The sequence below is a fragment of the Streptomyces apocyni genome, from assembly GCF_009739465.1.
GTDB lineage: Bacteria > Actinomycetota > Actinomycetes > Streptomycetales > Streptomycetaceae > Streptomyces > Streptomyces apocyni.
This window is the reverse complement of the sequence record NZ_WHOM01000050.1, coordinates 57,672-115,342: the sequence shown is the minus strand read 5'-3', so window position 1 is coordinate 115,342 and position 57,671 is coordinate 57,672. Positions and strand designations below refer to the sequence as shown.

Below are 57,671 nucleotides of genomic sequence, written 5' to 3'. Positions count from 1 at the left end.
GTCCTTAGGGACGTCGAAGTACAGCTCGTCGCCGTTCTTGGCGGACGTCAGCTCTTCGCCCTTCGCGTCCACGATCCGTACACCGCTCGCCGTGGCGTCCGTGGGCGGGCTCACCATCACCTCGTCGGCGCTGGTCCGTACGGTGACCGGGCCGAGCGGCTTCCCCGGGTGGCCGGAGACCGCGGGTGGGTCGAGGGTGAGCGAGGCCTTGGGCTCGGCGTGGTTCCTGGCCCGCTTCTCGAGGTAGTCGGCCAGCTTCTCGGCGCCCGGGTCGACCGCGGTCACGTCGGCGCCGTCCGAGTAGCGCCAGATGGCTACCTGTGTCCCGGCCGCCGCGGTCTCCTCGGTGAGGGAACGGGCGCCCGACTTCTTCGCCAGCGCGGCGAGGTCATTCACCTGCGGGTAGGAGTTCCGCAGAATCCAGTGGACCTTTCCCGCGTCCGGATTGTTGTTCAGTGAGGTCGCGCTCCAGGGGGTCTCCTGGTACTTCGCGCCCTGCTGGGTCGGGTTGTGGATGTCGACGCAGTACGACTGGAGGGTGCCGCCGTCCTGCACCGACATCTCGAACAGACCGGCCGGGATCTCCCGCTCGTTGCCGTCCTCACCCCGGATCACGGCCTGGTCATGCGTCACCAGGCTGCCGAGGGTGGCGGTGGCGCCGCCTTGTCTCTGCGGCTCTTCGTCGGCCACCGCGGCCCCCGCACCGGCAAGCACTCCGGCCGCGACGAGGCCCGAGGCGAGCGTCACGGCGGCGAGGCGGGCGGCGCCACGCCGACGTACAGAGAACAAAGAAAACACGAATTCCCCTCCGGGCGGGACCCATTCGCCATGAGGGACGATCCCGCCAGCAGCATCAACTGCAGTCAACAACCCCGTGTGTTACGCCCGGAATCCTAAAGACGCCAGGACGTCGACCACCTCGATCATGCCGTTCGATCACCGATCCGACTCGTAATCGTTATCGGTGGCACACAACTTGACCTGGCGTTATCGACAAATCGCCAGTCTTTTAGCCGCTGATGCGTCGATATGAGGCGCTCGTGGCCGCGCCCGCCTCGTCAGGCCGGGTATCCGGTTCAGGCCCAGTCTGCTCGGGCTCGGCCTGCCCTTCGGGCGGCTGCTCGGGCGGCTGCTCGGGGCTGAGGCCGGGTGCGGGTCCCGGTGCCGGTTCTCGGGCGAAGGCTGGCTCTTCCTCTGGCACCCAATCCGGGCGCGGGACCGACTCCATGGGGCGCACCGTCAGCGACGGGTCGGCCCGGGACACGCGTCGGAACGCCGCGGTACCGCGCGACAGATCGTGGCCCACGGCCACCGCGTCGATGTCCACCGACAACCAGCGACGCCCGTCGGAGTCACCCTCCCGCACCCCGTCCCGCACCCTCAACCTCCCCTGCACCATGACAGGTTCTCCCACGGTCACACACGACGCCACGTTCGCGGCCAGCGTCCGCCACGACCAGACCGTGAAGAAGCTGGTGGCACCGTCCTTCCACTGCTGCTGAGCACGGTCGAAGCGGCGTGCCGTCACCGCGATCCTGAACCGCGTCACCCCGCCGCTCGACACTTCCCGGTAGACCGGCGTCGACGCGACATTGCCCACCACGGTCACCATCGTCTCGTTCATGGTGTTGGCCCCTCCCCAGTACGTACGCCCGCGGGCCCGCCCCGCACGGCCGCGGCCGATCTCGGGCGACCTGCCGCGAGATCAGACTGCACCCGACGCGGCGAGCCCGCTCGGACCTGTGGGTTACCGGCCGGTTGTGGACAACCCCGTCACCCTCACGTACTGCTCCCGCACCTCCCGGTACCGCAGCAACTCTGCCGCCACCGGATCGAGCACCTGGGCCCGCCCGCGCCCGGACGCGGCCTCCCGCAATCGCCGCTCCGCCTCAAGCCCGTACCGCCGTGCTGGACCGCGCGCCGCCATCCGGCAGGCCCACTCGACGCACGGTCCGCCCACGATCCCGGACGCCATGAGCAGCACCGGCACCCCCAGATTCGGCTCGAAGACCCCCACGATCTGCCCCACCAGCCAGAGCCCGCCCACGATCTGAAGCAGCGTCATCGACGCCTGGAGCAGCACGGCCATCGGCCACCAGCCAGGCCGTGGCGGCCGCTCGGACGGCGCTCCCGCCCGCACCGCCAGCTCGTCGAGGGCCTCGGGCAGCCCCACCGAGCCCCGCGTCGCGGCATCCCGTACGGCCTGCCCCCACGGCGCGGGCAGCCCGGCCGCAGCCTCCTCGCCCACGACGCGTACGGCCTGCTCGACGCGCTGGCGTGCCGTCGGCTCCTGGTCGGCCGGGGCCGTGGAATCCGCCCACGGCGACCTGCCCGGCGCGCGCTGGGCCTCGTACCAGCGCCACAGCCGCAGCCACGGGGTGCCGCACGCCTTGCTCGCGTTCCGGCGCCAGGCTCGCTCCGCCGCCTGCCCGGTGGCCGTCGCGCCCACCGCCTCCGCGAGCCGGTCGGAGAACTCCTCGCGGGCCCGCTCGCTGAGGCCGACCCGCTGGCCCGCCGCGTAAACGGGCCGCAGCCGCGCGGCGGCGGTGTCCAGGTCGGCCGAGATCCGGCGGGCCGGTGCGCCGCGTTCGGCCACGAACTGGCCGAGCACCTCGCGCAGTTCGCCGACGCCCTCACCCGTGAACGCGGACAGCGCGAGGACCGTGGCGCCGGGTTCGCCGTGCTCGCCGAGTGCGATGCCGTCGTCGTCAAGGAGTCGGCGCAGATCGTCGAGCACCAGGTCGGCGGCGTCGTCCGGCAGCCGGTCGGTCTGGTTGAGGACGACGAAGGTGACCTCGGCGTGCGTGGCCATCGGCCGCAGGTAGCGCTCGTGCAGGACCGCGTCCGCGTACTTCTCGGGGTCGACGACCCAGATGACCGCGTCCACCAGGGTGAGAATGCGGTCCACCTGCGCGCGGTGCTCGACCGCCGCCGAGTCGTGGTCCGGCAGGTCCACCAGGACGAGACCGTCCAGCCGTGCCCCCTGCGCCGGACTCTGCAGCGGCCTGCGGCGCAGCCGCCCGGGGATGCCGAGCCGGTCCAGCAGGCTCGCCGCGCCGTCCGTCCAGCTACAGGCGAGCGGCGCGGCGGTGGTGGGCCTGCGGACGCCGGTCTCCGAGATCGCCACCCCGGCCAGGGCATTGAACAGGGTCGACTTACCACTGCCGGTGGCGCCCGCGATAGCGACGACGGTGTGCCGGTCGGAGAGCTCCCGACGGGCGGCGGCCTGGTCGAGTACGCGTCCCGCCTCGGCGAGCGTCTGGCCGTCGAGCCGGGCGCGGGACAGGCCGACCAGTTCGCGCAGCGCGTCCAGGCGGGCGCGCAGGGGGGCGGCGTACGTGGTGCTGTCCTGGGCACCGTGGGCGCTCTGGGCGCCGTGCGCGCTCGGGCCACCGTGGGCTCCCGCGCGGCCGCTGGCGGAGGGCTGAGCCGCCGCCCCGGCATCGGCGCCGCCGCCCCGTCGGGCGATCAGCCCGTCGTCCCAGACCCGCTCACCCCCCTGAACGCCGGCCTCAGCCGCGCCCTCGCCCTCGCCCTCCTTCCCGGTGGGCTCCTGCTCGCCGGTCTGGTCAGTGACAGCAGTCACCGCGGTCACCTCTCCTTCTGCAGTACGGACAGCGCGGCGATGAGTTCGGCCTGGGGTCCGGAGTGGACTTCGAGTGCGTCGATCGGGGCGAGTCTGCGGTCGCGTTCGGTCTGCAGGATCTTCTCGGTGTACGAGGTGAGCAGGCGGCCGCCACGGTCGCGCAGCCGGAGCGCGCGGTGGGCGCCGACGCGTTCGGCGAGCGTCTCGCCCGCCGAGCGCGCCCGCCGCCCGCCGAGCAGGGCGGTGGCGAGAAGTGCGGCGACCGCCTCGGCGTCCGGGGGGTTCTCCAGGTCGCGGAGCTCGTCCTCCGCGTACTCCTCGATGACGCGCCGCCAGCGCCGTACGGCCAGTCCGACCCGGTGCTCGACGCTCTCCGCGTCGGGCTCGCGGTACGTCAGTTCGGGCGCCCGGGAGGCGGGGTCGTGCAGCCACGCCTCGTCGATACGCTCGTCGGCCGCCGACACCGCGCACAGCAGCAGCGCGCCAAGGTTCTCCACGACCGCGTCCAGGAGTTCCTCGGCGCTGCAGTCCAGGGGGTAGCTCCGCCACCGGCCGAGCGCGCCACCGGAGAGCACCGCTCCGGCCTGCAGACTCGCCCGTACGCGCGTGTGCTCGCTCTCGTACGCCTCCTCGACGACCGCCGTCAGCCGCACACCCGCCGCGTGCTGCGCGGAGACGGCACCCGCCAGCGCGGGCACCCTGGCCCGCAGCGAGTCGATGAGCCCGTTCGCGGTACGGAGCAGGGCCTGGGCCCTGGCCGAGGGTTCCCGCACCCGGTGGACGAGCCATTCGCGCAGCGGCTCCACGGCGGTGGACGGCAGCAGCCCGCCGCCGCCCGCGGACTCCGGCAGTTCGGGGATGGTGAAGCGCGGGACCTCGCCGAGGCCCGCCTTGGTGAGCAGCGCCCCGTACTGGCGTGACACCTCGGCGACGACCTGGTGCGGCACCCGGTCGAGGACGGTGACGAGGGTGGCGTCGTACTCCTTGGCCGTACGCAGCAGATGCCAGGGGACGGCGTCCGCGTACCGTGCGGCGGTGGTCACCATGACCCACACGTCGGCGGCACAGATCAGCTCCGCCGCGAGTTCGCGGTTCTCCGCGACGAGGGAGTCGATGTCGGGTGCGTCGAGGAGGGCGAGCCCCCGGGGCAGCGTCGCCGCGGTCTCGATCCGCAGCACCCGCTCCCCCGCGCCGTCACCGGTCCCGGCCCCGGCCCCGGCCCTCGCATCCGGCCGCGAGCCGCCTGCCGTACCCACGCCCCCCGTACCGCGGCGCCCCGCCGCCTCACCCGCGCCGCCCCCGGAGGCCCCGCCTCCGGAACCGCCGCCCCCCTCGCCCGCCGGCTCCCGCTGCGGCATCCACGCGCGCGTGAGCTCGGGCAGGACGCGCACCCCCGCGAACCAATGATGGTCCTCGGGGTTGCACACCAGCACCGGCGTACGCGTCGTCGGCCGCAGCACACCCGCCTCACTGACCTGCCGCCCCACCAGCGAGTTGACCAGCGTCGACTTCCCCGCCCCGGTCGACCCCCCGATCACCGCGAGCAGCGGCGCTTCGGGCTGCCGCAACCGGGGCATCAAATAGTCGTCGAGCTGCGCGAGCAGCTCGTCCCGGTCGACACGCGCGCGTGCGGCCCCGTCCAACGGAAGCGGGAAGCGCGCGGCGGCGACTCGGTTGCGCAGGTTGGAGAGAGCGTCGAGCAGCTGAGGCCGTACATCCAAAGTCACCACATGCGAAGAATGCCCAATTTTGGCGACTTTCTGAAGGATATAGCTGCTTCTGCGCGCCGGTCGGACACTTGAGACATGAGGGGCGACTGGGGCGCAGGCATAACGAGTGCACAACACCCGGGGCGTGAGATGCCAAAAGCGCTGCGAGACTCGTACCTGCCTGCGATTATCAGGACCGCTTCACCAGACCTCCACACCGCGCCGCGGAGGCGAAGCGCCAAGGACAGGGAACCGGGAGCCCTATCCTTGACCCCGGCACGGCCACGGCCCGACCCGCCCCGGCCCCACCCGGAGCCCCAAGCCACCGGCCGCCGCCATCCGGCCCCCGTAGCTCAGTGGATAGAGCAGGTGCCTTCTAAGCACTTGGCCGCAGGTTCGAGTCCTGCCGGGGGCGCCCACCCGCGGTTAGCCCTGCCTGGGCGTATTTGCAGGTCAAAGCGGTAGTTCGAGGCACGCGGGGCAGTTCGACAAGCCATCGCACTGCAGCCGGGATCTCCTGGTTCTGGCGGTGCTGGAGTGCCTCGCCGTCGGCGCCTGCGACAGTGACGTACTGGGTCTGGACGGTCAGGGTCACCGTGGGTGGGTCCCCCCCCGGGGGGCGCGCGGAGATCCGTTCATGACGGCATGCTCCCCGCATAGCGCATGCCGGGTACGGGAGTTAAGCGCACTCAGCCGCGATCACTGCAACGGTGAGGCGCTCAGCCTGGCCGACGGTGTGCCGACGCCGCCGCCACCGTCAGGCGATCGTCCTGCCCGAGCCCACCCGCGCTCCGGAGGACTGGCCTGAGTGGAAGCCCACCGGCACTGGGCATCCTGAGCCGCGCGCTCCCGCTTCTCCTCTATTGGCAGGCGCGGACGAGTTCTTCGGCCCCCTCAGCGGGCGGCGAGCGGGAGCCCGTCGGCCACACCGCTGCGGTCCACCGCACCCGTGACGCGTCCAGCCCGGTCCCGGTACCGCAAGCACGTCGCAGGCCGGTGCGGCCTACTCACGCCTCCTCCCCGCCGCGGTCAGCCGAGAGATCGATGATCTCCATCAGGTGCTCCGGGCCGCACAGCACCCCGTCAGGGGTACGGACCTCGGCCTGCCCGCCGCCCGGCAGCAGCGCGAGCCGGATCTCCATCGAGCCGTCGTTGCTGGTGGCGACGGTACGGGTTATTCCGGGTCGCCAGGTGGCCAGCGCGTCGCCGAGCAGCTGCGGGAACAGGCCGAAGGCCACCAGATCCGGTTCGCCGAGGTCCGAGAGCCGTACCTCGCCCCCGGTGACCAGGCGCCGCCGGGCCGCCAGGCCGCCGCGAGCTGGGCGGACTGCCGGGCGCGAGCTCGGCAAGTGCGCGCCGCCCTGCCGAGCGGTCCTACGGCACGGAAAGCGCACGCGCCGAACTCGCCACATGGAACGGAACGAACGAGCAGCTCCTGCACGCGGTTCGGGCCATCCGGCTGCACGGCAGGCGCGCGGCCGCGCTCCACCTGCTCCGCGGCACCTTGTCGGACGGCCTCCCTTCATGACCCAAGCACGCCAGGACCCGGAACGGGCACCCGCCGCGCAGCTGGCAGCAACAGACACCGGGCTCCTCGACGTCGCTGATCTGGACGAGCGAGAGGTCGCAATGCTCGCCGCCGAAAGCCTTCTGACAGTACGGGAGTTCGGCGGAGACGAGGAGCTGCTGCGCGAGACACGGCGGCCGGGCGCCAGCTCCGCCAGGGGTCGGCGGCATGGCGTCCGGCCATCCCGACACTCCCGGCCTGGACGGTCTCCGCCGGATCGACCTGACCGCCTTGACACGCCGACCGGGTCAGCCCGGCCATCTCCGCGCCGACCAGACACGCAAACAACACCGCGACAGGGGCGGCAAGGGACGCGGCAAAGGCTCGAACTCGCCGCTGCTCGTGCCGCCCTCCGCCGTAGCCGGCTCCGCACGTGCGCTGAACCTCTCGGTGTGCAGGACTACCGGCGGCACTCGGCGCTCCACGCAGGCCTGAACTTCCCGCAGCAGCCCTTCCGTGCCGCAGCAGTAGACGGCTGCCGAGGCGGGCAGTCCGGTAAGCAGCCCTGTCCGGATCGGGCAGGCCGTGGCTGTCCTGCGGCCACAGGATCACCTCACCTCCGAGCAAGGCAGCGAGCTCGTTCTGGAAGGCCATGGTGAGCAGGGGCCGGCCCCCGTAGCGGGGGCCTCGGAGGGCCGACGGAACACGGGCAGGAACGGGGTGATGCCGATGCCGCCCGCGATGGTTGCGCGGACCGCGCACGCTCAGCCGCTGCCCGACCGTCCCCAGCCGATGGATCTCCGCCGAACCACCCCGGCTGTCCGAGGTCAGCAGGACCGTGATGCGCTAGGAAGCGCGGTCCTGCGGGCTGCCACAGAGCGAGTACGAGCGGATCAGCCCCGACGGCAGTACGACATCGATGTACGCACCGGGCTCCCAGGAGGGCAGCGGTGCGTGGTGCGGGTCCGCCAGCGTGAACACGTGAGCACGAGGACCCCATCGGCCTCGGGCTCCGCGCGGACGACCACGAGTTGCCGTACCGGCGCTCCGTCCTGTGTCGGCGGTGCGTCGTTCGAGGGTGCTTCGTTGTTCATCGGCCTTCGGCCCACCTCGGCATGTGTGTGCGACGGGCGGCCATCCTGCACCGCGTGGCCGAGGAGCGTCCCGTACCGCAGACGGCATGGATGTGCACCGGCACGGACCTGCCAAGACCCCATGTGATCAGGTGTTCTCGTGGAACCGACGGTTGGTCGGTGGCACACGTGTGCCGGGCCGTTTCATGGCACCCGAGAACGGGTGACAAGGGGTGCGCGGCGGGTGAGTCTGAATCCCGTTGCCGTTCACCACGCCGCTCTGCCAGCTCGGCCGGCGGCGTATCCGCGAGAGGAAAGCCGTGCCGAACGATCTGCACCCGGAGACTCGGGCGATCCATGTAGATGTCCCAGATCTGGGCGGAGCGCGACCGCTGAACACGCCGCTCTACCAGACCGCCAACTTCGGCTACGACAACCCGGAAGAACTGGCCGAGGCCATCAACCGCCCAGAGTCGTTCGCCTACCTCCGCAACTCCAACCCCACGGTGCGCGCACTGGAGGACGCCATCTCCTCGCTGGAGGGCGCCGCGGCCAGCCTCGCCGCCGCAAGCGGCATGGGCTCCATCCACACCGTGCTGCACACGCTGCTGGGCAGCGGTGACCACGTCATCGTCCAGAAGCACCTTTACGGCGGCACGTTTGCACTTCTGAAGGATCTCGCAGCCCGCTACGGCGTCGAAGTCACCTACGTCGGCGGCCAGGACCCCGCCGAGGTCGCCGACGCCCTGCGGCCGTCGACCAAGGTGCTCTACCTGGAGACGCTCTCCAACCCCACCGCCCAGGTCACCGACCTGCCGGCGTTCTTCGCCGCCGGCAAGGCCGCCGGACTCACCTGCGTCGTCGACAACACCTTCGCCTCTCCCCTCGGCTGCCGTCCCCTGTCGATGGGGGCGGACGTGGTGATCCACTCCTCCACCAAGTACCTGTCCGGACACTGCGACGTGCTCGGCGGCATCGCCTCCTTCACCGATGCCGACCTGCACCGACAGGTCTGGTCGCGCTCACTGGAGACGGGCACGATCGCCGATCCGTTCGCCGCCTGGCTGACCCTGCGCGGCCTCGCCACACTGGGGCTGCGGATGCGGCGCCACCACGAAAACGCCGACGGTCTGGCGCGCTTCCTGTCGCAGCACCCCGGAGTGGACAAGGTCCACTGGCCGGGACTGCCCGACCACCCCGCCCATGCCCTGGCACAGCGACTGATGCCGAACGGGTACGGCGGTGTCCTGGCCATCGACGTCGCCGGGGGTCGCGAGGAGACGCTTGAGTTCACCCGGCGGCTCCGGCTCGTCGACCGTGCGGTCTCTCTCGGCGGTTTCAAGACGCTTGTCCAGCAGCCGTCGGCCACGTCGCACCGCTCCATGGACGCCGAAGGATTGCGGGCCATCGGCATCACGGAGGGGACGGTCCGGATCGCCGTCGGCCTTGAGCATCTGGAGGACCTGAAGGCTGACTTCGCCCAGGCGCTGGGCTGATCCTTCGGTTCCCCCTCCTATCAACGAGTGTCGCCCTTCTCTTCCCAGCCAGGTCTCTCTCCGAGGAGTACCCTCCCCATGTCCCAACGCACCACCCTCACCCCGCAGATGTCGCAGTACGCCGAGAGATTCGACGACCGCGGAGACATCCGCTGGATGCCGTACCTGATGTATTTCCACGCGGCCGGACACCGCTCCGACGTCGTCAACACCGACCGGCTCGGCTTCCGCATCTCGCACGGCCCAGACGGCCGGACAGCCTCGGTCGGCTGCCCGCTCCCCGAAAGCCCGGTGCGGCTGCTCGCAGGTAGTTCCACGGCGTTCGGCATCGGCGCGAGCACCGACGCGGACACGCTGCCGTCCGCGCTGTGGAGCAAGCACGCACCGTCGCTGCCTTGGCTCAACTTCGGTGGGCGCAGCCACAATTCGACCCAGGAACTGCTGCTCTTCATCCTCTACCGGCATCTACTGCCGCAGGTGGACGAGATCGTGCTGTTCTCCGGCTTCAACAATCTGGGCCTCAGCCGACTGCCGGCCTCCGTCCGCGGCGACAGCGGTGCGTTCTTCAACTGCAATGACTTCTACGGCCAGATGGAGGAGCTCCGCTCCCGTCACCGCAAGGCGTCGGCGGGCCGGGGCCTCTTCGGGGGGCGCCGCAAGGAGGCGGCCCACCCGGTCGACACAGACACCCAGGTGCCCGAACTCGCCGAGCAGATCGGCCTGGCCTCCGAACTGACTCTGCGTCACTTGGATTCCTGGCGGCTGGTCGCCCAGGGCATGGGCGCAAAGCTGACCTTCGTGCTCCAGCCGCTGGCCACCTGGGTTCGTGAGACGCCTGCCCCGCAGGAGAAGCTGATCTTCGAGGAGCTCGACCAGATCTCGAACTTCGGTGAGGTCTACGGCGACATCTCGTCCATGTCCGCCCGTGAGACGTATTCGAAGGAGCTCCAGGCCGGCTGCGAGCGCATGGGCGTGCGCTACCTGGACATCAACCCGGTCGTCGCCGACGCCGTCGGCAAAGACGACTGGCTGTTCGTCGACCGCATCCACTTCACCGACGAGGGCCACGACCTGGTCGCGGGACTGCTCGCCAAGGAGCTCGGCCTGTCCTGACCCTTCGGCCCACACCGTCTGGTGCACCCGTACGCCCCCCCATCCACGAGAGGGAACTCCCATGTCCTTCCTGCGCAATCTGTTCAACAAGCTGCTCGGCCGCAAGCCGAAGCCGAAGAACGACGCTTCCATCTACCCGATGTTCTGAACCACCCCCCTGCCACCCCCTGCCCTGACCAGCACCCCGATCTGCTGGAGAACCGAAAGAGGATCGAAGTGTCAGCGCCCACCGTCGCTGCGACGCCGTCCCGCGCCCATCGCGCGGAGTCCACTACCGCCGAAGCATCCCGGACCGTCTACGGAAGGGTGGTCGACCCCGAAGCGGCTCTGCCCGCAGGCCGGCTCCTGGCCGAGATACGCGCCGAACTGGAGAGCTCCGCGGAGCCGGACGGAAGTCTGGACGAGCTGCAGCGGTGGGCGACCGCCTGGTCGGCGGAGGAAACCCTCAAGTACCAGGACCTGCTGCAACCGCTCGCCCCCGAAACCCGGGAGGTCCTGGTCCGGCGTACCGCGCTGGCCTGCGCACCGCTGTCCCTGATGTCCGGCGCCTGGCTCCAGTGGCTGAGCTCGCCGGGCAACGGGGACGACCCCGCGGCCCTCGCCGTCCTGGCGCTGTACGCGTCCGACCTGGGCGTCGGTGCCCCACGTGCCTCACGCGGCGATGCGTATCTGCCGGTCCTGCGACAGTTGGACGTCTCCGAGAACGCCGTGCCCGCCCGCCGCCTGACGGCGGATCAGCGAATCGACGACGGTCACTTCCGGCTGCCGGCCTTGCTGCTCGCCATGAGCCGCCGCCCCGACGACTTCCTGCCGGAGATCCTCGGCGCCGACCTGTGTCTGCGATCCGCAGGCCCGCTGCCCGCACTGACGCTCATACGGGCCGAACAGCCAACCATCACGCGCTGGGACGTCGTCGACCCGGCCACCGCGCGAGGCGAGGGCCGCACCGGCACGGAACTCGCGCTGACCGCCGCGGAGGCCGTCATCGCCCGCGACGGCGAGGACACCCGTGCCCGGTTCGCCACCGGTTTCCGCTGGGCTCTCGCCGCCCTGCGGGAGTGGAGCGGCCGACTGCACACAGAACTCACCGCAGCCTGCGACCCGGTCTTCGAGATGGCCGAGCTGATGCGCCTGCGGGCCCGTGAGGGCTCGGTCTACCACCACGACTTCGCCCTGGAAGGACGACAGTTGTCCGACTGGCTCAAGGAGAGCCAGACCGATCCGCGCCCGATGCTCGCGGCCCTGTCCCGCAGCCGTCTGGTCCGGCCGGGAGCTCCCGAGCGGAGCACGCTGGTGAACGGCCTCGTAGGCGAGCGCGGCCGGATGTTCCGGGTGTTCTCCCCCGAGGACCTCGACGTGGTGCGCCGCTGGATCGGCTCGATGTCCGGCCCTGCCGTCGGCACGCCGGAGGCCGGCGATGCCCTCACGCCCGCCCGCCCGCTCGGCCTGCGCACGTGGCACCCCGAGGACGACGGCCGTCCGCCCGCCGATGTGCGCGAGGCATACCACCTGCTCCTCAACCGCACCGACACACCCGCGGTACGCGCCTACGCCCGCGAGTACGTGCACGGCTGGCTGGGCCGGTCGCGCCACGGAATCGACAACACCTCCATGGCCCTGCCGGAGCAGTGGACCCCGCAGGGGCTGCGCCCCTGGCTGGTGGACATGCACGACAAGCACAGCGAGGCATACGAGCAGAGCGCGGATCAGGAACTGCCCAGCCGTGAGGAGCTCATAGACTCCACCGTGCAGCTCGCCCCGCTCACCCTGATCGACGGAGCATGGATCAAGGGCTTCACCGACTACGAGCACGCGTCGTCGGAGATCGGACACTCCCTGTTCGATACGTACTGGGATGAACTTGGCAACGGTAAGGCGGAGTTGAACCATCCGCTCATCTACCGCGAGGTGCTCCTTGAGATGGGCCACGACCTCCCGCCGACCGGCTCGCGCGAGTTCGCCGAGTGGGAGGGGTTCCAGGACGGCTCATTCGAGTTGCCGGTGTACTGGCTGAGCATCGGCCGGTTCCCGCAGACCTTCATGCCCGAGGTGCTCGGCCTGAACCTGGCGATGGAGCTGTCCGGGGTCGGCGGCACCTACCGCAGGGCCCGCCTGGCCTTGAAGGAGTACGGGTTCAGCACCCGCTTCGTCGACATCCACAACACCGTGGACAACGTCGCGACCGGCCACTCCGCCTGGGCGGCGGACGCCATCGACACCTATCTCTCCTCGATCACGGCGTCTCAGGGCGCCGGGGCGCTCGACGCCGCATGGCAACGCGTCCGTACCGGATACCGCTCGCTCAACCCGCCGTCGGGCTTCCGCGCCCGCCAAGCAGCACGCCGGGCCGCGCGCGACGCCGCCAGGTCCCGTTGACCCTGCCCCCCGGGGGGCGACTTACATCCAAGGAGCACACGCATGTCCGACTTGGTGCTGGGCATTTCCGCCTACTACCACGACAGCGCGGCCGCCCTCGTCGCCGACGGCGTCCCCGTGGCCGCGGCCCAAGAAGAGCGCTTCAGCCGCATCCGGCACGACTCGGCCTTCCCCGCACTCGCCATCAGGTACTGCCTGGAAGAGGTCGGCGTCACGCTGGACGACGTGTCCGCCATCGCCTACTACGAGGACCCGCAGCTGAAGTACCAGCGCGTCAAGACCACGTTCGCGGGAGCGGCGCCGGGCGGCTTCGCCTCCTTCCGCAGCACCCTCCCCGAGTGGTGGTCCTGGAAGCGCAACACCATCAACGTTGTCCGCGACGAGCTGGCGGGCCTGAGCCTCGGCCGGGTCCCCGAGCTGCACGTCCGTAGGCACCACGAGACGCATGCCGCCTCGGCCTTCTATCCCAGCCCGTACGAGTCAGCCGCTGTGCTCTGTATCGACGGAGTTGGCGAGTGGGCCACCACCACGCTGTGGCACGGGCGCGGCACCCAGTTGGAGGCGGTGTCCGAGATCCGCTTCCCGCACTCGCTGGGACTGCTGTACTCGGCGTTCACCTACTTCTGCGGCTTCAAGGTGGACTCCGGCGAGTACAAGCTGATGGGGCTCGCTCCCTACGGCAAGCCCCGCTATGCCGAGCTGATCCGCGAGAAGCTGATCGATGTAAAGTCCGATGGGTCCTTCCGACTCGACATGAAGTACTTCGCGTATCTGCGGGGCCAGGTCATGACGGGCCGCGGCTTCGAGAAGCTCTTCGGCGGTCCGCGTCGACTGCCCGAAGGGCCGCTTACAGAGCGAGAGTTCGACCTCGCGGCCTCCGTGCAGAAGGTTACCGAAGACGTGGTACTGCTCCTCGCCCGTCATGCCCGCGAGCGAACCGGCGAGAACAGGCTGGTCCTAGCCGGCGGTGTGGCGCTCAACTGCGTGGCGAACGGAAAGATCATCAACGCCGGCGTCTTCGACGAGGTGTGGGTCCAACCCGCGGCCGGTGACGCCGGCGGCGCGCTCGGTGCGGCGCTCGCGGTCGCCTCGGACCGCGGCGCACAGCGCACCCACCTGGGGAACGGGGCTGACGGCATGTCCGGCTCCCTGCTCGGCCCAGGGTTCAGCGATGAGGAGATCGCCGATTATCTGGACGGCGAGAACATTCCGTACGAGCGACTGACCAAGGAGGAGCTCGCCCGCCAGGTCGCCGGTGAGCTGGCCCAGGGCAAGATCGCCGGCTGGTTCCAGGGGCGGATGGAGTTCGGCCCACGGGCCCTTGGCGCCCGGTCGATCATCGGTGATCCGCGTGACCCGGTGATGCAGTCCACAATGAACCTCAAGATCAAGTTCCGTGAGTCGTTCCGTCCCTTCGCTCCCTCAGTGCTCGCCGAGGACGCCAAGGACTACTTCGAACTCCACCAGGAGAGCCCGTACATGCTGGTGGTCACCGGGGTCTCGCCCGCCCAGCGGATCGAGACCGAGGACGACGGCGACGCGAGCGGGCTCGACCTGCTCAAGGTGCAGCGCTCCACCATCCCGGCGGTCACGCACGTCGACCACTCGGCCCGGGTACAGACCGTCACCGCCGAGCGGAACGCCCCGTACCACCGGCTGCTCACCGAGTTCAAAGGGCAGACGGGCTGCCCCGTCCTCGTCAACACTTCCTTCAACGTGCGCGGTGAGCCGATCGTGGCCAGCCCGGCCGAGGCGTACGCCTGCTTCATGCGGACCAACATCGATCTGCTGGCCGTCGGCAACTTCCTGCTGCGCAAGGAGAACCAGCCGGAGTGGCAGGAGGCCACCGACTGGCGCGACGAGATCCCGCTCGACTGACGCCGGCAACCGCCGGGGCCGCAGTGCTCTGCGGCCCCGGTCACACCTGGCACATCCCGAAAACCGAGAGAGAGGACATGCACACCATGCGAGCCGTACTTCTGGCCATCGTCTACTACCTGGTGGTCACCCCGATCGGCCTGTTGGCCAGAGTCACCAGTGACCCGCTCACCCGCAGGTGGGACCCCAAGGCCGAGAGCTACTGGGTGACACCCACCCCAAGGGCTGTCTGACCGTCGCGCAGCTGAGGGCCAGGGGCTCCGCAGCCGCCGAACCCACCCCGGCCCGTGCATGCTAGGTCGTGTCCGCCCCCCGTTCCCGTACTCCACCCGGCGGCCCGGGACGCAGAGCCGCATGGCATTTCCTTCCCCTCACTCTTCGGACTCAGGAATCCTCCATGAGCTCGTACATCATCACGAGTGGCCCGCACTCGCCCGATGCCGATGCCGATGCACACCTTGGGCAATTACTTCCGAGGCTCGGTGCCGACGTCCTGGGGCGCCACTTGCGCAAGCGCGGCCATCGGGTACGTCATATCGAGTACTGCGGCACACACCCCTGTCCATCCCCGGACCACGCCGCGGCCGAGTGCACCACCGTGCTCCTCGGCGACCGGCCGGAGGAGACGCTGTCGCTCGGCGGGACGCGCCACGACCGGTGTGTGCCTGCGCTCACCGCGGAGGCACACACCGAGCGCGTGCAGCGGTCCTTCCTTCGAATGTGGGAAGCGGGTGTATGGGAGGAGCGCGAGCTCCCGGGCCTCCGCTGCGGTCCTTGCGGCCGGAATCTCCACGAAACGGAGGTTCGTGGCCGCTGCCGGTTCTGTGCTGCTCTCTGCGACGGCATGTACTGCCAGGCGTGCGAACGGCCACAGGATGTGGCGAGACTTGCCGCACTACGGTGTGCCCTGTGCGGGGCTGTCCCCACGAGGTGCACGATGCGCCGGATCGTCCTTCCACTGGAGCACTGGCGCGAGCAACTGGCCGCGTATCACGCCATGGAGCACAGGCACGCGCAGGACCAGGTACAGGACGAGGGCCGGGCTGAGTGGCAGAGGCCTGCTCTCCATGAGTATCTGTCCGAGCTGTTCAGCCGTGAGCTGCCGGTCATCCCGGTCAGCCGCGAGGCCGGTCAGGGCATACCCGTGCCGCTGGCCGGATGGGCGGAGCATGACCTCGACGGCTGGTTCAGCGAAGCCATGGGGTATGCCGAAGCCGTCACCACACTCCTCGACCGGGTGGACGGCGGAGAGGAGACGTCAGAACTTCGCTCCTGCGACCGGACCACCTGGATCATCGACTTCGCGGCGGTCGGCCAAGCGTTCTCCCACGCCGCACTCCGGCCAGTAGTGCTGCTCGCCCAGGGCATCTGCGGGCTTCCACACCTCGTGGTGGGCAACGAGGCCGCGCGGTCGGCGCCAGGGACACCCCCCACCGTCCGCAGCGGTGGTCCCATGGCACCGCCGAACGCCGACGCGCTCCGCTTCCACCTCGGTCTCACCGGCTCCAGGCCGGAGCGGCATGCCGCCTGGGCGCAGGAGTATGCCGACACCATCGCCACTGTGCTGGCAGGCGGTCTGGAGGCATGGACCGACACGATCCTCGACCTGCTCGCCGAGGGTTTCGGCAGTGTCGTCCCCGCGACCTCCCCGGCGGGTCCGCCAGTAGCCGATCGACGCGAGCTGATGCGGTGTACGGAGCGGGCGCTGGCGGCCGAGACGTTCTCCCTGCAGCGGGCCGCGGAGGCCCTCGCCACCGCGGTGGACCGGGCTGTTGCCGATCTGCGGCAGCTAAGGCCGCTGCGTGCCGAAAGGCGGTACGACGCCTACGCCGCCCGGCTGGTCGCGCACACGGAGCTCCTCGCGTCCTGCGTCGTGGCAGCCGCCCCGCTGATGCCCGGCTGGTCCGCCTTCCTCGCCGGACATCTGGGCATCGACCTGGACGAAAGATCCAGCAGCACGCTCTCGTTCGGTGTCGAGGCCGACCGTCTCATGCCGGCCGGGGTGAAACTTCCGGAGTCCGTGCCGGTCTACTTCCACGAGCAGATATGAGTCCGGGTGGGGTCTGTGGCGAGAGGCAGCCGTGCTAAGGCCTACCGGAGTTCAGATGTACCCATGCTCGGCAGCGCGCTGTCCGAGCTGGAACCGGCCCTGCGCGTCCAGCTTCTCCATGAGCTCGGAGATCAACCGCCGCTCACTGCGCAGGGATATGCCCAGCCGACGGGCGGCGGCCTCATCGGTATACCCCTGCGCGAGCAATCTCAGCAGTTCACGCGGCTGTGAGCGGGGGTCGTCCAGGCTCCTTCGGGGCGCCTCGCCGAACGGCAGCGCCGTGGCCCACACCGCCTCGAATAGCGCGAGGATGGCGGCAACCGCCCCCGGCTGCCGCAGCAATACCGCACCGACGGCACTGTCCGCCGGGTCGATCGGCACCATCGCCACCTCCCTGTCGGCAATCCACAGCCGCATCGGCAACGCGGGCACCGTGCGCACCTCGGCACCGCGTTCAGTCAGCCACCGGGCATGCTCCAGAGTGCCGGGATCGTTGCGGATGGAGTCCAGATACACGGAGCGGCTCTTGACGCCACGTTCAAGTGGTTCGACATTGGCCTCCTTGCTCGCTCGGAGAACCTCGGGAGTCTGTGCTCCTCCAGGGACGAAGGCCAGCGACTCCGTGCGCGTCCGGGTGGCCAGACCGGAGATCCGGGCACGCACCGCCTCCGCGCTCCGAAGCTGCTCGATCTCCAGTTCTTCCGTGCCCTCGCGTTGTGTGACGTACTGGGCAAGAAGCATCTCAGCAGCCGCCTGGCCGCGGGCCAGCGCTCGATTCCGCTCCGCGATCTCAGCCTGCTGGAAGGCGAGCAAGGTGTCCATGGCGGCCTTCGGGCTCACCACGTGCAGGTCGTCATCAGTCTGCCAGGATGGTGTGAGCAGCCCCAGCTGGGTCAGTTCTGCCAACGCTTCGGTCTCCAGGCAGCCGAACTCGGCTACCGTCGTCTGTACGGAACAACCGGGCCGTCCGAGGATGAATCGGTAGATACGGTCGGCGCGTTCGGTGAGTCCGAGCGATGTCAGCATGCGTACGGTCCTCGGTCAGGCACCGCAGAGCACAGCGGCGCATGGAGCGAGCCGGCACCTTTGGCGGCCCCTTCTTCTCCTCGCCGTGCGGCAGTTGTCTCACTCGGCACCATGAACGGTCCACATCCATGTCAGAGTGCCATGTTGATCAAATGCCCGTGGCCGTGCAACTCCTGTCCGGGGGACGGACAGCTGGCAGCGTGCCGTCGGGTGACACAGTTGTGCCCCACCTCTTCGTGCCAGTGCTTTGCCCTGTCCGTCCAGCGGATCGCCCGCCAGGATCTTTCCTGCCGGGAAGCCACCGGTGCTCAGACGCTCGGACCACACAACCAAAGAGGACTCCATGCTTCGCGCCACCGTAATGACCGTCATTGCCGCTGCCATTGCCGCGGTCTCCCTTGGCGGGAACGCGTCCGCATCCGACGGCCAGCCGTCCGCAGCCGACCGGACCGTTGTGGCCGACACCCCCACCGCGTCGAGCAACAACGAGCACATCTGGGGCTGACCCCCCGTTCGGTAGCCCGGCCCGTGGCACCACCGACCTGGAGACAGCCCGGCAGCGAAGGCTCCGTGGAGTGTGTGACGCGCGCCCTGACAGGCGCGATGACGCGCATCGAACCTGTAGCACTCTTCCGACACTCCCATGAGATGGGCAGGTACCTGAGATTTCTGTGTGGTGTGGCCTCTACCGAGAGGCTGGAGGACCCAAGTCGCCATTCGAGGCACCGCATGTGCGTGTCCTCATGGGCCAGGTGAGGGAATCGCGAGTCAGGCGGGCTCGTACCGGCCCCCACTACCGCACGGTCGTCGAGCCATGACCGTGACCCACTTTCCCCGGCCATCGAATGCTCAAGCGGTCACAGCCATGTTCACCGGTCTCAGCGCCTTCCCACTGACGCCCTACACAGGCACGCGCGTGGATGAAACGGCGTACACAGGCCTGGTCTCCCGTCTCTCCGCCGCAGGCGTCGATTTGATCGGAGCACTCGGATCGACTGGCAACTACGCCTACCTAAGCCGCGAGGAGCGGGCGCATGTCGCGCGGCTGGCCGTGGACGCCGCGGAAGGCACGCCCGTCATGATCGGCATCGGCGCCCTGCGGACCTCTGATGTGCTTGCGCTGGCAGAGGACGCGCAGGATGCCGGCGCGAGTGCTGTGCTTCTTGCTCCGATGACTTATCAGGCGCTGACCGACGACGAGGTTTTCGGGCTGTACAAGGACGTGACCCGTGAACTGTCGGTGCCGCTCTGTCTCTACGACAACCCCGGCACCACGCACGTGGAGTTCTCCGATGAGCTGTATGCCCGCATTGCCCAACTACCGAATGTCGCCTCCATCAAGATCCCCGGAGTGCCGGACAGCCCGGAGGCGGCAAAGCGCCGCATCCAGACGCTTCGCGCGGCGCTTCCCGATTCGATCACGATCGGTGTGAGCGGCGACTGGGAGGCCGCGGCCGGCCTGAACGCCGGGTGTGACGCCTGGTTCTCAGTTCTCGGAGGCACCTTCCCACTGGCAGCGCTGAACATCGCCCGCGCTGCCGCGGCAGGTGACACGGCTCGCGTATCCGCGCTGTCCAACCAGCTGGAGCCCATGTGGGATCTCTTTCGGCGCCACGGCAGCCTACGCGTCATGACTGCCGCCGCCGAACAGATCGGACTGATAGCGGAGTACAGCCTGCCACGCCCGTTGCGAGGCCTCGACAGGGCAGCATGCCGGGACGTTACCGGCGCACTCGACCGCACCGGCCTGGTCTAGCCATCCGGTGCGGTCTCCTATTTGGCAGCCCCAAAATGGTTACCTCCGACACTCCAATCGCCCATATCCCAGGAGACATCACAGATGGCCCACGTGGTCTTTGTAGACAGCACGGCCCCTACTCTTCCGGCACTGGAGACCGCGAAGGAGATGGGCCACTTCGTGACGTTCATCCGTCCTGCGGATGTCTCACTTCTCGCACTGAGCTCACTCTCGCGTGAACACCTCGAATCTGTTGCGCGGTCCGCAGACCAAGCGGTGGTGATCGACCACCTCGAAGCGGATCTACTCAACGCCCTGCGACGGATCCACGCGGAGCGCAGGATCGACGCACTTCTGACAACCTCCGAGCCTGCGGTGATACCCACGGTCAAGGCGGCCGAGACCCTCGGCATCAGGGCGACCTCCAGGCTTTCCATGGAGACCGCGGTCACCAAGGACCTCTGCAGGGACAGTCTTCAGGTCGCAGGGGTTCGTTCGGCACGTCATCGCCGGGCGGAGACTTGCGAGCAGGCACTCGACGCTTCGCGAAGCCTGGGCCTTCCCCTTGTCATCAAGCCCAGCCGCAGTGCCGGGAAGGAAGGGGTCGCGATCATTCGGGCGGAGAACGAGCTCGCCGCCTATTTCGACGAACTCCCCTCAGCCAGGCAGGCGATGAGCCAAACCCTGACTTCCCTGGTCAGTACTCGACTACTCATGGAGGAGTATATCGAGGGAGTCCTTTATTCAGCCGAGATCATCGCCAATGACGGCGAGATCGAAGTGTTCATGATCGCGCGCCGTGAACAGGCGACAAACAATGCACTCTATGAAGTGGCAGCTGTCCTGCCGGCTGGCTTGGCAGACGCCGAACAGCACGAGGTCAAGACATACATGCAGGAGGTGTTCGCCCGGCTTGGGCTGACTGTTGGCGTCTACCACGTCGAGTTCATCATGGGGGCTGACGGTCCTGTTCTCGTGGAAGTGAACGGACGGATCATGGGCGGCATGGCACCATTTGTCTACCGTCACATCACGGGCGTGAACCCCTTCCGGCTGCTTATCCAGGAACACCTCGGGGAGAAATCGAAGATCCCACAACCACCGTTCCGATCTGCGGGTATCTCCATCGCATTGGGCAGTGTGTCCGGAGGAGTTCTCCCGGATGGCGTGGAGAGACAGATCGAGAAGGTGAAGCAGAAGCATCAGCCATTGGCCTCATCGCTGGACCTCAGCAGCGGACAGCGCATCCCGAAACAGATGGGAAACTTCACCGTCTTCGGATTCTGCTGCCTGCCGGCAGACACGACGGAACAGGCCAGAGCTCGCGGTCTTGAGTTCATATCTGACCTGGAGAATGCCTTCGGTTTCGATATAGCAAAGTATGAACTTTAGCTCCGCAGGGGTGGGGCAGTAGAGCAAGAGGAGCTGTTTTGAACACGCAGCACACCGAACGGGCGGAGGATTCGGCAGCGCGCACAGAGACCGGTCGCCAGCTATGGCGCACCTTGCTGACGAGCCGGAACTTCCTATTCCTCTGGGCTGCAATGTTGATCAGCTCGACGGGTACGTTCTTCCTCGTCCTTACCGTCTCCGCGAAACTGCTGATCGAGAACGATTCGGGGTTCAGCGCATCAGCGGTGTTCGGTTTCCAGTGGATACTTCCGATCCTGCTGATGGGAGTTATCCGGCGCGCCTGCGAGGGGCAGCGGCTACGTCGTACCGTCGTGGTAAGTGAGCTGGGGGGCGGCCTGATCTCTCTGGCCATCGGAGTTCTGTCCGACCACAGCTTCCTCACCCCTTTGCTTGCCTGCTTCCTGGTGCGGGGCCTGCTGGAAGGCATCACCAAGACGGCGCGAGTGGTCTATACAAGGCAGCTGTTCAACGGACCACTGCTGAAGCCGGCCTCGTACGTGTTCAACACCTCGATGCTCCTGGGAGGTGGGGCAGGGGGCGTCCTTGGCAGTGTGCTGGGCGAGCACGTGTCGGTCCTGGCGGTGGGGGCCCTGAGCGCGGCCGCCTTCACCGTGTCTGCTTGCTGCTATGCCTGGCTGCCGCAGGTGTCAGCTGGTGCGTCGGAAGCGGAGCGTCGGCCCGGCACATGGGCCCAGGTGCGCGGTGCGCTGCGGGGACAGCAGCGACTGGCTCTGTCCGTCGTGTACTTCGTGATCGCCGTGGGGGTCCTCCAAGGGTTCCACAACGTGGCCCGCACGGTGATCCCGGTCCGTGTGCTGGACCTCGGCTCGCCTGGCGTCATGAACGTGCAGGTGATCGGCGGTACCGCGTTGCTGCTCGGCGCGGTCGCTGTACCCGCTCTGCTTCCCTGGCTGGGCACGGTGCGGCGGCTGAGCCTGTGGATCCTCGTGGCTGCTGCGGTGGCGATGGGCCTGGCGCCGCACGCTGTGGGCGCGTCCAGTCTCTACGTCTCCTACTTCGCCTATCTGTTCCTGTTCGAGTTCCTCTTCATTACGTCACAGGCCCAGATGATCCAGGACACGGCGCCTGACAAACTAGTCGCCCTGACCACGTTCACCAACGCCGTGGGCACCACGATGATGATCGCCATCACGCTGCTCGCCGGCGCGCTGTCCGACATCATGGACTTCGGCACGGTTGGCGTGGCCTTGGCAGGCCTGGTGTCTGTCACCGGATGCGCAACCGAGCTGATCATTGGGCGAGCCATCCGCAAGGAGGGGCCCGTTGTGGCGGTTCGCTGACCCGCATTTGTCGTCGGCTCCTGCCGGAGGCGCGCGTCCGCCGCTGTTCGAGCCTCCTGCCGGGTGGGGAGGAGGCGGCCTGGGGCTTAGAGCGGCCTGGGGTCAGGGTCGGGGCAGGGACTTCCAGAAGTCGTAGTCGTGGGTCTTGGCGAAGTCGACCGGGCGGATGCCGTCCGGGCCCGAGGCCAGGGACTGGGTGTTCAGGGCCGTGGGGGTGCTGGGCTTCCAGGTCGTCTTGCCGGTGTGGGCGAAGGTCGACCAGGTGTGGATCATCGCGTCGGAGAGCTTGTGCTGCTCCTGAGTGAGGGGCGCCCAGGCGTCGAGGTCGAAGAGGTACGGGAGCTCGAAGAGGTGGCCCGCTCCTGGTGACCAGGATGGCTTCGGGTAGCTGTCCTGGTCGGCGTACCAGGGGGTTTCGGTGGGGGCGAACTCGTAGGTGTGTACGCGAGTGTGGGTGGCCAGGGAGGTGGCGGTCTCGACTGTGGGGCGGGCCCATTTGCCGTCGGTCAGGGCGGCCGCCAGGGCCAGTGCCGGGGTGTTGTCGTACGCGGTGATGGGATAGCGGTCGGCGATGACGGCCGCCTGCTCGGCGCCGAATTCCCGCTCCAGGGCGTCGCGGTAGTCGGCCTCGTCGAGCTGGGCGTCCGGGTTCTGGGTGCTGCGCTTCTTGAACAGTTCCTGGCCGTAGACCATCGCCCGCTCCTCTTCGCGGTTGATGCCCTGAAGGACCGGGACCTTGTTGAAGCGGCCGGTGGCGAACGCCTCCTTCGGAGTACGGGGCAGCAGCTTCCCGCCGTACACGGGCGTGTACTCCGGGCCCTGGCCGAAGGGGTACACCAGCTCCCCGGGGAGCGCCGTGCGCCAGTCGTCGACCTCGGGCTTGGCTTCGATGGCGGCCGCGGCGTCCGTCCCCTCCTTCAGGGCCTTCGTACGGTCGCGCTGGCCCATGTCCGCCGTACAGGGCGCGCTCTGGGTGATGACCCGGTCGAAGAGGCCCGCCGATGACGGGGCGACCAGGTGGGCGCAGGTGCTGTAGCCGCCCGCGGACTGGCCGAAGAGGGTGACGTTGTCCGGGTCGCCGCCGAAGGCCGCGGCGTTGCGCTGTACCCAGCGCAGGGCCGCCTGCTGGTCGAGGAAGCCGTAGTTGCCGGACTCGCCGCGCTCGCCGCGCTCGCCGCGCTCTTCCAGGTCCGGGTGGGCTAGGTAACCCAGGGCCCCTAGACGGTAGTTGACCGTCACCACGATCACGTCCCCCTGGGCGGCGAGGCGCTCCGCGCCGTGCATGGCGCCTTCGCCTTCGGTGTGGTCGCCGCCGTGCAGGTAGACCATCACCGGGCGAGGGCGGGGGTGAGCGTCGCGGGCCGCCGTGCGCGGGGTGGTCACGTTGACCGTCAGGCAGTCCTCGTTGTCGGAGAAGCGGCCCGCGGGCGGGACGAGGCCGGTCTGAGGGCAGGCGGACCCCGGCTTGGTGGCGTTTCGGACGCCGTGCCACCGCTTCGCGGGCGCGGTGGGCGCCCAGCGGAGGTTGCCCGTGGGCGGGGCGGCGTACGGGATGCCTTCGAACGTGCGCGTGGAGTCGGCCACCGTGCCGCGTACGACGCCTTTGTCGGTCCGTACGAACCTGTCGAAGGCGTTGGCGCCAGAGCTCTCTGCCGCGATCGCGGCAGAGGTGAGGCCGAGGGTTCCGGCGGCGAGGGTGACGGCGATGGCTGCGTGTGCTGTTCGCTTCAACATGGCTATGACCATAGGAAGTTGGCGATCACTCGGCGATACGGGCAGCCTCCGACTGGTGGGTGGTACTGGATACACCCGGCTTGACCTGTCAACCCCCCTGAAGTGGCGGTGCCGGGACGCCGCCTTGTCATGCACCATCCGGCGGCAGGGGCCCTCTTGACCAAGGTGTCCCTCGAACGCGCCAGATCAGGCAGGACCAGACCAGGCAGGACCGTATCTAGGGGGAGCGCCATGGAGAGTTCTACGCATGCCATGTGTGCCTGTACGACCGACACGTTTGACGAACTCCGGGCAGCCGTGGCCCAGCTGTCCGGCCTGACCCAAGCTCTCGGTGCCAGCGCCGTGCCCGGCGACCACGGCGCTCTGCGGCCCGCCTCCGTGGACCGTATCGACGAGGTCTTCGCCGCCGTGGTCCGGGCCACCCGCCTTGAGCTGCTCGAAGTACGGCCCGAACCGCCCCGGCCGCACGAGGCGGCCGCCGCCACCGCACCCACCCTGAGACACCAGGTGATCGTCGACTCCCAGGCGGCCGTGACCACGGCCGCGGCCACGGCCGCCGCGCCGACCGGGCCGGGCGTCGAGATACGGGCCATGCCGCTCGTCCCGGTCCGGATGGCGGTCAGTGACCGGGAGGCGCTGGTCGTCGCCATCGGGCTGACGGAGGACACCGGCTATCTGCTGGTCGACCGTCAGTCCGATGCCGCCGCGCGCCTCGCGACCCGATTCCTCGCTCAGTGGTGGCCCCGAGCCCGTCACTACTGCCCGGCCCCCGATGCCAGCACCACTCAGGCAGTCTCCAAGGCCGCCGAGTCCGCTACCGAGGCCGCCGTGCTCGCCGCGCTCGTCCAGGGGCTCACCGACGACTGCGTCGCCCGCCGGGTCGGTGTCACCCCGCGCACCGTCCGCCGCCATGTCGCCGCCGTGTCCGCGCGGTTCGGCGCCACCTCCCGGTTGCAGTTGGGGGTGCTGATCGGCCGCACCGTCCAGGAGACACAGACGGAGGCGGAAAAGGCGGAGGCGGAGGCGGCAACGGCGACGGCGACGGCGACGGAGGCTGGCGCGGGCGGGCGTTACGGGTAAGGCAGCGGGTTCACGTTCAGGTCACCGAAGCCCAGGGGCCGTTCGCGGTGTCCCGACTCGTACGGCACCGTGCCGTACCGCGGGTTCCCCAGACCCGGTGCCTGCGGCGGGTACGGCGGGCTCAGTTCCGGCATCACCACCTTCATCAGGCTGGTGTGCCGGAACTGGGGCAGCGAGAAGTCGAAGGTGATCGGGTCCCAGCCCCGCTCCGCCAGCAGCCCCATCAGCCGGTCCCAGCGCCGGTCCGGGTCCGCCTCCGGCCCGGTCCCCCGCTGGGGCAGTTCCGAGAGCGGGATCTCCTTGCCGCCGTCGTAGAACCAGGAGACCCGGTCGCGGTTCTCCTCGAAGCCGTAGTACGGGATGACCTGGATGTAGTTGGTGAAGTCGGCGGCGGTGGCGTCCTTGCCGATGGCGAACTGACGGCCGAACGCCTCCGTGAACTCCCAGTCCGGCGTCGCCAGCGAGATCCGCAGGCTCCGCTCCGCCTGGGCGTACTCCGTCAGCGCCGACAGCATCGCCTCCTCGGCGTCGTCCGACACGCCGCCACCCGCGAAGTAGCTGTAGCGGCGCAGCCAGGTGTCGCGCTCGACCGCGGTGAGCACCGGGTAGTCGTGCAGATCGAGGTTGTGGAGGTAGAAGCCGATGTCGCCGGGCTGTTCGCCGATCGTGTCAAGCAGCCGCCGCAGCGCCCGGTTCCGTACCGGACGGTCGATGACGACACGGTCCAGCGGCACACCCCCGTACCAGCGGAGGTTCACCGCGTCCCGCTCGAACAGCTCCAGCACCCCGTGCAGCAGGGCGTCACGGCGGCTGATGTGGCTGGCCAGGCCGCCGCTGGGGGCCAGTCCGACCATCGGCTCGTCCGGGCCGTGCAGATAGAACAGCATCACGAGCTGGGCGGGTACGTACACCTCCTCCCCGGAGCGCAGGCGGCGGCCCGCGATCCAGCCCAGCTCCGAGTCCTCCGTCCAGGGCTCGTACAGCGGGTCGTCCGCCAGCTGCTCGGGCGCGAAGACCGGGAACTCGTCCGGGTGCAGGCAGGGCACGCCCTTGCCCGCGAGGGTGCGGTACGAGCCGTGCAGGATCCGGTCCATGTGGGTGAGGTAGGCCAGCGAGCCGAGCACCCGCTCCACCGCCTCCCCCACCGACGACGCCGTGGTGCCGAACAGGTCGTGGCCCTTTCCACCCCCGTACACCTGGCCCCCGAAGCCGGTGTTGAGGCCCGGCAGGCCCAGCAGGCGGCCCATCGCGTGGTCGAGGTCGAAGTACTGGCCGTGGGCGACGTACATGGGCTTGCCGAGGCCCGAGCGGAAGTACGTGGTGAACGTGCGCAGTGGTCCGTGCGGGTGGTAGTAGTCCAGCACCTCCTGGATGGCGCCGAACTCGGTGTCGTTCAGGGACGGTTTCAGCAACCGGTCCCGGTGGTTGATCCATTCACCGCGCAGTGTGCGTGTGCTCATCGGTTTCCCTCCCAGGTGGACTTCGAACGGGCAATCACCACGAGAGCCCCGGCGGCGACCAACACCAAGGCCAGCTCCCATAGTTCGCCGACCATGGAGCGCCCCAGATACGCGCTCACGGACGCGTCGATGACCGGGCTCATCGGGTTGAACGCGGTCAACGTCTCCAGCCAGCCGGGGAACGAGTCGCGCGGAATCGCCGCCCCCGACCCCAGGAACAGCAGGAAGAACAGGCCCGTCCCCGTGATCTGGACGCTACGGGCGGGCAGATCCAGGCTGCCGAGCAACACCCCGACGGCGAACGTGAAGGTGAGGCCCACCAGCACGGCCAGCGCGAACGGAGCGGGCGAGGCCAGCAGCACCCCGTACGCCACGCCGACCACGGCCAGCAGCGCGCCCACCGCCAGCACGAACATCAGCAGACCCACGACTACCTGGGAGAACCAGAACCACCACATGGGCACGGGCGCCAGCCGGTACCGGCGCAGCACCCCGCTGGCCCGGCACTCGGCGATGTTGATGGCGACGCCGAGTACGCCGAGGTTGATGGCGATGGTCACGACGATGTGCGCCACGTACTCGTCGATATAGCGGACGCCGTCATTGCCCTCCGTCCCGTACGCCACACCGAGGAACAGCAGCATGGCCATCGGGAAGACCAACGTGAAGAAAACGGCGGCCGGTTCGCGCAGGAACAGCAGCAGCTCGACACGGCACAGCTTGCCGAGACCGCGCGGGGAGCGGCGGGCCGCGGGGGTGAGGGGTGTCGGGGGGCTGGCCAGAGGGCCGGTCGGGGGTTCAGTCACGGGTTCAGTCACGGATGTTGGGCGTGTCGGGCGACTCATAGGGCGTTCCCGTCCTCGTCAGATAGAGGTCCTCAAGGTCCGTGGGGCCGGTGGCGGCGGCGGCCAACACCTGCTGGAGGTCCGCCGCTTCGGGCTGGCCTTCGTCGCCCGGCCCCCCGGCGAGGTGGGCGCGCAGAGCCGCCAGGGCCTTCTCGGCGAAGCCGTCCTCGCCGTACGCGTAGTGCGTACCGGCCACCACGCGGGAGGTGGTCCAGCCGGGTACGGCGCGCAGCAGCGCGTCGGTCCACGGCCGGTTCGGGAGCCGGAGGCGGGTGGTGAGACCCGCCGCGCCGAGCAGTTCCCCGACCGGTCCCTCAGCGGCGATCCGGCCACCGTCGAGCACGTACACGCGGTGGCAGCGGCTCTGGGCCTCGTGCAGATCGTGGGTGGCGAGCAGGACGGCGGTGCGGGTGCCGGTCAGCTGCTCCAGTACGCCCCACATCTCCAGCCGGGCGTGCGGGTCGAGGCCGGTCGTCGGCTCGTCGAGCAGCAGCACGGGCGGCCTGCCGAGCAGGGCCAGGGCCAGCGTGAGGCGGCGCTTCTGGCCGCCGGACAGATGCCGGTAGAAGACCCTGCGGCGGTCGGTCAGGCCGATGCGCCGCAGCAGGTCGTCGATGTCCCACGGGTCGTCGTAGAAGCCCGCGAACAGCTCCATCGCCTCAGCCACGCGGAGCCGTTCGGCCAGGCTGGATTCCTGGAGCTGGGCGCCGAAGGCCAGGTGGTACGCGGCGGGCCCCGCCGACCTGGTCAGTCCCGCGACGGAGACCGTGCCCGCGTCGGGGCGGCGGATGCCCTCGACGCACTCCAGGAACGTGGTCTTTCCCGCGCCGTTGGGCCCCACCAGGCCGATGATCTCGCCTTCGTGGACGCGGATGGACACGCCGTCGAGCACGCGCTGGTCGCCGTAACTCTTCCGTAGGTCCACGGCTTCCAGCACGACCGGGGCTGCCGGGCGGGCGGGTTGGTTCACGTTCACCTCCGCGTTCACCTCCTCGTTCGTGTGCGCCTGCGCCTGCATGTTCGTGGGCGGATGCGTGTTCGCGTTCGGGTGCGTGTTCGCCGTCATGTACGGGCCTCCTGAGGGCTGTTCAGCCGCGGCGTCGGTACGAGGACCCGGCAGGCCGCTGGCAGCGCCGCAGGCCCGGGCAGCGCGTCCGGGTCGCCGGACAGTGCGAGCAGGCCGCTCGCCCAGGGCGCCCAGGTGCCGGTCAGCGCCGCCAGGGTGCCGCCCGTGGCCGCCGCCAGCACGGTCCGCCGGGGCAGCCCGGCCTGTTCCCACCAGGCGAGTTCGTCGTACAGCCCGTAGCCGGGGACCAGCGCGAGGCCCAGCGCGTCACTGCCCGCCACCAGCGGTACGCCGCTCGCGTGAGCGGTGGCCAGGGCCTCCAGCAGGAACGCCCAGCCCGCGTCGAACTCCTTGCGCGCCGGGCCCTTGAGCTGCTCGAAGCCGAAGTGCTCACGGGCGTACTTACGGCCGAAGACCAGCCCGGGGCCGCGCATGTCGAGCAGGTACTGATGGAACGGCGCCATCGGCACCAGGCGGTCAAGACGCGGCTCGGCCACCGCCTCGTCCAGCAGCGCCGACCGCCGCCAGGAGTGCAGCAGCGGGACGAGTGCCGTGTCCCCCTGCCCGGCCAGGGCGCGCAGCCGCTCGGCCGCCGTATGCCGTACGGCGGGATCGGCGAAGGCCCGTACGACCGCGGCGGCCCCCCGCGCGCCAGACGCGCCGGATGCTCCGGGCTCCGCAGGCAGCAGGCAGCGCGGCAGGTCCTGGACGACGTGCACGCCCGCCTTCGCCGCCTCGACGGCCCCGGTCAGCCCGGGCTGGTGCAGGACCCGCATCCCGTGCTCCCGCGCCGCCGCCACGACGTCGGCGAGCCGCTCCGGCGCCAGCGAAGGACCCGTCCGTACGAGCCGGGCGCCGTCGGCCGCCACCGCGGCGACCGCCCGGTGCGCGGAGCGCGTGTCGCGGACCAGCCGGGTGGCGGTGGTGGCCGCCGGGGGCCCGTCGAGTACGGGGCCCGTCCACAGCAACAGCGGGTCGCCGGGTACGGCGAGCTCGGCCAGGGCGGCGTACGGCTCGGTGTGCCCACCCACGCCGAGCACGACGGTGACGCCCGCTTCGGCGGCCAGCGCGAGGCAGGCCCGGTGCGGAGCGAGCGCGTCGCCGTCGATCATCCGGTTGAAGTAGCCGGTGACGTGGGCGCAGCCGTCGACGAGTCCGGGCAGCAGCGCGCCGTGCCGCTCCCGCGGCTCACCGTCGGCCGGGGGCGTACCGCTGCCCCAGTCGGTCACCTGCCCGTCGGTGACGCGGACCCAGCCTTCAGCCCGCCACTGGCGGCCGTCGCACAGCAGGGGAGCCGTGTGCACGGTCACGGTCATCGGTGGCACCTCCTTCGTCTTCGCGGGCTTCTTCGCGGGCTTCTTCGCGGGCTTCTTTGCGGGTCAGGCGTCGGCACACCAGGAGCTGGAAGACCAGATGGGCGGCGACGGCCGGGATCAGTGACCCCGAGGCGACCGTCAGGGCGCCCCACACCAGACCGTGGACGGCCTTGGCGGGCACCGCGCGCAGCCCGAAGGAGGCGTGGTGCACGCTGAACAGCGCCGCCTGGAGCGCGACGGCGGCCCACAGGGCCAGCGAGCCCCGGAGCCCGGTCAGCAGATAGCCGCGGAACAGGACCTCCTCGGCGAGCCCCGTGACCAGGCCGAGGGTGATCAGCACGCGCGGGTCGGCCGTCCAGGTGCCGACCGACCGCGTCCCCCCGGCCGGAGCACGCGGAGCGCCCCCCATGGCGCTCGGACCGCTGGCGCCCGGCCCGCGCGGAGCCCGCCTGGCCACGGCCCGGTGCGCGACGAACAGTTCGCCGAAGTAGCCGCCCACCCCGGCCAGTACGCCACCCACCGTGGCCACGCCAACCACCCACCCGGCCGGAGCGCCCTCCTCCGTCAGGCCAAGCCGCTCCGGGTGGAAGCCGGTGTGCGCGGCGGCGGCGAACGCCACCCCGGCCACGGTCGCGGCGTACAGCACCGGCGCCAGCCGCTCCACCGCGTGCCGCCCGCCCCCCGGGCCTCCCCCAGGGCCTCCCCCAGGGCCGACACCCGGACCGCCGAGCCGGAACCGTACGGTCACCGCGATCACCGTGCCGAGCAGCAGGGCGAACACCGGGGCCACCGCCACGACCAGCAGTAGCCGGTTCATCCGGTCACCAGCCGGTTCAGCCGGTTCATCCGGTCACCGCCCGCCCGGCAGGCCGCACGCGAACAGCAGCGAGACGAAGGCGTCCCGCCCGTCCAGCCGCAGCAGGTCGTTGGCGCTGTCGTCGTCGAAGGCGGCCACGGCGCAGGTGGCGAGGCCGAGGCCGGTGGCCACCAGGTAGAGGTTCTGGGTGAGGACGCCCAGGTCGACATGGGCGTACCGATAGGAGCGGACGCCGTACTTCCACTCCACCCGCTCCATGTTGACGGTCAGGAAGAGTACGGCGGGCGCGTGGAACAGCCAGTCGGCGGCGATGCCCGCGTCGGCGACCTTGCCGCGCATGTTGCCCGAGTCGACGACGGTCAGTTCCGGTCCTGACGGGCGGTAGCAGTACAGCCCCTGGTCGAGACCCGCCACGTCGTTGGCGACGACGTACAGGTCGATCGGGGCCAGGCCGCCCGCCGACGGGGCCCGGCGCACCGGGAAGTCGCGGACGTTGTAGCCGGGGCGATGGTCACGGATTCCGGCCGCGCCCTCAAACAGCCCGACGAGGGTCGCCAGGGGCAGCGGCCGGGCCGCGTACGTGGTGGAGGAGCCGCGCTGCTCGATGGCGTCGGCGAGGGTGATGTCCGGCAGCGGCTCCGGCTGGGGCAGCAGGAGCGAGGGCCGTCCGGTGAGGGCGGGTTCGGCCGGTCGCGGGCGGGCGGCCTGGAGGGCGCGGGGGTCGATCATGTCGTCGCACACCGACGAGCGCAGGCGTCGGTGCAGCAGGTCGCGCGGGCGTAGCGGTGGGGCGTCCGGGTCGGCCACGGCCGCTCCGTCGGCGAAGCTGCGCAGCGCGGGCAGGTCGCAGACGCGTAGCCCGAGGGCGCGCGCGAGGCGGTCGTCGGTCAGGTCCGCCTCCTGGCCCTCGTCGACGACGTCGGCGTTCTCCACCGTGGTCATTCCTGGCCCCCTTCGTCGGCGTCCGTGTCGGCTTCCGTGCGCGTGTCGGCTTCCGTGTCCGTGTCGGCTTCGGCAGGGGTACGCAGAGCCACCACCGCCAGTGCGGACCGCTCCAGGCCGTCGCAGTGCAGCAGCGTGTCCAGTTCGTCGTCGTAGAAGTCCCGTACGGGGAACGCCTCGTAGCCCGCCTGCCCGGCCAGCCCGCACACCACGTCGAGCAGCACGCCCGCGTCCATGAGCATCTGCCGGTAGCCGCGCGGCCCGCCGAAGAGCATGCTGCGCCAGGGCACCCCGGTCAGCACGAGCGCGGCCTGCGCGGTGTGCAGCGCCTCAGCCGCCGCGACGTCGATCATCGTCGGGGCGAGCGCCGCGGGCCCGCCGTCCAGGTGGCGTTCGACCCACAGGGCGTTCTCCCCCGGCTGCTGGCGGCACAGCGCGTCCGCGCCGACGACCATCAGGTCGCAGCCGTACAGAAGGCTGGTCAGCGGACCGTCCTCACCAAAAGGACCACACAACGCGCCCAGTGGCACTGGCAGTTCGGTGTGCGGTCGGCGCACGGTGTTGGACTCCGCCGTGAAGTCCTCGGCGCGGTGCTGGCCGCAGGTGGTGAAGAACCAGCGGCGCACGCCCTCGCGTTCGGCTTCGGTGAGCCGGTCGTCGGGGCGGTGCCGGGAGAGGCGGCTGTTGAGATGGAAGAGCTCCGCCACGTCGTCCTGCGCGGGGGCGACCCGGTTGACGAACCCGGCGGCTTTGCCGGGGGCGAGCTCGACGACGTTCGGGGACGGGATCAGGGTCTGCTCCAGGGTGCGGCGGAGCAGGTGGTCAAGGCCCGGGGTGTACGCCGAGGTCTCGTTGCGCGATGCCGATGCCACGGGGGCCTCCTACAGGAAGGGGTGCCGGAACGAGGGCCGCTGCTCGGTGCAGACCGGGCAGCGCGGCAGCCTCAGGACGTGCTCCTGGGTGATCTCCAGCCGCTCCAGGTCGATCCGTATCGCCCGCCCCACCAGGAAGCTGGCGCCGTCCACGAGGTACGGGGCGATGCCGATGGCCGCCCAGGACGCGGCGATGGCGGCGTACGGGCCAAGGAGGGGCGGCAGGTCGTCGGCGGTGCGGCGGGCCAGTTCCTCGCTGTAGAGCTGGTACTCCTGGCGCAGCGCGCGGGACGACTCGTGCTGGATCTCGTGCTCGTTGTAGCAGGCCGACTCGCCCGGTACGACCAGCGGCCCGACGATCACCTCGCTGCCGTCGGCGTACACCGGAAGCCAGGGGCGCCCAGCGGCGACGGCGGCCCGGTTGAGCCGGTGCAGCAGCGAGGGGCGGAAGCCGTCCAAGGCGAGGACGACCAGGTCAGCGTCGTCCAGCAGGTCCGCGAGTGCCGTATCGCCGTCGGGGTCTGCCAGGCCGCCGGTGCCAGCCGCCAGCGACGGGACCTGGCCGACGCCCAGTTCGGTGAGCTGGGTGGTGAGCTGGGTGGCGGCCGAGCCCTGTCCGACGACGCCCACGGTGGTCTGCTCCAGGGCGCGGACGGGGTGTGCGCCCATCAGGCTCCGGTGCATCGCGAAGGAGCCCGAGCCCTCGGGGACGAGGACGCCGTCGTCCGCCAACTGCTCGACCAGCTCGGTAAGTTCGTCCTTCGCGGCGCGGTCGGCGAAGGCGCGGACGATGTCGTCAGGCGTACGGGGTTCGGTGCAGGCCCGCAGGAGTGGCCCGAGTACCCGGTGCTGTCCGTCGTCGCGCAGGACGCGCGAATAGCGCGACCGCGCGCCGTGCCGTAGCAGCACCTCGTCGTCGGTGCACTGCACCACGGTGAGATAGGGGTTGCGTACGAGCCGCCTGCCGTCGCTCTCGGATGCGGCGGGCACGTCGGGCACGTCGGGCACGTCGGGCACGTCGGGCGCATGCGTCACGGGTTCTCCTCGTCTGGGCGGAGTAGGACGGAGCGGGGCACCGGGCCCGGTGGCCCGGGGGGGGGGACGCACCGGGCCCGGCAGGGGGTTACAGCTGCTTCTGGGCGACCGTGCAGTGGCAGTGGCAGCACCAACCGCCCGGTGCGACTGTCGCGTCGGCGGAGAAGTACTTCTCCTCGACCTTGTCGATGATCCGCAGCATGGGACACCTCCTTTCCCGCTTGAAGGAGTGGAACGCGCTCAACGTAAGGAGCGGTGAGCGGGCCGGACAACGCTCTTCGCACGTCCTGAAGCGGCGATGACCTGTGGCGGACGCGTCAGTTGTCGGGGTCCGTCGGGCCGATCCCGTCTTCCCGTACCCGCGCGGCGAGATCGGTCTTCGTGTACGTCGGCCGACCGGCCTGCTGGTACTTGTCCTTGACGCGGTCGAGGTAGTACTTGGCGGTGTGCGGGCTGATCCCGGCGCGCCGGGCCGTGGCCTTGAGGGTCAGCCCCGAGGCGTACGCGCGCAGCACCTCCAGCTCCTTCGGGGAGATCCGGGGCCGGGTCTGGCCGGTGTCGTGGGCCCAGGCGAAGGCGAGTTCCGGGGAGTGGGCGGTGTCGCCAGCGGCCACCGCCTCCACGGCCGCGACCAGGGTCTCCAGGTCGTTGTCCTTGGTGAGGTAGCCGTCGGCTCCGGCGGCGACCGCCGCGATGACCCGTTCCCGGCCCGCCACGGTGCTGATGACCAGTACGCGACTGCCCGCCGCCCGGAGTCGGCAGATGTTGGCGACGGGCTCCGAGCCGTCCTTGAGCAGCAGATCGAGGAGGACGACGTCGGCGGGAGGTCGCGAGGTGGGACCGTCCGGCCCGGTGAGCAGTTCACCGACCGTCGCCACCGCCGCGACCAGCCGGAGCTGGGGCGTGTCGGCCAGCCACGAGCGGATGCCGTCGAGAAGCATCCGGTCGTCGTCCACCACCGCTACGGTGATCACGGGGATATCCGCCTCATCCGCCTCATCCGCCTCATCCGGGCCAGCGCAGGGCGACACAGGTGCCCTCGCCCGGGGCGCTGTCGACCTCGGCGGCTCCGCCACTGTCGCGCATCCGGGCGTGTACGGAGCGCGGCAGCCCGAATCCCCCGGCGGCCCCCACCGTGACGCGCCCCGGGTCGAAACCAGCCCCCTGGTCCACGACCGTCACCAGCAAATGGCCGTCGTCACCAGTGGCGGTGAGGAAGGCCCGGCCGGTGCCGGAGTGGCGCAGTACGTTGTTGAGCGCCTCCCGCACCGCGTCGCCGAAGGCGGTGGCGACGTCGGGCGGCACGGTGGGCAGGGCGTGGTACTGGGTGGTGACGCGCAGGCCCAGCTCCTCCGTTTCACGTACCGCGCCCTCCAGGGCGGCGCCCACGTCCTGCCGGGTGGCCGCGTCGTCGTCGGGGTTCTGCTGGACGAGCCGCCGCAGATAGGCGGCCTCCCGGGCACACCGTCGGCGTACCTCGGGCGCGTTGGCGTCTACGGCGCCGTGCGCGATGGTGGTGAGGGTGGCCAGGACCGTGTCGTGCAGGGCGCGGTGGTGGGCGATGCGCTCGGCGTAGCGGGCCCGCCCGGCCTCGGCCCGCATGGCCTGTTCGGTCGCGGCGTCCAGGAGTCTGCCCTGACGCCGCAGATACCACCAGAAGACCCGGGTGATGACGGCGGAGGACAGAATCGCGTTGAGGTGACCCCCCACCACGGCCACCTCAGCCTCAACGAGTTGGTAGCCCACGACATGGGTGAGCGCGATGAGCAGTACGGCACCGACGGCCGCCGCCCAGCGGCGAAAGGTCACGGCGGCCACCGCGCTCGCCGAACCCCCGAGCACCATCGTCCAGGCGATCGCCGGGGCCTGCCGGGTATCCGCCCAGGCGTACGCGGCGAACGGCAGGGCGCAGCCCGTGACCAGCACGTCGACGGCGACCGCCCGACGGTCGAACCAGCCCCGGACACGGGCCAGTCCGTGCACCAGCACGCTGCACGCCACGGCGACGGCCAGCAGCACCCAGGCGGCGGGTCGGTCCCGCTGGTGCTGGACGACGGCGACGAGGCCGATCATGAGATGACTGCCCCGGTAGAGCAGCGTGGCCAGGCACAGGAAGACCTGTGCCCGCTGTAAGCCCGAGCCTATGCCCGCGCTGCTGCCGCCCGCGCTGCTGCCGCCCCCGGCGTTGTCCGCGCCCCCCATGTCCCCTCCACCAGACAGGTCCCCCGAGTCGGGATCGTACAGCGGCTTCCCGCCCGCTCAGACCCCCTCAGCTCTCCGTGAGACCTCTGTGAGACCCCCGAGTCGCTGCGGCTCCGTCTCCGCCCAGACGGTCTTGCCGGGACCGGTACGTTCGGCCACGCCCCAGCGGGCGGCGACGGCCGCGACGAGGTGCAGGCCGCGGCCGCGATCGAGGTCGGCCGCGATGGTCTTCGGCTCGGGCAGTGTCGGGTGGGTGTCGGCCGCATCGACGCGTACGACACTCGTCTCGTGCTCGTAGGCGAGCCGCAGCTCGAAGCCCCGCCCCGGGACGCGCCCATGCAGCACGGCGTTGGCCGCCAGCTCCGCGACGAGCAGCGCCACGTCGTGGGCGAGCGGCGTCCCGTGCGGGATGCCCCAGTCGTGCACCTGGTGCGCGGCGACACACCGCGCCCGGCGCGCGCCGAGCCGCGTAGCGGCGAACCGCTGCGCGAACACACTTACGGCTACGGGAAAGGCGGCCGCCTTTCCCGCGTAGCAGGGCAGGGAAAGACGAATCGCCGTCAGGACGATTCGTCGTCTCCGCCCACGGTGGTGAGAGCGACCTCAAGCAGATGCAGGATCTCAGAGTTGAGGGACCGCCGGTCTGTCTCGGCCTGAGTGGTGAGGCGTTCCCAGAGGTCTTCGGGTGCGCGAAGCGTAAACTTGATCACGCCGCCATTGTGCCACTAGGCTGGCGGCATGAAGCTCAGGTATCAGTTCCGGCTGTACCCGAGCACCCGGCAAAGGATCGAACTGGCGAAGGCGTTCGGGTGCGCCCGCGTGGTCTGGAACGACGCGCTGCGTATCCGTCAGGACGCCTACAAGCAGGGCGAGCCTCTTCCGTCGGTTGTCGCGCTGGCCAAGCAGGTCATCACCGAGGCCAAGAAGACGCCTGAGCGTGAATGGCTCGGCGAGGTGTCGGCGGTCCTACTCCGGTCCTCTCTTCGGGATCTCCAGACCGCTTACAGCAACTTCTTTGCCTCACTCAAGGGCACCCGCAAGGGTCCGAAGTTGGAGCCGCCGAAGTTTAAGCGGAAGACCAGCCGCCAGGCCGTCAGGTTCACCAGAGCTGCCCGCTTCTCGATCACCAAGGAAGGGAATCTCCGGCTTCCGAAGATCGGTGATGTCGAGGTGCGCTGGTCCCGAGAGCTGCCCTCCGACCCGTCGTCCGTGACGGTCATCAAGGACGCGGCCGGGCGGTACTTCTGCTCGTTCGTAGTGGAGGCAGAGGACAAGCCCCTGCCTGAGCTGGACCTTGAGGAGACAGATACTGGCATCGACCTGGGTTTGTCCTCCTACGCCGTGCTGCGGGGCCGGAAGGTCGCGAGTCCGAAGTTCTTCCGGCGTCAGGAGAAGAAGCTCCGCCGCGCTCAGCGCAAGCTCTCCCGCTGTCAGAAGGGCTCGAACAACCGCAGGAAGGCCAAGCTCGTCGTAGCAAAGGAGCACGCCCGTATCGCTGACCAGCGACGCGACTTCATCGACCAGGAGACCACCCGGATAGTCCGTGAGAGCCAAGCGGTCTACCTGGAGGATTTGGCGGTGAAGGGCATGGCCAAGACCCACGGCAAGAGCGTGCACGACCAGAGCCTCGGCATGTTCGCCCGCACCCTCGAAGCCAAGTGCGCGAGGTACGGACGAACCTTCGTCAAGGTCTCCCGATGGTTCCCCTCCACCCAACTGTGCTCGCGCTGCGGGTCGATCGAGGGACCCAAGGGACTGGAAGGGCTCAAGATCCGAGCCTGGACGTGCTCCTGCGGTGCGCACCACGACAGAGACGAGAACGCCGAGATCAACATCCGTCGCGAAGGACGGACACTCGTGGCCGAGGGACGCCCGGACACGTAAAACGCCTCGTGGAGCCCGTGTAAGACCCGGCAGGCCGGGCGGTGGGTGATGAAGCAGGAACCACCTACGACCGCTGCTTAACAACGGCGGCCCGGTGGGAATCGCCCGCCTTTAGGCGGGTGAGCGTCAAGGCAAGTTGCGTTCCCAGGCCATGGATTGTCGGGCTACGGTGAGCTTGCTGGAACAGATGCGAGGAGCCCTATGAGCACCACCGAAGACCTGAACTGGTTCAAGAGCAGCTACAGCGGTGACGAGGGCGACAACTGCGTCGAGGTCGCCGTACAGCCCGCCGCAGTCCACGTCCGCGACTCCAAAGACAGCGGCCTCCGACCCTTCACTGTCTCCCCCGCCGCCTGGACGGCATTCACTGCCACACAGCTGAGTTGGCACAGGAGCAGCTACAGCGGAGACGGAGGCGACAACTGCGTCGAGGTCGCCATGCAGCCCACCGCAGTCCACGTCCGCGACTCCAAAGACAGCGGCCTTCGCCCCTTCACCACCTCACCCGCCGCCTGGGCCGCGTTCACCACGTACGCGGCCGACGGCGACATCTGAGCCGAACGGTCGCGCGTCCGGTGGGGGCTGTTGGCAGCCCCCACCGGACCTGCGGTCGGTCGTTAGAACTTGTGGTTGACGACTAGGGCGTTGCCGAAGACGTCGTAAACCGAGACAGAGCCGCCCTGCTCCGGGTCCTTCCAGTCATCGAAGGCCGACGCGACGGCAGCCGCAGCCGCCATGCCGTCCTCGACGGGGGTCGGACCACCGTTGATGTCGGTGGAGACATAGGCGTTGCCCGTCTTCGCGTCCCATTCGCCGATGACGCGCTGTACCCGGGTGGCCGCTTCCTTCTGCTCGTCCGTTCCGTGGGTGCTGACCCACGTACGGAAGTCGGCGGCCTGCTTCTTCGACCGCGACTTGTCCGGGTCGGAGGGAAGGGTCGACCTGTCCGCGGACTCGCCCTCGGGGACGGTCTCGATCAACGCGCATCCGGCGGTCAGGCCGATGGCCAGGACGACTGCGCCGAGTACAGGAACGGAGACGCGCATCTCTGAGCTCCTTGACGAACGCACGGGGTTCAGAACTTGATGGCGTCCGCCTTGTCGTTCCAGTTGCCGCCGTAAGGGTAGTCGTACTTCGTGAAGTTGGGCCACAGGGAGTACTTCGCGCCGAGGACCAGCTTCGGGTCGGGCATTCCCGTACGGAAGTCGTACAGCCACACCCCGCGCTGCGGACGGTTCACGTAAGCCGAGGTAGCCTTGTCGCGGAAGCTGGGGCTGTACTGGTTGAGGTGGCGGGTCTTCGACTCGGCGTACGTGGGCCACTGGAGGCGCCGACCCGAGTAGTTGGCGTCCTGCCACAGGCACACCCAGCCGTTGGGGCAGTCCTCGTACTTGCGCGTGGACGCGGCCAGGGCGGCGGCACCCATCCGGGCCTCTGCCGTGGGGGCCTGCTTGGCAAGCTGCTTGTTGGATTCCCGCTCGGTGTCGAAGCACTCCATGGTGCCGTCCTCGGAAACCTCCGCACACACCTGGGCGCCGTTGAGGTCGTCCGATTTGGGGTCGACCTTCTCGCCGTTGTAGTACATGTCGACCTTCGGCGCGTTTTTCAGCTCCTCGCGCACTTCCCGCTCCTCTTCCGGAGTGGCGGTGCCGGAGATGGGAGCGGGAGCGTCAGCGGGAACAGCGGGAACAGGGCTGTCGGCGTACGCGGACGTAGTGACCAGCAGAGGTGCGGCGACGGCGAATGCGACGGCCGCTATGGACGCACGGGTGCGTATGTGCACGGAGGTTCTCCTGTGAAAGTACAGCGCTATTCAGATGGCCGGAGTTCTGATGTGATGACATCACTGGCCAGCGATGGCCAGGCTATCCATCTGACTCTCTTTCAGATCTCTTGAGCGACGAAGTACGCGGAAGCACACCGAAGGGGCCGGAACGCTCCAGCGTTCCGGCCCCTCTCGCGTCCTTCGCCCTGGACTACGCGGCGAGCTGGAGGCTCTGGTCCAGCACCGCCTGCATGGTGTCCCGCAGCCGCCGCCCCGGCAGGATGCCGATCTCGTCCATCAGCGTCCGCTTGGCCTGGTGAAAGACGGCGAGCGCGTCGGCCTGGCGTCCGGCGTCGTAGTAGGCGTGCATCAGGCCTACGTAGAGATCCTCGCGCAGCGGGTCATCGGCGACCAGCCGCTCCAGCCGCGCGATGGCTTCATCATGGCGTCCCAGCCGCACATCGATCCTGGCACGCTGTTCCCACGCGGCGACCCGTTCACGGTCCAGCGTCTCCGCGCGGGCGCGCATCCGCAGGGACGTGACGTCCGCGAGTGCCGCCCCTCGCCACATCGCGAGGGCCTCGTCGAGTCGCGTGGAAGCGGACTGGTACTCCCCCGCCTCACAGAACTCCCGCACCTCGCCCATCACGTCACGGAACGCGAAGACGTCGATCTGTGCGGCGGGAAGCCGCAGTTGGTAACCAAGGCTGTGCGAATCAAGAATTCCACGGTCGACGCCCACACCTTCAAAGGCGTCGCGAATCATCCAGGCGCTGTTTTGCAGTTGACTAGACGCCGTTCTCGGCGGGTTCGCGTCCCAGGAATCCTCGATGAGTGAACCCTTTTCCACGATCCGCCCCGGATTCAGGGAAAGGCTGGCGAGGAACCTCAGCTGACGTTGCCCTTGAACAGGGATTCTTACGTCGTCGCCACACATGGCGGTAACTGGCCCCAGAAGCTGAATGGTTACATGCAAAGACGAACTGCTCACGTATCCCCCCACGTGATGATGATCTGCGTCACACTTCCCGCCTTACGTGAATCGCGGGTCAGGCGATTCACAAGAGGCTGGCCCAGACCATTTTTCCATTGTCAGGTGAGCCTCTGCAAGTTCGTTTCGGCGTGGTCGAGACCGCTCGGAGAGACACCGAGCCTACGGTCACCGCCAGCGCGCCGGACCGCACCCCTGCCCCCACCCCGGGGCGCCGTGCGGTCTGGCGTCCTGCCGTGAACCGTAGAGAGAAAGTTTCCTCAGTGATACGCACGTCCGTATCCAGGCGACTGCGGGTACCCCTGGTTCTCACGGCCACCAGCTTGTTGGTGGCCGGACCTCTGGTCCAGCAGTCACTGGCCGCAGAACCCACGCCGCCCCCAGGGGCGGCGAACGGCTGGTCCGACACCCAGGCCCCGACACCAACCCCTGCCCCCCGCTCCGGCGTCGTCTCCGACGCCGGAGCCGGAGACGAAGAGGCGAAACCCCGTCAGATCCCGGAGAAGGAGCGCTCGGCCACCCTCGGCAAGGACTACCGACGCTCCGGGGACCGGGCGTGGACCACGTCCGGCGACGGCACGGGCTTCCACCTGCTCATCGCCGACGAGAAGACCGGCTACGCGTGGAAGACCGCCGCGTCCCTGGCGGAGGAGGGATTCGACACCGACACCTGGATCGGCAACGCCTGCGTCACCGGCGACGGTGACCACGCCGTGGTCACGTACGCCCCGCGTACGTTCACCAACAAGCCGAACCTGATGGCCCGGGGCGCCTTCGCCGCCACCGTCGACCTCGACAGCGGGAAGGTCACCAAGCTGCCGCACACGGTCAGCCTGGCCTACTTCTCGCCGGGTTGCGGGACCGGGAACCAGGCGGTGCTGTCCCAGTTCTCCGATGAGGCCACATCGGACAAGAACGAGACCCGGCTCATCAGCGTCGACGCCACCACGGGCAAGACCGGCGCTCCGCTCAAGCTGGACGGGCAGGTCACCTCGGCCGTTCCCGTCAACGGAGGCTTCGTCGCCGCTGACGGCGCACGCCTGGTGAAGCTGGACAAGAGCGGGAAGCGAACGGCGCTCACCCGGACCAACAACGTCCCGTTCCAGGTCACGGCCGACGCCGAAGGCGGCGTGACCTTCCTCGACCGCAGCGCCTCACGCGGCTATGTGAAGCGCCTGGACGCCGGTCAGCTGGCGGGCCGGAGCGCGGCCCGGGCCAAGAAGGCTCCCGCGACGGCCCAACAGTCGGCACTCGTACGGAAGTCGGCACCGGCAGCCGCACCCGCACCCGCACAGGCGAAGGCCACCACCCTCGCCGAGGGTGGCCTGACCGACTTCGACCTGTCCGCGACCGCTGGCGGAAAGGTCTTCGTCACCGGAAAGGCCAAGCGGGCGGCCACCCTGCCCAAGGCCGTCGCCATGCCGGGCGGCATCGACAAGGGCGCCCAGGTATCAACCCTCGGCCGCGCCGCCGTGAAGGCGAGCTGGGCCGACGGCAAGGACACCCGTATCCGCCCCGAAGAGGCGCTGACGGCCCGCACCGCGCGGATCGACATGAAGCACCTGGCCACGGGCAAGAAGCCGGTGTTCGAGGCCAGCCCCGCCGGCACCCCGGTCGCCGACAAGACCGCCCCGGCCGCCCCGTCCCCGGCCCTGACCGGTGGCTCCGCGCGCCCCGCGGCCACCTCCCCGAAGTCCGGGACCAGCGCTCAGAAGGCCGGGACCAACTCCCCGAAGTCCGCGAGCGCCGCGCCCACGCTCCGTACGTCGATCGCCGAGCCGGAGAGCGTGCGCACCTGCGCCGTGGAGCGCGGCAACCCGCAGAAGCAGGCGTTCCAGCCCAAGCCGCGCCAGGTCGAGTGGGCGGTGGACCAGGCCATCACCAACAACCTGGACAAGCACATCCGCCGTCCGGCGAACTGGAAGAACATGGGCATGGGGGCCTACAGCCCGCAGGCCCTGGCCGGTGGCCTCACCAAACTCAAGGGCGGCGGCCGTATCCCGGCCCAGGTGATGCTGGGCATCACCGCCCAGGAATCCAACATGTGGCAGGCGACCCGATTCGCCGCGCCCGGAGTCACGGCCAACAGCCTCATCGGCAACTACTACGGGATCAAGCACAACGCGCACGGTGAGGTCAACGACCCGTGGGCGATCAAGTGGGCCGCCGCCGACTGCGGTTACGGCATCACCCAGGTCACCGACGGCATGCGGCTGCCGGGTAAGCCGTACGAGAACGGCACGGTGCGTCCGTCGCTGCCGCGCGGTACGCAGGAGGCCATCGCGCTGGACTACAGCGCGAACATCGCCTTCGGTGTGAACATCCTCGCCGACAAGTGGAACCAGACCTACGACGCGGGCATGACCGTGAACAACGGCGCGCCGAACAGCATCGAGAACTGGTTCTTCGCGCTGTGGGCGTACAACTCCGGCTTCTACCCGAAGTCCCAGGCCGCCTCGAACGACGGCAAGTGGGGCGTCGGCTGGGCCAACAACCCGGCGAACCCCACCTACAAGCCGAACCGCACCCCGTTCCTGGAGAACTCCAACGGCGGTGACGAGTACTCGCACGCCGCCAAGCCGCAGTACTGGCCGTACCCGGAGAAGGTGATCGGCTGGGCGGCGCGTCCGCTGGAGGCGCTGGAGGCGCCGGGCAAGCTGGTGCACGGCTTCCGCCCCGCCTGGTGGACGTCCAACAAGTACCGCACCGAGGCGAAGCCTCCGGTCGACCTGTTCTGCAACCTGCGCAACGACTGCGACCCGAAGAAGATCAAGGAGGGCGCGTCCAACGACTCTCCCGCCCAGGGTCCGTGCCAGCGCGGCGACTGGAAGTGCTGGTGGAACGAGCCGGTCGAGTGGAAGGACTGCACGAAGGCCGAGTGCGGCTTCGAGCTGCTGCGGTTCAACGACTCCTACAAGGAGGAGGCCGACGGCAACTCCCACCCGCCGTCCTGCGCGCAGAACCTGCCCCTGGGAACGGGCATCGTCGACAACCTCAACTCCGGGCAGCGCATCGCGGGTGCGGATTTCAGGAGGTGCTCGGACACCGCGCAGACGTCCGGATCCTTCAAGTTCGACTACGCCTCGCCGTCGGCGAAGATGGACCTCCACCAGCTCGGCGCGGGCCGCGGCAACCACTTCTGGTTCTCCAACACCCACAAGGCGTCCTCGGCCGACGCCAAGCGGCTGAAGGTCACCGGTACGTGGACCTACGGGCAGGACATCGACGGGTGGGCCCGGGTGATGGTGCACATGCCGAACATCGGCGCCCGCAGCCAGCAGGCGACGTACACCGTGCACGGCACCGACTCCACGTCTCCGGTCCGGGTCGCCCCGCAACGTACGCGTGAGAACCGCTGGGTCTCGCTGGGAACCTTCAAGTTCACCGGCACACCGAAGGTGTCCCTGTCCAACATCACCGAGGAAGGCAACTCGGTGAACGTGGCCTGGGACAACGTGGCGTTCCAGAAGCTGCCGGGCAAGCCCACGCATGTGGTGGGCATGGGCGACTCCTTCGCGTCGGGCGAGGGTGCCTCCACCAAGGACGGCGACGACTACTTCAAGGAGACCGACTACTCCGAGAAGATCGGCGACACCGAGATCCGCAACGCCTGCCACCGGTCCAAGCTGGCCTGGGCGCGGGTCGCGAAGCTCCCCGGCAAGTCCAAGTCGATCGGTGAACTCTCCGACTCGCACAGCAAGGACGTGGACCTGAGCTTCATCGCCTGCTCCGGGGCGCGCACGTACAACGTGCTCCCCGGCGGCAGAAACCAGTGGGGCGACTCGCTGCCGCAGATCGATCTGGGATACCTGGACCAGAACACCTCACTGGTCACCATCGCGATCGGTGGCAACGACGCACGGTTCTCCAACATCATCCAGGCGTGTGTGATCCCGGGTATCACCTGCCCGAACGGCTACCTGGACGAGAAGCCGATGCACAAGGAAGTCCCCCGCATCATCACCGAAGAGGTCAAACCGGCGGTGCAGAAGACCCTCGCCGAGATCAAGAAGCGAGCGCCGAAGGCGAAGGTGGTCCTGATGGGCTACCCGCCGCTGCTGGACGGCACCTGCGTTCCGAACATCGACAAGGCGGAGGTCGCGTGGATGAACCACACGGTCGCGCCGCTGCTCACCGAGCAGATGAAGGCAGCCGCTGACGCCACCGGGTCGGTGTTCATCGACCCCGCGCCCGAGTTCAAGGGCAAGGCGATCTGCGGAGACCCGGAGTCGATCCACGGTGTCGTGATGACCGGACGCAGCGACGCGGACAACGCCGCGCCACAGCCGTCCATGAAGTCCTTCCACCCGAAGACCGCTGGCGCCCGGCTCTACGCCGACGCCCTGGAACGCGGCCTGAAGTAACGCGAAGTAACGTGAAGTAACGCCAGCACACCGGCAGGGCCCCCGAATCCCGGGGGCCCTGCCTCACTCCGCCACAACCCGCTCACCGCTCACCGCTCACCGCTCAGGACAACGCCTCTCATGACCAAGCCCCACGCCCCCACCACCAGCCAAGACCAGCCGCCGACCTCCCGGGCGGAGGCCGGAATGACCGCCTTCCTCCTGGCCCTCGACACGCTCGCGTTCTTCGTCCCCTGGGTCGGGATCGTCGGCCTGGTCGGCTGGGACCCCGGAGCGGAGTCCCCCGGCGACTCCAGCGCCGAGTACGGCATAGCGGCACTCATCGCGGCACTCATCGGCGCGGCCTCCACCTGGTTCGTCAAAGCCCTCGGCTTCCGCACGGCGACCGCCGTCCACGCCGTGTACTTCACCGTGATCGTCCTCGTCTTCGCCGCAGGCGCGGCGACCTGACCTCATTGAGGCACGCGGCGGGCCGAGTGCGTCAGGCCGTCGCCGTCGCCAGGGGGCGGGGGCCGGGCGCGTTCGGGGTCGTCTGGCCGGGGGTGGGGGTGCCTTCGGCGCTCCAGGTCCAGAGGCGGGAGAGGGCTACCAGGTCCAGGTCGTGGCCCTCGGTCCACAGGCGGGATGCCGCGCTGAGTACCGACTGGCGGTCGGCCTCCGCCGTGCCTGGGCGGGAGGGGAGCAGGGGGATGGCGGCGCTGGCGGCCAGGCGTACCGCGCGGTGCCTGCGGGCGAAGGCGGTCAGGGTCTGGCGTGGGCCCGCTTCGATGAGGAGCATGTCGTCTACCGCGAGGAGCGATTCCAGGGCCTGTTTGAAGTAGACGGTGTCTGTTATCTGGCGGGCCCAGAAGCGCGGGCTCAAGGCGTCCTGCGGGGTCAGCAGGTCGCCGGTGTAGCCGGAGTAGAGGGGCAGGGTCGGTTCGCGGAGGGGGATGGTGCGGTAGGCCGACTCGACGGCGTCTGAGGCGGGGGCCATCGCTGGGGAGTGGAAGGGGCTCGTGGCGGGCACCTTGACGACCGTCAGGCCGTCGGCCCGGAGCCGCCGCTCGACCTCGGCCAGGGGTTCGGCCGAACCCGCCAGCATCGTCTGCTGGTTGGCGTTGACCGCGGCGATCGCCACGTCCACCGTCAGGTAGGGGCGTAGCTGGTCCTCGGTGGCGGCTACGGCGAGCATGCCACCGGCCGGGATACGTACGGCCTGGCGGACGCGCTCCATCATCATCGCGGCCCCGTCGGGCAGCGACACCACCCCGCTCAGGGTCGCGGCGACCAGTTCGCCCGCGCTGTGGCCGAGCATCGCGGCGGGCTTGACGCCCCAGCTCAGGATGAGGCGGCCGAGTGCGTAGTCGACCGCGAAGAGCAGTGGCTGGGCGCGGCGTACGTCGTCGATGGGGATCTGGGGTGCGGCCGGGTTGAGCCAGTCCGCCCTGATCCGGTCGCCCTCGCCGTCCATGTGGGACAGCGCGGCGTCGACCGCCGCCGTGAACACCGGCTCGCGCCGGTAGAGTCCGGCGGCCATCGCGGCGTGCTGGGAGCCCTGGCCGGGGAAGAGCAGCGCGATGGGCCGGGCGCCGCGTACGGTCACCGGCCGCGCCTTGTGAACGGCGGCGGAGGACAGCGGTGCGACGGTGACGGCGGCGCCACGGACCGGGCCCGGCTTGGAGCCGCAGGGCACGGCGGTGGGCAGGGCCGGGAACGCCTCGCTGTGCAGACCGCCGAGGAGCGGCATCAGTTCGCCGCGGACGCGCTTCTCGTCCTGGAGGTCCTGGCCCGACCAGAGCAGCAGCCGGTGGTGGGAGGGGTTGGTGTCCCGGCGGCCGTAGTGCAGGGCGCGCAGCGGGGGTGTGATGTCGGGATCGGCGATCGCGGTGGGGTCGATGGTGCCGAGTACGGTGTCGTTGTCCGCGATCGCCTCGGCGGCGCGCTTGACCGCGTACACCGTGATGGTGTCTGGGTCCGGCTCGCCGAATCCGGCGACCAGCGCGAAGTCGGCGGTGCCGTCCTGGAGTTCCTGGTGGGCCAGGCGCAGCGCACGGCCCGGCGATGAGGCCGTACGGACTTCACAGCCCTCGTGTTCCGGCGCGAGGGCCGGGTCGGGCGCGGTGGCGCCGACGTAGACGACGGTACGGGTCGGCAGCTGCTCGGGGGCGCGGCCGAAGGCCCGCAGGACCGCCGAGACAGCCGCGGCGGACGCCGCGACCGGTGCCCGGCCTGACGCGCCGGACCCGGGGCTGACGACCAGCCTGCGGATCACCGCGCTGTACGCCGTGAGCGACATGGTTTCCCTCCGTTGGTATTGCTGCTAGTCCGCGGTTCTACTGGTCTGCCCCGAGCGGTTGGGAGAAGTGGGAAGTCAGGGAAGTGAACGGCCGCCTCGCCTACGGGGGAAGGTGGGCGAGGCGGCCGTGTACCGGCTCAGGCAGCGGACTGCTGGCCGGCGTTGATGAGGGCGAGCAGGGCGCCCGGGGTCTCCGCGTCGACGACCGCGTCGTCCGGGATCTCTATGCCGTATTCGCGCTGGATCTGGCCGATGACCTGGAGCAGGGCCAGCGAGTCGTAGCCGAGGTCGATGAACGGGGTGTCGATGACATCGCCGTCCAGGTCGACGCCCTCCTCTTCGCCCGCGCTCTCGCGGAGCATCCGGGTCAGGTCGGCGAGAGTGACCGCGGTGGTGGTCGTGGAGGTGGTGGAGGTCATGGGTGGGTGTCCTTCCAGTGCTCGGTCAGCTCGGTCAGCTCGGTCAGCTTGGTCGGCTATTTGGTAACTACCGGTCCGCAAGGCTCGGCCGGTGCTCAGGGAGGGGCCGGTACGCGCGGCCCGCTCGCGGGGCGTTCAGGGCACGGGCTGCCGTACGACCAGGGCCGCGTTGAAGCCGCCGTGGCCACGGGCGAGCACCAGCGCGCTACGGAGCTCCCGCTCGCGCGGCGCTCCGGTGACCAGGTCGAGCTGGTACTCGGGGGCAGCCTCGGATACCGGCGCGGTGGGCGGGATCACCCCGTCGCGCAGGGCGAGCAGCGCGGTGGCCGCGTCCAGCGCCGCGCCACCGGCGAGCAGCCTGCCGGTCATCGACTTGGGCGCGGTGACCGGTACGCCGTACGGCCCGAACAGCCCGGTCAGCGCCTCGGCTTCGGCCCGGTCGAGCGCGGGCACCCCGGAGGCGTCCGCGAAGACCACGTCGATGTCCTCGGGGGTCAGTCCGGCGTCCGCGATGGCGTTCTCGGCGGCCCGGCGCAGCCCCGGCGGGCGGCCGGAGCCGGGGGCGGGGTCGAGCGTGGCCGCGTACCCGGCGACCTCGCCGTACACGTGCTCGGCGCCGCGCTCGCGCGCTGACGCGGCGTCTTCGACGACGAGGATCGCGCCGCCCTCACCCGGTACGTAGCCGCTCGCGTCGGCCGCGAAGGGCAGGAAGGCGCGGGCCGGGTCGTCCTCGGTGCTCATCAGCCCGGAGGCGATCTGCGGCACCCAGCCCCAGGGGCAGACGGCCGCGTCGACCCCGCCGGAGACCACGACCGGGAAGCCCTTGCGGACGTGCCGACGCGCCTGGCCGATCGAGTCGATGCCGCCCGCCTGCTCGCTGAGCAGGACGCCGCTGGGGCCGCGCATCTTGTGCCGGATGGAGATCTGGCCGGTGTTGACCGCGTAGAACCAGGCGAAGGACTGGTACGCGCTGACGTACTCCTTGCCCTTGCTCCACAGGTTCTCCAGCTCACGCTGGCCGAACTCGACGGCGCCACCGGACGCGGAGGTGACCACCCCCATGCCGTACTCGGGCAGTTGGGAGGTGTCGATCCCGGCGTCGGCGAGCGCCCAGTCGGCGGCGGTGAGCGCGAGCCGGGTCATGTGGTCGGTCTGCGGGAGGAGTCGGCTGGGGATGTGTTCCTCGGCCGTGTAGCCGGGAACCTCACCGGCGATACGGGACGGGTACTGGCTGGCGTCGAAGCGGGTGACCGGGCCGATGCCCGACTCGCCCGCGAGCGTTGCCCGCCAGTAGTCCTCGGTGCCGAGGCCGTTGGGCGCGGTGATGCCGAGCCCGGTCACCACCGTGCGCGTACGCGTGCCCGTACCGGTACTCGTGCCCGTACCGGTACTCGTGCTCGTACCGGTACTCGTGCTCGTGCTCGTGCTCATCAGACGCTCCTCTCCGGACGGGCCAGCACCATCGCGCTCTGGAATCCGCCGAAGCCGCTGCCCACGCTGAGGACCACGTCGCTGCGCTTCTCGCGGGCGGTCAGCGGGATGTAGTCGAGGTCCAGATCCGGGTCGGGATCGTGCAGGTTGGCGGTGGGGGGCAGCACGGAGTGCTCCATCGCCAGGGCGCAGGCGGCGATCTCCAGGGAGCCGATCGCCCCCAGCGAGTGCCCGATCATGGACTTGATGGAGCTGATCGGGGTGTTGTAGGCGTGGTCGCCGAGGCTGCGCTTGAACGCCCCTGTCTCGTGGCGGTCGTTCATCTTGGTGCCGGAGCCGTGGGCGTTGATGTAGTCGATCGCCGTCGGGTCGATCCGGGCCTCGTCCAGGGCGACGTCGATGGCTTCGGCCATCTCCCGGCCGTCCGGCTTGAGCCCGGTCATGTGGTACGCGTTGCAGCGGGCGGCGAAGCCCGCGATCTCGGCGTAGATGTGCGCGCCGCGGGCCCGGGCGGACTCCAGCTCCTCCAGGATGAGGACGGCCGCGCCCTCACCGAGTACCAGGCCACTGCGGGTCCGGTCGAAGGGGCGGCAGGCGCTCTCCGGGGTGTCGTTGCGCGGCGTGGTCGCCAGGATGGCGTCAAAGCAGGCCGAGGTGATCGGCGAGATCGGTGCCTCCGTGGCGCCCGCGATCATGATGTCGGCGGTGCCCTCGCGGATCAGCTCCACGGCGTGGCCGAGTGCGTCCAGGCCCGAGGTGCAACCGGTGGAGACGACGGCCGCGGGTCCCTCAGCCCGGGCCGCCATCCCCACCTCCGCGGCCATCGAGCTCGGCACGAAGTGCCGGTACAGCTCGGGGACCGCGTACTCGTGGTCGACGTTCCACTTGCGACCGCCGTCACTGACCACGACGTATTCGCGCTCCAGGCTGGTGGTGCAGCCGACCGCGCTGCCCAGTGAAGTGCCGGTACGGGTCGGGTCGATGGCCCCGATGTCCAGGCCGCTGTCGGCGAGCGCCTCCCGGGTGGAGACGACGGCGAACTGCGCGGCGCGGTCGAGGCGGCGGATCTCCTGAGGACTCAGGCCCGCGGCCTTCGGGTCGAAGTCGCATTCCGCGGCGACCTGGGAGCGGAACGGCGAGGGGTCGAAGAAGCTGATGGTGCGGGTGGCGGTGCGCCCCTCGGTGAGCAGGTCCCAGTACTCCTTGACGCCTACCCCGCCGGGCGCCACGACGCCAAGACCGGTGATGGCCACTCTGCGCATCGTCACCGCCTCACCTTCGACTTCGACGGGGTCGGCTGCCGCTTGGGGCGCCGGCCGGCTGGAACTGTGCGGGCCACTGTCGATCCCTTCGTCCGTGACGCTGCCGGGTGGTGCTCGGCTGTGGGGTGCTGCTGTGGGGTGCTGCTGTGTGCTGCGCGTTGGTGTGTTGCTGCGTTGGTGCGGTACGGCGGCCGGGGGGCTCGGGGTCGTGAACTCCCCGGCCGGCCGGGCCGGTCGACCGCCCGCTTGTGGCGTGCCGCCGTTTCCGGTTCCGTCATGGAACGGCTGTGCCCTCGATGGCCACTCGCGTCCGCGTGGACCACCCAATGCACCCGCCTATGTCGGGATATTCCCGTGCTTCCGCGCGGGGATTTCGGCCTGCTTCGCGCGCAGCATGGCCAGCGAGCGGATCAGTACGGACCGGGTCTCGGCCGGGTCGATGACGTCGTCGACCAGGCCGCGCTCGGCGGCGTAATAGGGGTGCATCAGCTCGGACTTGTACTCCTTGATGCGCTGCGCCCGGACCGCCTCGGGGTCGTCGGATGCCGCGATCTCGCGGCGGAAGATGACGTTCGCCGCGCCTTCCGCGCCCATGACGGCGATCTCGTTGGTCGGCCAGGCGAAGGACAGGTCGGCCCCGATGGAGCGGGAGTCCATCACGATGTACGCCCCGCCGTAGGCCTTGCGCAGCACCAGCGAGATGCGCGGCACGGTGGCGTTGCAGTACGCGTACAGCAGCTTGGCGCCGTGCCGGATGATGCCGCTGTGCTCCTGGTCGACGCCGGGCAGGAAGCCGGGCACGTCGACGAGCGTGACCAGCGGGATGTTGAAGGAGTCGCAGGTCGACACGAAGCGGGCGGCCTTTTCGCTGGCGTGGATGTCCAGCACACCGGCGAGCACGGCGGGCTGGTTGGCGACGATGCCGACCGGGTGCCCGTCGAGCCGGACCAGCGCGCACACCACGTTGCGCGCCCAGGCCTCGTGGACTTCGAAGTAGTCGCCGTCGTCCGCGATCTCCTCGATGACGTCCCGGATGTCGTACGACTGTCCAGGGTCGGCCGGTACGAGGTCGACCAGCGAGTCCGTACGCCGGTCGGCCGGGTCGGTGCAGCTTTCGGCCGGGGCCGCCTCCCTGTTGTTGGCGGGCAGCAACGACAGCAGGAAGCGTACGTCGGTCAGACACTCGACCTCGTCGTCATAGGCGAAGTGGCACACACCCGACGTGGTGGCGTGCACGTCGGCGCCGCCCAGGCCGTTGTGGGTGATCTTCTCGCCGGTCACGGCCTGGACGACATCCGGCCCGGTGATGAACATCTGGGAGCTCTCGCGGACCATGAAGACGAAGTCGGTGAGCGCCGGTGAGTAGGCGGCGCCGCCCGCGCACGGGCCGAGCATCACGCTGATCTGCGGGATGACTCCGGAGGCGGCGACGTTGCGGCGGAAGATGCCGCCGTACCCGGCGAGCGCGGTGACGCCTTCCTGGATGCGGGCGCCCGCCCCGTCGTTGAGGCTGACCAGCGGGGCGCCCGCGGACTCCGCCAGGTCCATCACCTTGTGCACCTTGGTGGCGTGCGCCTCGCCGAGCGCGCCGGCGAAGACGCGGAAGTCATGGGCGTACGCGAAGACGGTGCGGCCGTGCACCAGGCCCCAGCCGATGACGACGCCGTCGCCGTACGGCTTGTTGTCCTCCAGGCCGAAGCCGGTCGCGCGGTGCCTGCGCAGCGGTTCTATCTCGGTGAACGTCCCCTGGTCGAAGAGGAGTTCTAGGCGTTCATGGGCGGTGAGTTTGTTCTTGTCGTGCTGGCGGCGGGTGGCGACCGGGCAGGCGCGGCTCACTTCCTCTTTGAGGCGCCGCAGTTCGTCGGTGCACAGCCGTAGCTGGGGGACGCTGGGGAGGGCCGAGAGGTCATCGAGGAGAGTCATCGGCCGAACGTAGGAACGCCCCCTCGAAGGCCGCTTGAGCGCGGACCGTCGGCGGGGGCGCGTCGGCCCAGGTCACGCCCGTACCGGCGGCGGCCACACGTGACCCCCGTCAGCCCGGTCAGCCCGGTCAACCCACGTCAACCCAGGCCTGGGGACAACGGGAGGTCGACCCAGGCCCGGGGACTGTCGTCGGTGGCACGGGCTCCGTAAAGCCTCTGACTCTCAGGACCTCTGACTTCTAGACGGATGCCCTGAGGTCGAGGCCGGGGTCGGCGGACAACACCGCCTGGTGGAGCTGCTGCAGCCGTGGCGACGGCTCAAGACCCAGCTCGTCGACGAGGCTGCCACGCAGCCGCTGGAAGGCCTCCAGCGCCCGCCAGGCGCTCCCGGACCGATGCAGGGCGGTCATCAGCTGGGCGCAGAAGTTCTCGTGCATGGGGTGCCTGGCTGACAGGACCCGGAGTTCAGGCACCAGTTCGGCGTGCCGTCCCAGCTTCAGGTCGGAGTCGATCCGCAGTTCCAGCGACGCCATCCGGTCCTCTTCGAGCCGCAGCACCTCCAGTTCGAGCACCGAGCCGACCCGTACGTCGACGAGTGCCCTGCCGTCCCACATGCCCAGCGCCTTGCCGAGCAGTTCGGAGGCGACCCGGTGGTCGCCCGCCTCGTGCGCGTGCCGTCCGGACGCCGCGAGTTGCTCGAACTCCTGGACATCCACCTGCCCCGGCTGCACCTGCAGCAGATAGCCGCCGTGCTGAGTGATCAGCACGTCCTTGGCCTCCCTGCCGGGGTCGCCGTCCAGAGCCGCCGCGATCTTGCGGCGTAGCTGGAGGATGTAGGTCTGCAGGGTGGTCGCGGCACTGCGCGGGATCTTCTCGCCCCAGATCTCGTCCATCAGAGTCGGTACCGTGACGACATGATCGGCCTGCAGAGCGAGCAACGCGAGAATCTGCCGCGGCTTGGCCGCGGTGGGCAGCACCGAAACTCCGTTCTCGCGGGCGGCGAGAGGTCCCAGTATCTTGATCTCCATTGTGCGCTCCCTCGTTCGCGCAGTTGTCGGTCGACCCCTCCTCGGGGCTGACTTACCTGAGCGTCGAATGAGCCTCGCACCAGGAGCCGTGGAGTCACAGTGACCGGCTCACGAAGCGGCGTATGAAAATGTCATGCCCGGGTGGTGACGGAAACACTGGGCGGCGCGGGGGGCGCCGCTCAGAATCCAACCCTGCGAGACGTCGAACGAAAGCTCTACATCCGTACGAACGTCTAAGATGGGGGATCTTCGTATGCGAACCACCACGAGCACGACCACGATCGTCGCACCTTCTCGCACCGGCACGGACGAACTCACCGAAGAGCAGCGCTTCGCCCTGCTCGCCGCGCGCACCGGGCTTGAGCCCTCGCTGGCTGAGCGGTACACCACTGATCCGGTCTCGGTGCTCGCCGAGTTCGGGCTCTCGGCGACGGAGCCGGTGTACTCCGGTCACGGCGACCAGGACGCGCCGGGCGCAGGGAGCCTGGTGATCGAGGACCTCTCGAGCGTCGAGGGCGCCATGGCAGCGGGTTGCGGTGGCACCGTCTGCGACTGCACCATGCCCCTTCCGTACCCGCCCCTGCAGCACTGATGGCCGCGAATCCGACTCCCACCGTCCGCGTGGGTTTCAAGCGCCACCTGCGGGTCGAGGTCGTGGCGGGCGACGCCGTGTATGTGCTCTCCCCACACGGGGTGAAGGTGCTGCACGGCGACCAGATAGAGGCACTCGCCCCGCTCCTCGACGGCACCCGCACGCTTCCCGCACTCCTGCGGGAAGCGGCGGTGCCTGCCGTCACAGCAGGCCGCGTGCTGCGTCAGCTCGCTGAGGCCGGTCTCATCGGCTACCACGTAACTGCTCCTGACAGCGAGACGGACCTCGCCTCGCTGGCGTACTGGGATCTGCTGGGTGTCGACGCCTCAGCCGCTACGCGGTCCTTGGCCGACAAGCAGGTTCAGGTCATCACCGTCGGCGACGTGGACGCCTCACTGACTCGAAGGGCCTGCCAGGAGTCCGGCCTGACGGTGTCTGACCAAGGCGCGGACGACGAGACGTGCGCGCTGTCACTGGTGCTGTGCGACGACTACCTCGCGGCCGAGCTGCGGGCGGTCGACGCCTGGCACCGCGCGGAGCGGCGCCCCTGGCTACTTGCCGCACCCGGCGGCCCCACTCCGTGGGTCGGGCCCGTCTTCGTACCTGACGACGGCCCCTGCTGGACCTGTCTCACGCACCGAATACGAGCCCAGCGGCACGCCGAGCTCCCGGCCCAGCGGGCGCTGGGGATCAGTGGTCCAATGGCCTGCCCAGCGGCCTCGCTCGCGGCCGGGCGGGCCATCGGCGTGCAGATGGCGGTCCTGGAGACCGCCAAGTGGCTCGCCGGGGCCTACAGCGACCTGCATGAAGGGCTGTTCACTCTGGACACCCGGACCCTGGCCGTCAGGGCGCATCCGGTCAGGCGGCGCCCCCAGTGCCCGGAGTGCGGTGACGTGCGTCTGATGGCCTCCCGAGGATGGCAGCCGGTGGCGATCAACTCCCGCCCCAAGGCGTCCTGGGAGGGCAGTCATCGGGCCATCGCTCCGGAGGACCTGCTCGCCCGCTACCGCCACCTGGTCAGCCCGGTCACCGGCATTGTCAGCGACGTCAAGCGCGACGACAGGTTGCCGAACGGGCTCAACTGCTATGTGTCGGGCAGGAACCTCGCGCTCAATGGGCACTCGCTCGACGCCCTGCGAGGCGGGCTACGCAGTTGCAGTGCCGGGAAGGGAGTTACCTCGACGGAAGCCGAGACGGGAGCCCTGTGTGAGGGGGTGGAGCGCTATTGCGCAACCCGCCAGGGGGACGAGCCCGTGGTGTACGACAGCCTGCGGGGCCTCGGTGACCGGGCCATCCATCCCAACGCGTGCCAGTTGTTCGACGAGCGCCAGTTCCGGGACCGGGAGCACTGGAATGCCCGCAACTCGGCCTTCCAGCAGGTATGCGCGCCCTTCCCTGAAGACCGGCCCACCGACTGGACGCCCGTCTGGTCGCTCACCGAGCACGCTCACAAGCTGCTGCCGACCTCGATGCTGTACTTCTGCCGGGACATCGGCTCCTCCGCGAACGGCCCCTGGGCCGACTCCAACGGCAACGCCGCCGGCAGCAGCATCGAAGACGCCGTCGTCCAGGGCTTCCTGGAGCTGGTGGAGCGGGATGCGGTCGCCTTGTGGTGGTACAACCGCACCCGCCAGCCCGCCATCGACATGGACGCCTTCGACGAACCCTGGCTCGCCGCGACCCGCGAGGCCTACGCGCGAGTCAACCGGACGCTGTGGGTCCTCGATCTCACCGCGGATCTGGGAATTCCCGCGATGGCGGCGATCTCACGGCGCCATGACAAGCCCACCGAGGACATCACGCTGGGATTCGGCGCCCACTTCGATCCGCGTATCGCCCTGCGGCGCGCGGTCACGGAAATGACGCAGTCACTTCCCGCAGTTCTCCATGCAGCATTCAACAACACCGGGTACGCGCTTTCTGACCCGGAATTGATGTCCTGGTGGACGACCGCGACCACACAGAATCAGCCATACCTGGTCCCGGACCCCGGCCTGACGGCCCGGACCCCGAGCACCTACGGCTACTCGCCGCAACCAGACCTGAAGGAGGACGTCAGAACCTGTGAAAGCCTCGCACGCGGTCACGGGATGGAACTCCTCGTGCTCGACCAGACGCGCCCTGACGTGGAGCTTCCCGTAGTCAAGGTGATCGTCCCCGGACTCCGGCACTTCTGGGCCCGGTTCGCTCCGGGGCGCCTCTTCGATGTACCGGTCACTCTCGGTCGCGTCGAAAAGTCTCGTCAGTACGCCGATCTGAACCCGATCCCGCTCTTCCTGTGAGAGCGGAAACGCCCAGGACTGTGGTTCCACCTCGGCAATAGCCCTACCATTCACGCCAGTCCACGTCTGCGTCGAGGAGTCGTCACGTGATTGCGCGGCCGGTTGGTAGGGCAGCAAGCGGCACGTCAGCTAGTACCCCGGCAGTCGGGGAGCTGCCCGTTCCCCGACTGGCTCGGTTCATCACCGTCTTCGCGGTGTTCTGCTACGGGCTCATCATGGTGCTCAACGTGGTGGGCGAATACGCCGACGCACGGAAGACCACGATCTCCATCGGTTGTGTGGTCGCGCTGGTGACGATGCAGGTCATCCACTCCTCGCGCGCGGCGCCCTCCTGGCCCCTACGCCGCAAAGTCGCCCTCCTCTGCCTGCAGGCGGCCATCACCGCTGTGCCCACGATCGCCTACGGGCTGATGTGGGGTTCCATGTGGGGGTTCCTAGGGGGATCACTGCTGCTGATGCTGCCTCGTAAGCCAGCGCTGATCTGCTACGGCCTCGTCTTCATCAACACCGTGGTACTCGCGATCAACATTGCCCCCACCGGTTTGTACGCCATCTATCTCGTACAGTCCAGCGTGCTCGCGACGCTCGTCATCTACGGATTCACCAAGCTCACCGTCCTGATGGACGAACTACTCGCCTCACGCTCCGAACTGGCCCGCATGGCCGTAAGCCAAGAACGCCTCCGCTTCGCCCGCGACCTGCACGACCTGCTCGGCTACAGCCTCTCCGCCATCACGCTCAAGGGCGAGTTGGTGCGGCGGCTGATCGCCGCCAGCCCCGATGAGGCGCAGCGGGAGACCACCTCGCTACTCGAAGTGGCGCGGCAGGCGCTGGGGGATGTGCGGCTGGTGTCCAGTGGGTACCGGGACATGTCGCTGCGCGACGAAGGGGTGTCGGCTGAATCCGTACTCGCCGCGGCGGAGGTGGAGGCCGAGGTCGACATAGACTGTGGTCGACTCCATCCCGTTGTCGACACGGTGTTGGCCACCGCGTTGCGGGAGGGGGTCACCAATATCCTCAGGCACAGCAAGGTACGTTCCTGCACCATCTCGGCCACCATCGAGGGAGAGGAATCGGTTGTGCTCAGGCTGGTGAACGACGGGGCCGACGAGCGGCGGGAAGTCTCCGCGCTGCGGCACGGCGGGGGCAGCGGCCTGGACAACCTCCGGGAGCGGTTCGCCGCGATCGGCGGTCAGCTGACGGCCGGTCCGCTGGAGGACGGGATCTTCCAGCTGGAGGCCCGGGCGCCGCTCAGGCCACGGACCGAGGACGAGGCCGCGGCGCAGGCTCGGGCGGGGGCGGGGGCGGGGGTCTCCGCCGGGGCGTCCGCGATAAGAGCGGCCTGAGGTAGACGGCGTTGATTACCGCGGGGGTTGCCAGTGTTGTCCGTGAAGATCCTGCTCGCCGAAGACGTACACATGGTGCGCGGCGCGCTGGTCGCTCTGCTTCAGTTAGAGCCCGACCTGGAGGTCGTCGCCTCGGTAGACCGCGGCGATGTGATCGTGAAGACCGCGCTGGAGGCCAGGCCGGATGTCGCGATCATCGACATCGACCTGCCGGGTACGGACGGACTCACCGCGGCCACCGAGCTGCATGAGCAGGTGCCCAGCTGCCGGACCCTCATCCTGACCAGCCTGGGCAGACCGGGGACGCTGCGGCGCGCCCTGTCCGCCAGTGTCTCCGGATTCCTGCTCAAGGACTCGCCTCCTGACCAACTCGCGCTGGCCGTACGGTCCGTGGCCGCCGGACAGCGCGTCGTCGACCCGCAGCTCGCCCTCACCGCCTGGGACTCCCCGGACAATCCGCTCACTCCCAGGG

General features: G+C 69.5%; 48 protein-coding genes and 1 tRNA gene (2 of these 49 cut by a window edge). 20 read left to right on the top strand and 29 right to left on the bottom strand.

Annotated elements, in window-relative coordinates:
* From GCN81_RS12995 to GCN81_RS32320, 4 genes are all read right to left on the bottom strand, one after another.
* On the bottom strand, positions 1 to 789 hold the 5' portion of the coding sequence (locus GCN81_RS12995) for a Cys-Gln thioester bond-forming surface protein (protein WP_156724717.1). The gene continues 609 nt to the left of window position 1, outside the view; the window shows 789 of its 1,398 coding nt (coding positions 1-789); its start codon is at positions 787 to 789; its stop codon lies beyond the left edge, outside the window.
* Positions 790 to 1,009: 220 nt separating this feature from the next.
* Positions 1,010 to 1,624 carry a single-stranded DNA-binding protein gene (locus tag GCN81_RS12990; protein ID WP_156724716.1) on the bottom strand — a complete coding sequence of 205 codons (615 nt, stop codon included), beginning with the start codon at positions 1,622 to 1,624 and terminating at the stop codon, positions 1,010 to 1,012.
* Between the two features lie 123 nt (positions 1,625 to 1,747).
* Positions 1,748 to 3,586, bottom strand: coding sequence for a YfjP family GTPase (locus tag GCN81_RS12985; RefSeq protein ID WP_231626686.1), 1,839 nt, complete (start codon positions 3,584 to 3,586; stop codon positions 1,748 to 1,750).
* A gap of 5 nt (positions 3,587 to 3,591) precedes the next feature.
* The gene (locus tag GCN81_RS32320) at positions 3,592 to 5,316 is read right to left on the bottom strand and encodes a GTPase domain-containing protein (RefSeq protein WP_156724714.1); all 1,725 of its coding nucleotides are present in this window, start codon (positions 5,314 to 5,316) and stop codon (positions 3,592 to 3,594) included.
* A gap of 321 nt (positions 5,317 to 5,637) precedes the next feature.
* Between GCN81_RS32320 and GCN81_RS12975 the strand changes: the two genes are divergently transcribed.
* Positions 5,638 to 5,710 (top strand) — tRNA-Arg (locus GCN81_RS12975).
* 592 nt (positions 5,711 to 6,302) lie between these two features.
* Here GCN81_RS12975 and GCN81_RS12970 read toward each other — a convergent pair.
* A complete protein-coding gene (locus GCN81_RS12970) occupies positions 6,303 to 6,644 on the bottom strand; it encodes a DUF2397 family protein (RefSeq protein ID WP_231626685.1) in 342 nt (113 codons plus the stop codon).
* Positions 6,645 to 7,648: 1,004 nt separating this feature from the next.
* Positions 7,649 to 7,783: a ferredoxin reductase domain-containing protein gene (locus GCN81_RS32720; RefSeq protein WP_267904581.1), complete on the bottom strand. Its 135-nt coding sequence runs from the start codon at positions 7,781 to 7,783 to the stop codon at positions 7,649 to 7,651.
* A 412-nt stretch (positions 7,784 to 8,195) separates the two neighbouring features.
* Between GCN81_RS32720 and GCN81_RS12965 the strand changes: the two genes are divergently transcribed.
* The 6 genes from GCN81_RS12965 to GCN81_RS12945 all read left to right on the top strand — a co-directional run bounded on the left by GCN81_RS12965 (position 8,196) and on the right by GCN81_RS12945 (position 16,788).
* Positions 8,196 to 9,371 (top strand): trans-sulfuration enzyme family protein, encoded by a 1,176-nt coding sequence (locus GCN81_RS12965; protein ID WP_156724712.1) that lies wholly within the window; start codon positions 8,196 to 8,198, stop codon positions 9,369 to 9,371.
* Between the two features lie 78 nt (positions 9,372 to 9,449).
* Positions 9,450 to 10,484, top strand: coding sequence for an Inducer of phenazine A (locus GCN81_RS12960; RefSeq protein WP_156724711.1), 1,035 nt, complete (start codon positions 9,450 to 9,452; stop codon positions 10,482 to 10,484).
* A gap of 216 nt (positions 10,485 to 10,700) precedes the next feature.
* Entirely contained in the window at positions 10,701 to 12,860 is a 2,160-nt protein-coding gene (locus GCN81_RS12955) for an iron-containing redox enzyme family protein (protein ID WP_231626684.1), read from the top strand.
* A 42-nt stretch (positions 12,861 to 12,902) separates the two neighbouring features.
* Positions 12,903 to 14,738 (top strand): carbamoyltransferase family protein, encoded by a 1,836-nt coding sequence (locus GCN81_RS12950; protein WP_156724710.1) that lies wholly within the window; start codon positions 12,903 to 12,905, stop codon positions 14,736 to 14,738.
* Between the two features lie 86 nt (positions 14,739 to 14,824).
* Positions 14,825 to 14,971 (top strand): hypothetical protein, encoded by a 147-nt coding sequence (locus GCN81_RS31840; protein ID WP_197287611.1) that lies wholly within the window; start codon positions 14,825 to 14,827, stop codon positions 14,969 to 14,971.
* Between the two features lie 164 nt (positions 14,972 to 15,135).
* Entirely contained in the window at positions 15,136 to 16,788 is a 1,653-nt protein-coding gene (locus GCN81_RS12945; RefSeq protein WP_156724709.1) for a class I tRNA ligase family protein, read from the top strand.
* A gap of 51 nt (positions 16,789 to 16,839) precedes the next feature.
* On the opposite strand, the gene GCN81_RS12940 is transcribed toward GCN81_RS12945, so the two are convergent.
* A complete protein-coding gene (locus GCN81_RS12940) occupies positions 16,840 to 17,814 on the bottom strand; it encodes a helix-turn-helix transcriptional regulator (protein WP_156724708.1) in 975 nt (324 codons plus the stop codon).
* Positions 17,815 to 18,157: 343 nt separating this feature from the next.
* On the opposite strand from GCN81_RS12940, the gene GCN81_RS12935 reads away from it, so the two are divergent.
* The 4 genes from GCN81_RS12935 to GCN81_RS12920 all read left to right on the top strand — a co-directional run bounded on the left by GCN81_RS12935 (position 18,158) and on the right by GCN81_RS12920 (position 22,266).
* Positions 18,158 to 18,319, top strand: a complete 162-nt coding sequence (locus GCN81_RS12935) for a hypothetical protein (protein ID WP_156724707.1) — start codon at positions 18,158 to 18,160, stop codon at positions 18,317 to 18,319.
* A 309-nt stretch (positions 18,320 to 18,628) separates the two neighbouring features.
* A complete protein-coding gene (locus GCN81_RS12930; RefSeq protein WP_231626683.1) occupies positions 18,629 to 19,570 on the top strand; it encodes a dihydrodipicolinate synthase family protein in 942 nt (313 codons plus the stop codon).
* An 84-nt stretch (positions 19,571 to 19,654) separates the two neighbouring features.
* A complete protein-coding gene (locus GCN81_RS12925) occupies positions 19,655 to 20,944 on the top strand; it encodes an ATP-grasp domain-containing protein (protein ID WP_156724706.1) in 1,290 nt (429 codons plus the stop codon).
* A 38-nt stretch (positions 20,945 to 20,982) separates the two neighbouring features.
* Positions 20,983 to 22,266 carry an MFS transporter gene (locus GCN81_RS12920; protein ID WP_156724705.1) on the top strand — a complete coding sequence of 428 codons (1,284 nt, stop codon included), beginning with the start codon at positions 20,983 to 20,985 and terminating at the stop codon, positions 22,264 to 22,266.
* A gap of 102 nt (positions 22,267 to 22,368) precedes the next feature.
* Here the strand turns inward: GCN81_RS12920 and GCN81_RS12915 are convergent, their stop codons facing one another.
* On the bottom strand, positions 22,369 to 24,000 hold the full coding sequence (locus GCN81_RS12915; protein WP_197287603.1) for a carboxylesterase/lipase family protein: 1,632 nt from the start codon (positions 23,998 to 24,000) through the stop codon (positions 22,369 to 22,371).
* A 231-nt stretch (positions 24,001 to 24,231) separates the two neighbouring features.
* On the opposite strand from GCN81_RS12915, the gene GCN81_RS12910 reads away from it, so the two are divergent.
* A complete protein-coding gene (locus GCN81_RS12910; protein ID WP_156724703.1) occupies positions 24,232 to 25,080 on the top strand; it encodes a helix-turn-helix transcriptional regulator in 849 nt (282 codons plus the stop codon).
* On the opposite strand, the gene GCN81_RS12905 is transcribed toward GCN81_RS12910, so the two are convergent.
* From GCN81_RS12905 to GCN81_RS12850, 12 genes are all read right to left on the bottom strand, one after another.
* On the bottom strand, positions 25,071 to 26,540 hold the full coding sequence (locus tag GCN81_RS12905) for a YcaO-like family protein (protein WP_197287602.1): 1,470 nt from the start codon (positions 26,538 to 26,540) through the stop codon (positions 25,071 to 25,073). The genes GCN81_RS12910 and GCN81_RS12905 overlap by 10 nt on opposite strands.
* Positions 26,537 to 27,346 (bottom strand): ABC transporter permease, encoded by an 810-nt coding sequence (locus tag GCN81_RS12900; RefSeq protein WP_197287601.1) that lies wholly within the window; start codon positions 27,344 to 27,346, stop codon positions 26,537 to 26,539. Before GCN81_RS12900 ends, GCN81_RS12905 begins: the two co-directional genes overlap by 4 nt.
* Positions 27,347 to 27,350: 4 nt before the next feature.
* Positions 27,351 to 28,451, bottom strand: a complete 1,101-nt coding sequence (locus GCN81_RS12895; RefSeq protein ID WP_197287600.1) for an ABC transporter ATP-binding protein — start codon at positions 28,449 to 28,451, stop codon at positions 27,351 to 27,353.
* On the bottom strand, positions 28,448 to 29,767 hold the full coding sequence (locus tag GCN81_RS12890; RefSeq protein WP_156724700.1) for a hypothetical protein: 1,320 nt from the start codon (positions 29,765 to 29,767) through the stop codon (positions 28,448 to 28,450). Before GCN81_RS12890 ends, GCN81_RS12895 begins: the two co-directional genes overlap by 4 nt.
* On the bottom strand, positions 29,709 to 30,584 hold the full coding sequence (locus GCN81_RS12885) for a CPBP family intramembrane glutamic endopeptidase (RefSeq protein ID WP_156724699.1): 876 nt from the start codon (positions 30,582 to 30,584) through the stop codon (positions 29,709 to 29,711). The genes GCN81_RS12890 and GCN81_RS12885 overlap by 59 nt, the downstream gene beginning before the upstream one ends.
* Before the next feature lie 33 nt (positions 30,585 to 30,617).
* Positions 30,618 to 31,526: a SagB/ThcOx family dehydrogenase gene (locus tag GCN81_RS12880; protein ID WP_156724698.1), complete on the bottom strand. Its 909-nt coding sequence runs from the start codon at positions 31,524 to 31,526 to the stop codon at positions 30,618 to 30,620.
* Positions 31,523 to 32,398: a nitroreductase family protein gene (locus GCN81_RS12875; protein WP_156724697.1), complete on the bottom strand. Its 876-nt coding sequence runs from the start codon at positions 32,396 to 32,398 to the stop codon at positions 31,523 to 31,525. The genes GCN81_RS12880 and GCN81_RS12875 overlap by 4 nt, the downstream gene beginning before the upstream one ends.
* A 9-nt stretch (positions 32,399 to 32,407) precedes the next feature.
* Positions 32,408 to 33,433 (bottom strand): TOMM precursor leader peptide-binding protein, encoded by a 1,026-nt coding sequence (locus tag GCN81_RS12870; protein ID WP_156724696.1) that lies wholly within the window; start codon positions 33,431 to 33,433, stop codon positions 32,408 to 32,410.
* A 317-nt stretch (positions 33,434 to 33,750) separates the two neighbouring features.
* Positions 33,751 to 34,407 (bottom strand): response regulator, encoded by a 657-nt coding sequence (locus tag GCN81_RS12865; protein ID WP_156724695.1) that lies wholly within the window; start codon positions 34,405 to 34,407, stop codon positions 33,751 to 33,753.
* A gap of 31 nt (positions 34,408 to 34,438) precedes the next feature.
* Positions 34,439 to 35,635 carry a sensor histidine kinase gene (locus tag GCN81_RS12860; protein WP_156724694.1) on the bottom strand — a complete coding sequence of 399 codons (1,197 nt, stop codon included), beginning with the start codon at positions 35,633 to 35,635 and terminating at the stop codon, positions 34,439 to 34,441.
* Positions 35,636 to 35,692: 57 nt separating this feature from the next.
* On the bottom strand, positions 35,693 to 36,130 hold the full coding sequence (locus GCN81_RS12855; protein ID WP_156724693.1) for an ATP-binding protein: 438 nt from the start codon (positions 36,128 to 36,130) through the stop codon (positions 35,693 to 35,695).
* Positions 36,131 to 36,195: 65 nt separating this feature from the next.
* Positions 36,196 to 36,345: an Arc family DNA-binding protein gene (locus tag GCN81_RS12850; RefSeq protein WP_156724692.1), complete on the bottom strand. Its 150-nt coding sequence runs from the start codon at positions 36,343 to 36,345 to the stop codon at positions 36,196 to 36,198.
* 28 nt (positions 36,346 to 36,373) lie between these two features.
* On the opposite strand from GCN81_RS12850, the gene GCN81_RS12845 reads away from it, so the two are divergent.
* Positions 36,374 to 37,519, top strand: a complete 1,146-nt coding sequence (locus GCN81_RS12845; protein WP_156724691.1) for an RNA-guided endonuclease InsQ/TnpB family protein — start codon at positions 36,374 to 36,376, stop codon at positions 37,517 to 37,519.
* A 201-nt stretch (positions 37,520 to 37,720) separates the two neighbouring features.
* A complete protein-coding gene (locus tag GCN81_RS12840; RefSeq protein WP_156724690.1) occupies positions 37,721 to 38,074 on the top strand; it encodes a DUF397 domain-containing protein in 354 nt (117 codons plus the stop codon).
* A gap of 62 nt (positions 38,075 to 38,136) precedes the next feature.
* Here the strand turns inward: GCN81_RS12840 and GCN81_RS12835 are convergent, their stop codons facing one another.
* From GCN81_RS12835 to GCN81_RS12825, 3 genes are all read right to left on the bottom strand, one after another.
* The gene (locus GCN81_RS12835; RefSeq protein ID WP_156724689.1) at positions 38,137 to 38,565 is read right to left on the bottom strand and encodes a hypothetical protein; all 429 of its coding nucleotides are present in this window, start codon (positions 38,563 to 38,565) and stop codon (positions 38,137 to 38,139) included.
* Positions 38,566 to 38,594: 29 nt separating this feature from the next.
* A complete protein-coding gene (locus GCN81_RS12830; RefSeq protein WP_156724688.1) occupies positions 38,595 to 39,302 on the bottom strand; it encodes a peptidase inhibitor family I36 protein in 708 nt (235 codons plus the stop codon).
* A gap of 193 nt (positions 39,303 to 39,495) precedes the next feature.
* Entirely contained in the window at positions 39,496 to 40,026 is a 531-nt protein-coding gene (locus tag GCN81_RS12825; RefSeq protein ID WP_231626682.1) for an AfsR/SARP family transcriptional regulator, read from the bottom strand.
* Between the two features lie 578 nt (positions 40,027 to 40,604).
* Between GCN81_RS12825 and GCN81_RS12820 the strand changes: the two genes are divergently transcribed.
* Together GCN81_RS12820 and GCN81_RS12815 are read left to right on the top strand one after the other, a co-directional pair.
* On the top strand, positions 40,605 to 44,639 hold the full coding sequence (locus tag GCN81_RS12820) for a GDSL-type esterase/lipase family protein (RefSeq protein WP_231626681.1): 4,035 nt from the start codon (positions 40,605 to 40,607) through the stop codon (positions 44,637 to 44,639).
* A 120-nt stretch (positions 44,640 to 44,759) separates the two neighbouring features.
* Positions 44,760 to 45,089 (top strand): hypothetical protein, encoded by a 330-nt coding sequence (locus GCN81_RS12815; RefSeq protein WP_156724687.1) that lies wholly within the window; start codon positions 44,760 to 44,762, stop codon positions 45,087 to 45,089.
* A 31-nt stretch (positions 45,090 to 45,120) separates the two neighbouring features.
* Here the strand turns inward: GCN81_RS12815 and GCN81_RS12810 are convergent, their stop codons facing one another.
* The 6 genes from GCN81_RS12810 to GCN81_RS12785 all read right to left on the bottom strand — a co-directional run bounded on the left by GCN81_RS12810 (position 45,121) and on the right by GCN81_RS12785 (position 52,979).
* Complete coding sequence (locus GCN81_RS12810) at positions 45,121 to 46,917, bottom strand: acyltransferase domain-containing protein (RefSeq protein ID WP_231626680.1); 1,797 nt, start codon at positions 46,915 to 46,917, stop codon at positions 45,121 to 45,123.
* A 137-nt stretch (positions 46,918 to 47,054) separates the two neighbouring features.
* Positions 47,055 to 47,336 (bottom strand): acyl carrier protein, encoded by a 282-nt coding sequence (locus GCN81_RS12805; RefSeq protein ID WP_156724686.1) that lies wholly within the window; start codon positions 47,334 to 47,336, stop codon positions 47,055 to 47,057.
* Positions 47,337 to 47,471: 135 nt separating this feature from the next.
* Positions 47,472 to 48,767, bottom strand: a complete 1,296-nt coding sequence (locus GCN81_RS12800; RefSeq protein ID WP_156724685.1) for a ketosynthase chain-length factor — start codon at positions 48,765 to 48,767, stop codon at positions 47,472 to 47,474.
* A complete protein-coding gene (locus tag GCN81_RS12795; RefSeq protein ID WP_156724739.1) occupies positions 48,767 to 50,029 on the bottom strand; it encodes a beta-ketoacyl-[acyl-carrier-protein] synthase family protein in 1,263 nt (420 codons plus the stop codon). The genes GCN81_RS12800 and GCN81_RS12795 overlap by 1 nt, the downstream gene beginning before the upstream one ends.
* 336 nt (positions 50,030 to 50,365) lie before the next feature.
* Positions 50,366 to 51,952, bottom strand: coding sequence for an acyl-CoA carboxylase subunit beta (locus GCN81_RS12790; RefSeq protein WP_156724684.1), 1,587 nt, complete (start codon positions 51,950 to 51,952; stop codon positions 50,366 to 50,368).
* Positions 51,953 to 52,190: 238 nt separating this feature from the next.
* Positions 52,191 to 52,979 carry an AfsR/SARP family transcriptional regulator gene (locus GCN81_RS12785; RefSeq protein WP_156724683.1) on the bottom strand — a complete coding sequence of 263 codons (789 nt, stop codon included), beginning with the start codon at positions 52,977 to 52,979 and terminating at the stop codon, positions 52,191 to 52,193.
* A 253-nt stretch (positions 52,980 to 53,232) separates the two neighbouring features.
* On the opposite strand from GCN81_RS12785, the gene GCN81_RS12780 reads away from it, so the two are divergent.
* From GCN81_RS12780 to GCN81_RS12765, 4 genes are all read left to right on the top strand, one after another.
* Positions 53,233 to 53,571 carry a hypothetical protein gene (locus GCN81_RS12780; RefSeq protein WP_156724682.1) on the top strand — a complete coding sequence of 113 codons (339 nt, stop codon included), beginning with the start codon at positions 53,233 to 53,235 and terminating at the stop codon, positions 53,569 to 53,571.
* Between the two features lie 29 nt (positions 53,572 to 53,600).
* Positions 53,601 to 55,853 carry a TOMM precursor leader peptide-binding protein gene (locus GCN81_RS12775; RefSeq protein WP_325065104.1) on the top strand — a complete coding sequence of 751 codons (2,253 nt, stop codon included), beginning with the start codon at positions 53,601 to 53,603 and terminating at the stop codon, positions 55,851 to 55,853.
* Between the two features lie 194 nt (positions 55,854 to 56,047).
* Positions 56,048 to 57,199 carry a sensor histidine kinase gene (locus tag GCN81_RS12770; protein ID WP_231626679.1) on the top strand — a complete coding sequence of 384 codons (1,152 nt, stop codon included), beginning with the start codon at positions 56,048 to 56,050 and terminating at the stop codon, positions 57,197 to 57,199.
* A gap of 36 nt (positions 57,200 to 57,235) precedes the next feature.
* Positions 57,236 to 57,671 carry the 5' portion of a response regulator transcription factor gene (locus GCN81_RS12765; protein WP_197287599.1) on the top strand. Its footprint extends 176 nt past the window's final position, so 436 of the gene's 612 nt are visible here — the first part of the coding sequence; it begins with the start codon at positions 57,236 to 57,238; its stop codon lies off the right edge, out of view.

Bases quoted from the DNA above. Each gene is read 5' to 3' on its own strand.
- GCN81_RS12990 (WP_156724716.1), bottom strand. From the start codon at position 1,624: ATGAACGAGACGATGGTGACCGTGGTGGGCAATGTCGCGTCGACGCCG.
- GCN81_RS12960 (WP_156724711.1), top strand. From the start codon at position 9,450: ATGTCCCAACGCACCACCCTCACCCCGCAGATGTCGCAGTACGCCGAG.
- GCN81_RS12950 (WP_156724710.1), top strand. From the start codon at position 12,903: ATGTCCGACTTGGTGCTGGGCATTTCCGCCTACTACCACGACAGCGCG.
- GCN81_RS31840 (WP_197287611.1), top strand. From the start codon at position 14,825: ATGCGAGCCGTACTTCTGGCCATCGTCTACTACCTGGTGGTCACCCCG.
- GCN81_RS12945 (WP_156724709.1), top strand. From the start codon at position 15,136: ATGAGCTCGTACATCATCACGAGTGGCCCGCACTCGCCCGATGCCGAT.
- GCN81_RS12940 (WP_156724708.1), bottom strand. From the start codon at position 17,814: ATGCTGACATCGCTCGGACTCACCGAACGCGCCGACCGTATCTACCGA.
- GCN81_RS12935 (WP_156724707.1), top strand. From the start codon at position 18,158: ATGCTTCGCGCCACCGTAATGACCGTCATTGCCGCTGCCATTGCCGCG.
- GCN81_RS12930 (WP_231626683.1), top strand. From the start codon at position 18,629: ATGACCGTGACCCACTTTCCCCGGCCATCGAATGCTCAAGCGGTCACA.
- GCN81_RS12925 (WP_156724706.1), top strand. From the start codon at position 19,655: ATGGCCCACGTGGTCTTTGTAGACAGCACGGCCCCTACTCTTCCGGCA.
- GCN81_RS12915 (WP_197287603.1), bottom strand. From the start codon at position 24,000: ATGTTGAAGCGAACAGCACACGCAGCCATCGCCGTCACCCTCGCCGCC.
- GCN81_RS12910 (WP_156724703.1), top strand. From the start codon at position 24,232: ATGGAGAGTTCTACGCATGCCATGTGTGCCTGTACGACCGACACGTTT.
- GCN81_RS12905 (WP_197287602.1), bottom strand. From the start codon at position 26,540: ATGAGCACACGCACACTGCGCGGTGAATGGATCAACCACCGGGACCGG.
- GCN81_RS12895 (WP_197287600.1), bottom strand. From the start codon at position 28,451: ATGACGGCGAACACGCACCCGAACGCGAACACGCATCCGCCCACGAAC.
- GCN81_RS12890 (WP_156724700.1), bottom strand. From the start codon at position 29,767: ATGACCGTGACCGTGCACACGGCTCCCCTGCTGTGCGACGGCCGCCAG.
- GCN81_RS12885 (WP_156724699.1), bottom strand. From the start codon at position 30,584: ATGAACCGGCTACTGCTGGTCGTGGCGGTGGCCCCGGTGTTCGCCCTG.
- GCN81_RS12880 (WP_156724698.1), bottom strand. From the start codon at position 31,526: ATGACCACGGTGGAGAACGCCGACGTCGTCGACGAGGGCCAGGAGGCG.
- GCN81_RS12860 (WP_156724694.1), bottom strand. From the start codon at position 35,635: ATGGGGGGCGCGGACAACGCCGGGGGCGGCAGCAGCGCGGGCGGCAGC.
- GCN81_RS12845 (WP_156724691.1), top strand. From the start codon at position 36,374: ATGAAGCTCAGGTATCAGTTCCGGCTGTACCCGAGCACCCGGCAAAGG.
- GCN81_RS12840 (WP_156724690.1), top strand. From the start codon at position 37,721: ATGAGCACCACCGAAGACCTGAACTGGTTCAAGAGCAGCTACAGCGGT.
- GCN81_RS12835 (WP_156724689.1), bottom strand. From the start codon at position 38,565: ATGCGCGTCTCCGTTCCTGTACTCGGCGCAGTCGTCCTGGCCATCGGC.
- GCN81_RS12815 (WP_156724687.1), top strand. From the start codon at position 44,760: ATGACCAAGCCCCACGCCCCCACCACCAGCCAAGACCAGCCGCCGACC.
- GCN81_RS12810 (WP_231626680.1), bottom strand. From the start codon at position 46,917: ATGTCGCTCACGGCGTACAGCGCGGTGATCCGCAGGCTGGTCGTCAGC.
- GCN81_RS12805 (WP_156724686.1), bottom strand. From the start codon at position 47,336: ATGACCTCCACCACCTCCACGACCACCACCGCGGTCACTCTCGCCGAC.
- GCN81_RS12800 (WP_156724685.1), bottom strand. From the start codon at position 48,767: ATGAGCACGAGCACGAGCACGAGTACCGGTACGAGCACGAGTACCGGT.
- GCN81_RS12795 (WP_156724739.1), bottom strand. From the start codon at position 50,029: ATGCGCAGAGTGGCCATCACCGGTCTTGGCGTCGTGGCGCCCGGCGGG.
- GCN81_RS12790 (WP_156724684.1), bottom strand. From the start codon at position 51,952: ATGACTCTCCTCGATGACCTCTCGGCCCTCCCCAGCGTCCCCCAGCTA.
- GCN81_RS12785 (WP_156724683.1), bottom strand. From the start codon at position 52,979: ATGGAGATCAAGATACTGGGACCTCTCGCCGCCCGCGAGAACGGAGTT.
- GCN81_RS12780 (WP_156724682.1), top strand. From the start codon at position 53,233: ATGCGAACCACCACGAGCACGACCACGATCGTCGCACCTTCTCGCACC.